The organism is Paenibacillus doosanensis (genome assembly GCF_025060755.1).
GTDB classification, from domain to species: Bacteria; Bacillota; Bacilli; order Paenibacillales; family NBRC-103111; genus Paenibacillus_S; species Paenibacillus_S doosanensis.
The window spans coordinates 1-57,671 of the sequence record NZ_JANYUY010000050.1 but is presented as its reverse complement, the minus strand read 5'-3'; the positions used below and the strand labels follow the sequence as shown (position 1 = coordinate 57,671).

Sequence of the window (57,671 nt, the reverse complement as noted above, 5' to 3'; positions counted from 1 at the left end):
GTGCGAGAATGGCTGGAGGAGCTGCCGGAACGGGACCGCAAAGCGCTGCTTCTGCGCTACTCGGGCTACAGCTACGCCGAAATCGCCGAACAGCTTCAGGTTCGCCAGCCGATCGTAGGAACGCTGCTTCACCGGGCCACGGAACGACTCAGAAGACATGCCGCAACGCAATCGGAAGCACAGTTCAAATAGGAGGTATTACCGATGAACGATAATTATAAAAAAAGCGAGCGCGAAGCCGTAGACGACGCCTGGACCAAGTTGCAAAGCAAGCTGGCGCAGGAGCCGGTTCAGCCCCGCTGGGCCGAGTGGGCCGGCAGCGTTACGGCCGAAAGCACAGCCTCCCCGCTCGCGGCGCCTGCCGCGCCTATAGAAGCGCAGCAGGAAGCCGCCGCCCGGCAAGCTCAGCCGCTCTTCGGAGGGACGAATGCTTCCGCTCATGAAGCGAAGCGTTCCGGCTCCTTCGGCAGTTGGCTGCACAAACGGAAGAAATGGGTCGCTTCCGCGGCGGCCGCAGCCGTCGTCGCCGTCACTCTCGCTACGCCGTCCGGCAATCAGGCGCTCGCCGCCATCCTGAACAAGTTTCGGATGCAGCAGCTCACCGTCGTACAGGAGAACGAATTGCAAAATATATTAAACGGAGCTTTCGGAGACGGCAAGTCGCGGGAATCCATCAATACATTCGGCACCTTCACCAATGTGTCCGGCAAACCCATCGGCGAACTCGATCCCGCTGAAGCCTCCAAAGTCTTAGGGCATAAAATCATTGTCCCGGCAGACTTCGATTCGAAGCAAAAACTGTACGTCTCTCCGTCCAATACGCTGACGTTCAAAATGAACGTAGACGAAGTGAATAAAGCCATGACCCGTCTCGGAGCCAAGAAGCTGCTTCCCGATTCGGTGGACGGCAAGCCGATTAGTCTGGAAACAGGCTCGGCGATCTACCTCTATGTATCGAAGGGCGAAGAGGAGGGACAGGATAGCATCGGATATTCCTTCTCGCAAATGCCGGTGCCGACCGTTACGGTCGATCCTTCCATCCCGGTCTCGGAAGCGCTGGATGCGATCATCCAATTCCCACTGCTGCCTCAGAGCCTGAAGGATAGCCTGAGAACGGCCGGCGTGCTTCAAGGCGGTTCCGTGCCGCTGCCGCTGATCGAGAGCGGGCAAGCCGAGCAGATTAAGGCCGCCGGCGTCGATGTCATCCTGACGTCGGATACGATGGACCGCGGAGATCAAGGCAAGCGCACGTACTATGCGGCCACATGGGTGAAGGACGGCCAATTGTACCGGATAGACGGCAACAATGCTCTGACGACCCGCGAAGCGATGATCAGCAAAGTGACGGAGTTGATTAGATCTTGAGTCAACCTATAATCGAAACCCATGCATTAACCAAGGACTACGGCAATGGCCGCGGCTGCCGCGGCATTACGCTTACGGTCGGTACGGGGGAAGCCTTCGGCTTCCTCGGGCCGAACGGCGCCGGCAAGAGCACCTTCGTCAAAATGCTCGTCGGCCTGATCCGCCCCACCGGCGGCACGGCGACGATTATGAACGAACCGGTAGGCTCGATCGAAGCCAGACGCCATATCGGCTACTTGCCGGAGCTGTACCGTTACCAGGAATGGCTCAGCGGCGCCGAAGTCGTCATGCTGCATGCCAAGCTGTGCGGCATCGCTCCCGCCGTGGCCAAGCGGCGCGTACCGGAGCTGCTCGATCGGGTCGGCATCGGTCTGCGCGGCCGCGACCGGGTGAAGCATTATTCCAAGGGCATGCAGCAGCGGCTCGGCCTCGCCTGCGCGCTTGTGAACGACCCCAAGCTGGTGTTCCTCGACGAGCCCGCTTCGGCACTCGATCCTATCGGACGCATGGAGGTGCGCAACCTTCTGCAAGAGCTGCGACAAGAAGGCAAGACGATCTTCCTCAATTCGCATCTGCTGGAGGATGTTGAGCTGCTGTGCGACCGCGTCGCCCTATTGAATAACGGCAACATTCTGCAAACCGGAGCGGTATCCGACGTATTGCAGGAGAAGACCCGCTGGCACCTGTGTGTCGGCGGGTTCGCGCCGTTTATATTGACGTGGCTTACCGAAGCGACCGGCCTGCCGATCCGGGTTACGCATCTGCCCGTCCCGCACGGCTTAAGCGACTGCGTCTGGCTGGAAGCGGAGCTTGAGGACAACGAACAGATCGGCTGGCTGAACAGCCTGATCGTCGAGCAGGGACTCACGCTGTATGAAGTCAAGAAGGCCAAAACAAGACTGGACGAATGGTTTATGAACGCGGTCTCCGGTCTCAGTCACAGGGGGGAACGCGTATGATGACCATCATCGGAATGACCTGGAAGGAGCTGCTCCGCAAACGGGTCATGCTGCTGACCTTGCTGATGACCTTGGTGTTTCTCGTCGCCTTCTGGTTCGTCGCACAAACGATCGGCGCGCGGCTGGTGACGTACCCGCGCGATAAGCAAAGCATAGAATACTTGGTAGAAAGCTTTACGATGGGAACGATCACGTTAACTCTCGGCTTTTTCTTCGGTTCGTTCGTCATTGCGTTCCTATCGATTTTCGGCTCCTTCTCCGTCATATCGGGAGAGGCCGAGCAAGGCGTGCTCCAAGCGCTGCTGCCGCGGCCGCTTCCGCGCTGGCATTGGTATATGGGACGATGGGTCGGTTATGTCAGCCTTGGCGTCGGCTATGCCGCCCTGCTGTTCATCTCAATTCTGGTCATTACACAAATTCATTCCCGCATTCCTTCGGACCCGCTCTCCTTGATCAAATCGTTTTTGCTGTTCGCATGGGTGGTCCCTCTGCTCGTCTCCGTCTCGATGGCAGGCTCTTGCCTGTTTTCCGCCTTGGGCAACGGCGTATTCATGACGATGCTCTACGGAGCAGGGTGGCTCGGCGGGATGATCGAGAAGATTGGCGGCGTGGCCCAACTGCGGGACGAGTCGCTTAAACCGCTGATGACAATCGCGGGGCTGATGTCCCTCCTCATGCCGTCGGAATCGCTTCAGCACCGAATGATATCGGAACTGTTCTCTTTCAAAGATATGGAGGAACTGGTCAAATTAAATGCCGGCGATTTAGGTCCTTTCGGCGTAGGACAGATCCCCTCCAATGCTTACCTCGTTTATGCGGGCTGCTATACGATTATCGCTATGATTGCCGGCATGCTTCTGTTTCGCCGCAAAGACTTGTAAAGAACAAATCCCCCAAAAGCCATCCATGCCGCCGACGCGGCACCACAGACAATGGAAATGGGGTACCAAGAGTAATTTCCAGGGTAGTGACGTGATGCTCTGAAGCTAATTCCGTCCGCATCCAGCCTAAGCTGGATCGGCGTCTAACCATTCCTCTGGGATCGTTCTATAGGTAGACATTACTTTTGGGGGAGCCCACGGATATCCCACAGGAAATGGCTGCGCATCATTTCCTAAACAACAATAAAACCCTGCCGATTCATCCATTCGTATGGATTCGGCAGGGTTTTCGTCAAATTAAGAAAGATGCGGCTGTACCCAAGCGAGCATATCTTGCAGCGGTTTGAAGCCGACCGTCGTCGATACCTCTTCCCCGTTTTTGAACAGCTTCAGCGTCGGAATGCTCATGATGCCGAATGCCCCGGGAGTTTCCGGATTGTCGTCGACGTTCATTTTGGCAATCGTCAATTTCTCGCCGAGCTGCTCGTTCATTTGCTCCAGAACCGGGGCGATCATTTTGCAGGGTCCGCACCAAGGCGCCCAGAAATCGACGAGAACGACTCCTTCTTGCGCGATTGTTTCTTTAAAATTTTGATCTTCCACTTTAATCAATGCCATGGAAATCCACTCCTTAACGAAATATATGATTTATATAATTAAACGACGGATTAATCGATCTTAATTCGGCTAACCGTCGATCTGTAATCGAATCCCGGGCCGTTTTCTTTGCCCCCGAGGTTGAATTGAGCCATACGCAGCGAAGCGTACAAATCTTCGAACCAAGCCTGGTCCCGCGTCATTAGCGCCAAATCCAGCAAGCTGCGCAAATCGGCCTCTTCGGAAGGCACGTATTCGGCGAGCTTATCCATTTTGGCAAGGGATGCAACCAGCACCTCTCCGACGGCGCCGTCATGATCGCATTGAGTTACACGAACCTTGGCCATGCCGTACAGATCGATCGACTCCACATATCCGATGAATTTCTCGTCCTCCAGCGAGGTCCCGCTCACCCAATCTCCTACTCGAATCCAATCTTGTTTCATAGCCGTCATCCATGCCACTCCCCTTTCATTCCATTCCCTTTGATCAATCGCCTCAACTGAAACAAAACAGGTAACAGTTGCAATATGCGTTAGTATCCAAGCTTCCGAACCGCCTCAACGCTAAATACCTTCATACGCCCGGCTTCTTCTCCTGCTCTCTGCGCACCTGCTCCAGCACATCGCGGATCGTCCACTGACCGAAGTAATCGATCATCTGCTTCTCGGCGCCGGCATACAACTGATCCATAACGGTCGCCATATTGCAGGCGATCATACAATCCTGCTCCGCATCTCCCGAACACCAGCCCGGTTTAACGGAGCCCATGGACGTCAACCGGTACATCTCGGCCAACGTAACCTGTTCGGGATCGCATTTCAAAATAAATCCGCCGCCGGTTCCTTCCTTAGCCGCAACGTAGCCGTTCTTGCGAAGCATGGCCATCACTTTGCGAACACGAGCCGGATGGGTGCACACATTATGGGCGATCATATCGCTTGTCGCCATATGATCGGGCCGGTAAGCGAGCAGTGCTAAACTATGAATTGCAATAGTAAACTCGCTATTCAAGCCGATTGCCTCCTCCATATTCGGTGCCGATGTGTTTTGTTTCTTACTGTTATTATATTAATTACAGTTAGCTGTGTCAAGAGGGCCGACGCCCCGTTGCCATCATCCGTTAGAAATAATGTATAGAGATCCCTCTCCCGGCAAACCGTAATATAGAGGGGGTGAGCTGATGGCGACGACACCGGATCAATCGGAACATTTTATTAAAGAACTGATTCATAAAAATCAAGATTTGTTCGACGAGCATGACTTTACGGAATGTAAGCAAGTCGTAACGGATTTTGCCGAAATCATCGCAAACCTGGAGAGCACCCAATTCAAATTCAGACGCAAGCTGTCCGACGTAGCCGATAAATTCCCCCATGATATCGAGAAGGTAGTCTACCTTCAAGGCATGGTGGACGGATTAAACCTGGCGATTGTACCTTTGAAAACATTCGTCAAGCAATGATCCGAAGCTTTCCGGACACGGAGATGGGACGACAGGCGGACAAGCCAGGACAACGGAAAGGTCATTCGTTTTTTCCAACGGCATGACCCTTCCTATCCCTTGCCTCCCGGAGCTCGCCGGAATTTTTCTAACTATGTAAAATGATCTGGACAAGCCCGGAAATAACGACAGCTTGAAACAAGGACAATAGAAGCTTTTTGCGGACGGCTTCCTTGGCCGATCTGCGGCTGTTGTCGAACATATTAATGAACAAATATCCTGCTATAAATACACATACAAAAACGAAAATAAACATATCCATGCCGTTCTCTCCCTTAAGGTCTATACTGCTGTGCTCTTCTCTCCTTTGCATCTACCCTCTGCTCGACTAAACTTGTATATTGGGGTCAACATCGGCGACGACGAGCACATCCATATGACGCGAAGAACGGAGCAGCTTCTTGACCAAAGAGCCGTGCCTCAATTCCTGCCATCGTGTTCGTCGCGATTGACCGATAATAAGCTGCGTTGATCTATACTCGTTCGCTTTGGCGATCAGTACATCCGCGATGCGCTTCCGGCATGCGGCGATTTCGATTCGAAACACGCCTCCAAGCCTCTCGGTCAGCTCCTTCATAGTGCGAAGCCTTTCCGACAGCCCGGAGGATAAGTTCATCTCGTCAGGTTGGACATAAGTGACATACCAGGTTGCCTTCAGCCTGTGCGCGATACGGAAACCTCTGCGGATAAGCCTCTCGGCGGCGGGCGCGCTGCCCACACAAACGAAGATGACCTCTTCCCGGCGCCAAGGTCCCCTTAGAGCGCTTCTTCGCTCCCAAGCTTCCAAGCGTTCGTCGACATCGTCGGCGATCTCGCGCAGCGCCAGCTCCCGCAGGGCAATTAAATTGCCGGTTTTGAAAAAATGATTCAGCGCCTGATCGACCTTATCAAGCGAATAAATTTTGCCGTCCTTCATCCGCTGCTGCAGGGAGCCCGGCGCAACGTCGATCAGTTGAACCTCATCGGCCAGCCGCAGCAGATGATCGGGCACCGTTTCGCGGACGCGAATGCCGGTAATTTGCTCGACGGCATCGTTCAAGCTTTCCAAATGCTGAACGTTTATAGTCGAAATGACGGAAATCCCTGCGTTCAACATGTCGATAACATCCTCATACCGCTTGGCATGCTTGCTGCCGGGCACATTCGTATGCGCCAGCTCGTCGACCAGCACAATCTCCGGGGCCTCCCGCAGGATCGCTTCGGTGTCCATCTCCTCCAGCCGCGTTCCCCGATAATCGACGACCTTTCGCGGGACGGTCCCCAGCTTGCCTACCTGCGCCAATGTTTCCTGCCTTCCGTGCGTCTCCAGCAGGCCGATGCGAACATCCGCTCCGCGGCGCAGCAGGTCGTTGCCTTCCCGCAGCATAGTGTAGGTTTTGCCGACTCCCGGCGCAGCGCCGATATATACCTTGAATCGTCCCCTCCGGATTTGTTCGATGCGCCGCTCCATCTCCTGCGGGCTCAGACGCCGGTACGGATCGGCCGCCGGTTTGTTCAGCCTGGCCGGCAAGATCCGCTCCCCCTCATGGTCCGCGCGATCGGCGACGACGAACACGTCGATATGCTTCGTCCGTTTTAACACCCTATGGACGACCGCTCCCTTCCAGAGCTCCTGCCAGCGGGTTTGCTTGGAATGTCCCATAACGATGCGGGTCATATTATGCTGAATCGCATAACGGACGAGGGCGCCGGGCAGCGCTCTGCGCGAGCGGAGCGGCAGCTCCTCGAAATCTCCCCCCACCTTCTCGACGAGCTTGACAATCGAGCGCTTGAAGGAGGCGGCTTCCTTGCTCGGCGGCCGGTTCCCCTGAACGAAGGTGACGACCGTCAAATCCCCGTTCAGCCGCTTGGCGATTTGCTGACCGCGGCGCACATGGATCGAGCCGTTCCAATGGTACTGCGCGGAGATCAGGATGCGCTCAGCGGCGCCGGACGGCCGAGCCGCGCCCGTCTCCTGCCGGTATTTCTCCAGCGTATCGCCCACCCCTTCGGCAACCAGACGCAATGCCAATTCTCGCAGAACGGCGAGATTGCCCCGCTTGAACAACGGAGCGGCCTCCTGCGGCTTGCAGCTTCCTTCCGCAGCGCGGGCGAGCATCGTCTCCGGGGTAACGTCGATCAGCACGACCTCATCGGCGAGCTCCAGCGTATCGGCAGGAACGGTTTCCCGCACCTCGATGCCGGTTCGGCGCTTCGCCAGCTCCTTCATGTCCTCCAGCTCGTAGACGTTAACCGTCGTTATGACGCTGATGCCGCGATGGAGGAGCTGACGGATATCGTCCAACCTCGTAGGATAGCAGGCTCCCTGCCGGTTTCGGTGCGCCAGCCCGTCGACGAGGACGACTTCGGGATTGCGCTCCAGCAGCAGCTCCACGTCCAAATCTTTTTTCTCTATGCCGTTTTCATGCCAGCGAATGCTTGGAACCCGCTCCAGATCGCCGATCTGCTCCGCCGTCTCCGGTCGCCGCATCGTCGACACGGCGCAGATAACCACATCGAGACCGCGCTGCTTCAAGGCATGCCCCTCGCGAAGCATATGATAGGTCTTCCCCGAGCCGGTTACCGCCCCGATGTATACTTTTAACCGGCCGCGGTGGAGCTTGGAAATCGACAACAAAATGTCCTCCGGCGTCTTCCCTCTGAACGTTTCCATGAAAGCCTCCTGACTGCTGACGGCCGCTGCATGAACAACGCCGGAATGGCGCCGCGCTTCACTCCGTCTCTAATCTCGCCGCGGTTGATGCGCCGTTCGCCGCATTTTGTTTATTGCTTCGCCAGCTCGGCCAAGGCCATATTCAGCTTCAGCACATTGACTCTAGGTTCGCCGAACAGTCCCAGATCGCGCCCTTCCGTATGGGCGTCCACCAGCGCATTCAATCGATCCGGCGAAATGCCGGTCAGCTTGCCGATACGCGGCACCTGTGCCTTGGCCGACTGCGGCGTAATATGGGGATCAAGGCCGGAAGCGGAGTTCGTAATCAGATCGATAGGCAGCAGGCTAATCGGCACATCCGGGTTGTTCGCCTTCCACTGCTCGATCGAAGCTTGCGTCCGTTGGAGCAGCTCGGGATTGGACGGGCCGTAGTTGTTCGTCCCGGACGATTCCGCTTTATATTCGATGCTCGATACTCTGCCTTGAAACCACTTCGGATCGGTGAATGGCTGCCCGATGAGCTCGGAGCCGCTGATTTGGCCGGAGCTGTTCTTCAGTAAGCTTCCGTTCGCATTGCCGGGCATCAACACTTGAGCCAACCCGGTGCACAGCAGCGGATAGACGATGCCGCATAACAGGATAAAGACGGCGCAAAGCCGAACAATGCCCCCTAGCGATACGGTTCCTTCAACGTCAAACGATACCGGTTTATTCATTCTTTTTCCTTCCTTTCTCTGGAGCGCGGGCATCCGGCGGGAGGTCTCCCGCTCTCCCCCGGACGCATCCGCTTCTCTAAATCCATATATTGACGATCAGATCGATCAGCTTGATTCCGATGAAAGGAACGATAACTCCGCCGAGACCGTACACAAGCATGTTCTTGCCGAGCAGCTTGGCGGCGCTCATCGGTTTGTAAGCTACGCCCTTCATAGCTAACGGGATCAGCAGCGGAATGATGACGGCGTTAAATACAAGCGCCGATACAATCGCCGACATGGGCGAACCGAGATGCATAATGTTCAAAGCCTCCATCTGCGGAATCGCCAGCGTGAACATCGCCGGGATGATCGCAAAATATTTGGCTGCGTCGTTGGCTACGCTGAACGTTGTCAGCGCCCCGCGCGTCATCAACAGCTGCTTGCCAATGGCGACGACCTCGATAATCTTCGACGGGTCCGAGTCGAGATCGACCATATTGGCCGCTTCCTTGGCGGCAATCGTGCCGCTGTTCATTGCCAGCCCGACGTCGGCCTGCGCCAGCGCCGGAGCGTCGTTGGTTCCGTCGCCCGTCATCGCCACCAGCTTCCCTTCGGCCTGTTCCCGGCGGATGACGGCAATCTTATCCTCCGGCTTGCTCTCCGCTATGAAATCGTCCACGCCCGCTTCCCGCGCTATCGTAGCCGCCGTGAGCGGGTTGTCGCCGGTACACATGATCGTCTTGATCCCCATTCGGCGCAGCTGCTCGAAGCGTTCCTTCATCCCGGGCTTCACCGTATCCTTCAGATAAATCAGACCGTATATCCGGTCATCGACGGCTACCGCAAGCGGCGTCCCGCCTTCCGACGCGATGACGTTTCCCTTATCGTCCAAATCCGCGGGGATCGTTCCTCCCTGCGCCTGCACCCACCGCTTCACCGCATCGACCGCGCCTTTGCGCACTTTGCGGCCGTCGGACAAATCGATGCCGCTCATACGCGTTTCAGCCTTGAACTCGATAAATTGTCCGCCGTCGGCCAGGGATGCGTCGTAGGCCAAGCCCTGCTTTTTCATCCATTCCAGCACGGAGCGTCCTTCCGGCGTCTCGTCTTTCAAAGAACTGACGGCGGCCCATTGCGCTACCGCTTGCAGCGATTCATTCCCGACGGGAAGCATGTCGCCCGCCATCCGGTTGCCGTATGTGATCGTTCCCGTTTTATCCAAAATCATCGTATTGATATCTCCTGCCGCTTCCACCGCTTTACCGGACATCGCCAGCACGTTGAACCGGGTCACCCGATCCATTCCTGCGATCCCGATAGCGGATAAAAGACCTCCGATCGTCGTCGGAATCAAACAGACGAGCAGCGCGATCAGCACAGGAATTTGCAGATCGATCTCCAAATAGCGGGCGATGGGAGCCAGCGTTACGACGACGATCAGGAAGATGAGCGTCAGTACCGTAAGCAGCGTGCTCAGCGCGATCTCGTTCGGCGTTTTTTGGCGCTTGGCGCCTTCGACGAGCGAAATCATCCGATCGATGAACGATTCTCCCGGGTCGCTGACGATACGCACCCGGATCGAGTCGCTGACGACGCGGGTCCCCCCGGTCACGGAGCTGAAATCTCCGCCCGCTTCCTTAATAACGGGAGCGGATTCGCCGGTTATCGCCGATTCATCCACGGAAGCGAGCCCTTCGACGACCTCGCCGTCGCCGGGAATCATCTCGCCTTGCGATACGGAAACCAGATCTCCCTTGCGCAGTTCGGTCGCCGGAACGACCTTGATGCCGGTTCCGTTATGGACGATCTTGTTCGCCATAATCTCCTGCTTCGTTTTTTTTAGCGAGTCGGCCTGCGCCTTCCCCCGCCCCTCCGCCAAAGCTTCGGCGAAGTTGGCGAACAGGATCGTGAACAATAGGATCACAAATACCGTAAAGTTAAACCCGACGCTGTTCTCCGTTCCGAAGTAACCCGGCAGCACGGTCATCAGCAGCACGATGAAAGCGCCCGCTTCCACGACGAACATAACGGGGTTTTTCATCATTTTGACAGGATTCAGCTTCAGGAAGCTCTCCTTCGCCGCTTGAACGACGACGGCGGAAGTGAGCAGCTTGCCGCCGCTTGTTTTATTTTCATTCATGCTTGATCGCCTCTCTCTTCATTAACGAATCGTTACCTGTTCGGCAATAGGTCCGAGCACGATCGCCGGCAAAAACGTGAGCGCCCCGATAATAAGCACCGTTCCGACGAGGATGCCTACGAAGAGCCGGTTATCCGTACGGAACGTCCCCAACGTTTCCGGCACCCATTGCTTGCTTGCCAACGAGCCGGCAACGGCTAACAAAGCGATCATGGAAATGTACCGGCCCAGCAGCATGACAATCCCGGTGGATATATTCCAGAACGGCGTGTTGTCGCCCAGCCCTTCGAAGCCCGAGCCGTTATTGGCGGCCGATGAGGCATATTCGTACAGCACCTGAGTAATCCCGTGAAAGCCCGGATTCGAAATCGCCGCCTTGCCCAGCTCCGCCGCCAAGGCGATGCCCGTCGGGGCAAGAATGATGAGCGGATGCGCCAGAATAGCTATAGCGATCAGCTTCATTTCGCGCGGTTCTATCTTGCGTCCCAGAAACTCCGGCGTCCGGCCAACCATCAATCCGGCGAGGAAAACGGCTAGCATCGCGTACATGAGCATATTCACCAGTCCGACGCCTTTACCGCCAAAGACGCAATTCAGCATCATAAGCGCCAGCGGCGTAATGCCTCCGAGCGGCGTCAGCGTATCGTGCATATTATTGACCGAGCCTGTGGTAGCTGCTGTCGTAACCGTAGTGAACAATGCCGATTGCGCGATGCCGAAGCGCACCTCCTTGCCCTCCATGCTGCCTTGGGACGCGTCGATTCCCAGTCTGTTCAAAACCGGATTGCCTGCCGACTCCGCAGCGTATACCAGCGACAGAAACAGCAGAAACAAAATCATCATCGCCGAAAAAATAACCCATCCCTGCTTGCGGTTCCGTGCAAACAGCCCGTACGTATAAGGAAGCGCAGCGGATAACGACCACATCGATAAAATTTCAATCACATTCGTTAAAGCGCTCGGATTTTCGAACGGATGCGCCGAGTTCACGCCGAAGAAGCCGCCTCCGTTCGTTCCGAGATGCTTGATCGCCTCAAGTGAAGCTATCGGCCCGATCGCTATATGCTGCTCGCCGCCTTCGAGCGTATTCACCGTCAGCGCAGGCTGCAGCGTCTGCGGAACCTGAAGCGCTACAAGCGTCAGCGTTACGATGAGCGCCAGCGGAAAAAACACCCGCACGTGCGCCTTCACGAAATCTTCGAAAAAGTTGCCGATTCTTTCGCCTCTGCTTGTCACGCCCCGCACGAACGCAATGGCGACGCATAGCCCCGTCGCCGCCGACGTAAACATCATCATCGTGATGACAGCCATTTGCGAAAAGTACGACAAGCCCGTTTCCCCGCTGTAATGCTGGAGATTCGTGTTCGTCATGAAGCTGATGACGGTATTGAAGGCAAGTGTCTGCTCCATATTGCCGATACCGTTCGGGTTGAGCGGCAGCAAAGTTTGCAGTCTAAGAATCAAGTAACCGGCTCCTACCAGAACAATATTCGTCAAAATAAAGCTTAGCCCGTACATCTTCCAAGTCATGCCTGAACGGTTTTTCAATCCGGTAACGGCATAGATCGCTTTTTCTACCGGGGCGAACCCGCGGTCCGTACGATTCGCTTCATTGGAGAAGACATAATATAAATACGTTCCCAACGGTTTGACGAGCAGGATCAGGATGACGATAACAATTGCGATCTGCAGTATTCCCATGTTTTTTTCCTCCTAAGAGCTTTTCTCCCCGGATTTCTTGAATGGTTAGCCCTTGAAAGGATTGAAATCCGGAGACAAAGGCGACAGCTTACGCTTCTCCAGATTGCCTTCGCTTAGCGAAGTCTGCTTTTTCACCATGCTTCTAGAGCTTTTCGCTCCCTCTCAAAATTTTTCCGGATGAATCAGGGCGTACGCCAAGTACACGAACAAGAACATCGTGACGGCAGCGACCAATATCATTTGCTATCGCCTCCCGTTTCCGCAACGACCCGGCCGCACCAGGTCATAAAGCCATAGAACAGCCCGTACATAGCCGTGAGCATTGCAATCATGCATATATCCAGCATAGGAACGCCTCCAGCGTTTGTTTATTTGATTAAAAAAGAAACATCTTGGCTTGAAGTGTGGATGACATGGTCTGCGCCAAGCCCTCGATACACCAGCCTCGGATTCATATTATGAGTAATGACGCAAATCTCTTTGGAAGTCCACGTGCGGCATATTTGAATGAGCCGGCAGCACAGATTTAACGAGCTTTCGAACAGGAACACCCGTCCGATCGGCAGCTCAGGCAAAAGCCAAGACTCGCATTCCGAGGTGTCTACCCGTATAAAATGCTTGACACCCAGCTCGCGGAGCCTCCCTGCTTCCGCTCGGCTGTTCGTGATCGCCGCAAACGGGATTCCTTTCGCCAGAAGCAGCCGGACGAAGCTTTCGCCGGTTTTATTAGGCGCCGATACGAGTATGAACTCTTGCGCGGCAATCATCTTTTTCTCCTCCTATTCTCTCAAGAGAAGGCAGACATATAAAAAGAAGCCTGCGAAAAGAGGGAGCTCTTCTCGCGGCTTCTTTGGAAAGCACAGCAAACACAGCTGCGCAAGCACACGATCATTGTTGCCTCTCTCGGTACGCTGACGAGGTTAGCTGTCGGATTCGGGCGTGAGAGTCGCCCTACCCAGCGCATGTCGGCTGGGATTCACCCCATGGGCCTGCCAAGGCCCTTTGGTTCCCCCGCTCCCTGTTATTCAGGGATTAAGCGTTATAACTGCCTATCGGTTTGATGAAAAAACTCGATTCATTTTTCCAAAAAACAATTCCATTTTTCACAAATGGGCGCAAAAAAACCACAGAGGCTTGGGAGCCTTGTGGCCGTTTAAACGATCACAAGCTTCATCATCCTCTCTCCATTAGACCATCGTCTTCAACAACCAAGAAGCCGATGTCCTTCCACGCTGACGAGGTTAGCTGTCGGATTCGGGCGGTGAGAGTCGCCCTACCTGCGGATGCAAGCTAGCTTTGCATCGCGCTAGGATTCACCCCGGCATCGATATTTCCGGCTCTCACACCGAAAAATACCGCTGCAATGGTTCCCCCGCTTTCCCTGAATAAGGGAAATTAAGCGATCAGAATTTGGAAACTTTGTTTTTTCAAATCATGAATTGTATATTACGCCTGTTGCAGGCTGCTGTAAAGAACAGCCGACAGACCTGTGCGGTGAATTTCAAGGAACGAATAGGATGGCAGCGCTTACTTCCATCCTGATCTTCATATAACTGCTTCCCGCTCACTCTATCTTCGTTTTACGCAATTTGGAGCGGCTTGTTTCCTGCTGGTCTGCCCCCTTAAGAGAATGCAGCTAAAACGAAAACGGCCGCTACTTGAGCCAGCCGTTTTTCTCCGCAATGCTGATCGCGTCTATCCGGTTTTTTGCCTCCAATTTTTGCATAATTTCCGATATATAATTTCGCACCGTGCCGCCGGAAAGAAACAACGATTTAGCGATCTCGCCCGCCGACAAGCCTTCGGCAACCAGCCTAAGCACCTCCCGCTCCCGTTCGGTCAGCGGATTCTCCGCCTCCCAGAACGTAAGCGACAGCTCGGGGCTAATCGCCCGGCCCCCGGCATGGACTTTGCGCAGCGCCTCGCCCAGCTCGTCGATAGGCGAATCCTTAAGCAAGAAGCCGTGAACGCCCGCTTTGATCGCCCGCTGAAAATAACCGGAGCGGGAGAAGGTCGTCAGAATGACGACGCGGCAAGGATGCCCCAGCTCCTTCAGCCGTTCGGCGACATCGAGCCCTGTCATACGCGGCATTTCAATATCCATGATGCACAGATCGGGTCCCAGCTCCAGAATCATCCGCAGCGCCTCTTCCCCGTTCTCGGCCTGCCCGATAACTTCCACATCGTCCTCCAAATCCAGCAGCGCGCTAAGCGCTCCCCGCAGCATCCCTTGGTCCTCTGCAATTATCACTTTCATTGCGCGTTCTCCCCCGATTTCTGGTGTTTGACGATTTTGGGCACGGTGAACGTTACGGTCGTTTCTTGTCCTTCCTCCGATTGAAACGTCAGCTTGCCGTCGATCAAGTCCAGCCGTTCCTTCATCCCCAGCAGTCCCCGCCCGGAAGAGGGGGTAGGACAGGAGGCGTGCCGTAATCCTTCTCCATTATCGCTTACCGTCACCGTAATCCCGCTGTCGTCTTCATGTAAGGCGATGCGGCAGAGCGAAGCCTTGCTGTGCTTCACCACATTGGTCACGGCCTCGCGCAGACACATCCCCAATATATTTTGAATGAGCGGCGAAGCATCCAGTCCGGCGAAATCCCCTTCGGTCTCGACCCCGATTTGGGCCGCGGCCAATATTTGCCGCGCATGGCGGATTTCATCGTGAATCGATACGGCGTTCATTCCCGACACCAGTTCTCTCACCTGCTTAAGCGCGGCGCGCGATGTCATCTGAATATCCCGCACCTCCTGCGCCGCTTTTTCCGGATTGCGGGGAATTAATTTTTCCGCCAGCTCGCTCTTTAACGTGATTAAAGACAGCGTGTGGCCGAGCGTATCGTGCAAATCCCGGGAAATCCGCTGCCGTTCTTCGTTTTTGATCAACCGTGCGATCTCCTCGTTAGCCGAATTCAACTGGTTGCGCAGCTCCTTCGATCGGACCCCCGCGCGGATAATGAACGGGAAGACCAGCATCAGAGCCGAGGACGGAAGAAGCACCACCAAGTCGTCGCCGGAAAATTGATGGATGTGCGTTCCGAATACAAGCGCAAACAAGGCCAGCAAAATGACGACCCCGGCGTAAAATTGCCTGACCGAAGCCATCAATCCTATGACAGGGGCTACATAAAAGGACATAAACCAGAAATTAATATGATAGTGAAAGCAAAAAAAGACGATGATCGCAAGCATGGTCAGCACATAAACCATTCTGCGTTTTTCATCCCAATAACAAAGGCAATTGGCCACTATAAACAGCAAAAGCAGAGCAAGGCCGATCCACTTATCGTGAGTCGGCTTTTGCAATATGCTGTAGATGGGCGAGGTCAAATACACCAGCCAGATCAATTGGAACACGCCCATACCTTTTCCGAAAGGCCTCATCTTGAACCCGTTCATGTTATACCGCTTCCTGTCTCCGGATGATATAGGATGATAATACCATAAAGACGACGACGTAAGCAGCCAGCACGATAATCCCAACCCCGTCTACGGACGCCCCGGCAATAATATTCCATGCCCCTTGCCCGTACCGGTACGAGGGCAGCCACAAGGCGATCTTTTGCAGGAGGGCCGGCATTGTCTGGATCGGCATCCACAGTCCGCCCAGTGCGGACATGGCCATGAAGAGCAGCTGGGAGATGACCTGTACCGCCTCCACGCTGCGAATCGTGCCGATCAGCGTGCCCAGCGCCAGGAACGGCAGAATGCCGATCCAAATCCACAAACCGCACATGATCCATTGGAACAGACTAAGCTCCACGCCTCGGAAAATGGCTCCGATCAGAAACATCAGCACGATCGTGCCTAAGTTGATGAGCGACTGCGCGGCGATTTTGGACAGTACATACGTCCCGGACGGCAGCGGCGTAATCCGGATGAGCTGCACCCAGCCTTGTCTGCGCTCCTGGGCGAAGCGGATGCTGATCGTGTTCAAGCTTCCGCCGATCACTCCGAATACCGTCATGGACATCAAGTAGTAGGCTTTCCATTCGACTCCGCCGATCTCCGTATTCGCGTCGATCGTACTGGTAAATATAAAGTAGAATATGACCGGCATGAGCAGCGCCATAACGACGAACTTGCGGTTTCTGAGCGTCCGAAGCAGCTCCGCCTTGCATTGCGCCAATGCAGCATTCATCTTTTATCATCCCCTGTATATTCGAATGAGCCGGCTTGACCGAGCACCAATGATTGGAAGGCGTCTTCCAGTCCGCCGCTTTGAATTTCGATATCTTTCACGTCGAGCTTGTTCTGTACGATTGCGAAAATGAGACGGTCCGTATTGGCGCTCGTCAACTTGACCCGGCGTCCGTTCCACACCGCATCGGAGATGCCGAGCACGGCCTGCAGCGTATCCTCCGTCACTCCGGGGCCGGCGGTAAACGACAGCGTTCTGCCGTTCGTCGTCGCCTTAATTTCGGCCGGCGTACCGTCGGCGATCAGCTTGCCTTGGTTAATCACCACAACGCGATCGGCTATCGCATCGGCTTCTTCAATATAATGCGTCGTCAAAATGATCGTGCGGCCGCGTCCCACCATTGCCCGGACCGTCTCCCAAAACAGATGCCGCGAGGTCACATCCATCCCGACGGTCGGTTCATCCAGAAACAGCACCGACGGATCGCCCGCCAGCGCGAGCGCAAAATTCAATCTCCGCTTTTGCCCGCCGGACAAGGAAGATGCCATCTTGCTTCGCTTTTCCTTCAGACCGGACACCTCAAGCAGATGGTCCAGCGACAGCGGCTGCGAGTAATAGCTGCGGAACAGATCGATCGTCTCTCCTACTTTTAATCCGTCGATCACGTTCACGTCCTGCAGCATCGCCCCGAAGCGGTCCTTCACGCCGCGGTCCCGGGGGTCTCCTCCAAGCAGCCTGATCGTACCCGAACTCGGCTGCTGTAGACCAAGCGTCATGGAGACGGTCGTCGTCTTCCCCGCCCCGTTCGGGCCGAGCAGCGCCACAATCTCGCCTTCCTGTATCATTAAGGACAAATCATCCACCGCGGTTTTTCCTTGAAACTGTTTCGTTACATGATCGAGCTGTATGACTGGCTTCATTCCTGCGCCACCCCTCGTTTGATTTCATGTACTTATTGTAGCTTCGCGGCCAATCCGGCGGTATTCATGAATGTCATCCGTTTCATATGACAATTGTCATGCCCGGAAGAGCAAATTCTGCTAACAAAAAAAGCCCCGCCTAATAAGGCAAGGGCAAGCTGCCAAGAAACCTTCAGCTTAATATTATCCATCATTCTCCATCCGCAGAAATGACCTTCTTGTATAGTATCTTATGCCCGTCGGTCAACTGCAGCACCATGTTATTATCGGTCGTGTCGTTCGGCGCTTCGGAATCCAAAATATACTTCACGTATCCTCCTTCGGCAGCTCCGTCCTCGCTAACATGAAAGAGATTGCTGTAAAGGCTCCGGTCCTGCCCCGCATTATAAAGCTGCAGTTCAGGAACAGGGAACTTGTTTCCACTAAGATAGGTCACCGTCTGCACCCCGTTTCTCAAGCCGCTGAAGGTTTGCGGCACACCATGGTCTTCGACTTGGTATCCGGGACAATTCAGTGAAAATGAGATGCCTGCATTTGAACTGTCTTCGCTCTCTGTGGTGCATCCGAACAGGGAGCGCACATCCTGCTCATGTATAAATATTTCTTCCGAACCAACGACAGGGGACCGATACCAGTCGAAGCCCTCGGCTTCTCCTCCAAGCCAGTATTGCATCGGTCCGCTCAGCCCATTGATGATATGAAAACGGCTCGTTCCGTCGTCTATAACAAGGGAACCGTCATGCTGCCATTCCGTCTCGTACCCGAGTTTCTCTGCAAGCTGACGAACCGGTAGCATCGGATCGTCTCCCACGACACGTCCAAAGGCCGCCCCATCCAAGCGGAGATCCGAGCCTGTTGCGCTGATTGGCCCCAATCCCTTTGCATTCGTGAGCCGCACCACAAGCGGCGGAGCATCCTTTAACGAATCGTGAGAGAATTTTACTGAGGGGATATAAGAAAGCTTACGTTCTTGCTCTTTCCATTCGACCTGCCCGAAGCTAGACAAATCGTTTAGCGAGATCGCTGTACGTCCCTCAATATTATATGAAGGAATCGGCTGGCCAAAGTAATAAACACGGATGTCTGTAGATAATACATCACCGATTTTCTCGCCGATCGAGACAGCGTCCCGAAGAGAGTCCTCCAGCGGGCTTATTGACTTCCCAGGGGTGTAAGTGATCTCAACCCGACGATACTTTGGTATCCAAGCGACATCAAAACCGTACCGTCTCAAGTCCTCCGCAGCGATTGCCGTATAGCCGTCGATGTTCATCGAAGGGATGACCTCCCCATGAATATCGGCTTTGATATCGGTGGTTAACACCGTTCCAATCGGGGTGCCGATAGGGACCTCTGTATCCGCTTCTGCATGTGGGGTCCACGAGATGCTGGCACTCACAGCTAATAGTATGGCGACCAGGGGCCAAAGCTTTTTTATTTTCATACCGCTCACCTTCCCATATTTTTTATAAAATTAAGACGAAGCTCCAGTAGGGAAGGTTTCGATTAGCAAGGGCAAGCTCAAAACCGGATCGTCCATCCGCTGCGCACTTTGGCCCGGATATAGGATACGCCGTGAACTTTAAGGCCGCGTTCATCGAGTAAAGTAATAATATCTCCCCAGGGACGAAAAAACTTAGGATGCACGGATAGCTCTATCGTATAAAATTGTCCGGGAGCTAACACGCCCTCGAGCTTGTACTTCTGCTTCAGCTTATTGGCCAGCGACCATCCGCCGATGTCGATCGGACGGTCGGATGCGTTCAGCAGCGTCACCGTCTCGCAAGCCGTCGGCGAGGCCGGCAAAACGAGCGCTCCGGCGATGAAGATTTCATGCTCGGCCAGCGGCCGCGGATGAGCGGGATGCCAGTAAGCGGCAGCTACATGCAGCGGATCGCCACTCTTATCGTCCGTATGCCAGGATTGCGCTTGAAACGCGAGAAAAATAGCGATCCAGCGCTCTTCGGAAGGGAAATGAAGCAGCAGGCCGCCGTCTTGGTAGACGCCGTTATCTCTCCGATAGCTGCCGCCGTTGCCTTGGTTCATATGGATATCGTGCATGCCCTGACCCGGCATGAAGCCGAAGACGGCGTCCCTCTGCTTCAGTTCGGGTCCCCAGATGTCGCCGTAAGCGTACAGGACGGCGTCCTCGAATTCCATCGCTTTGCGCATATAGATGTCCAGTTTATCGTTCAGGTCGTTGTCCGTGCCCGGAACGTCGAAGGCAAGCGGGACCATCCTCCGCCGGTCGAACAAATTGCCGCGGATATAATCCAGCGCCATGCCGCCGGGCCGGTTCGGCAGCCGGGTATAGCCGTAAGCAAGCTCCGGCAAATCGCTCGTCACTTCATGCTCGAAATGCTCGTCCGTATAATAAAGCAGGGCGAACGGCCTCATTTGCGACTTGACGTTGATCGCAATCCGGTAATGAACGCCTTCCGCCTCCGCATGTACTTGATAATGGGCGTTCTCCCTCGTTGCCGGGCGCCGCCCTCTCACTTTGCATTTTAATACCCCGTATCGTATCGTCATCCGGCTTTCCTCCTGTTCCCCTGCGCCTTTGTCGAAAAAGCTCATCTATCGGCAAAAAAAGGCGCTACTGCCATCATAACATGAGGATCGCTTAGGGCGCCAAGAAGAAGCTGCGATCGGCAGGAAGCCGCACAGAGAGACGCTCTCCCCCGTGCAACCGGGAAAGAGCGCCTTGTTGATCGATAATTATTTTATTTCAGCCGATAGAGCAGATTGAAGATCACTTGTGCGCTTTCCGCACGGGTCATCATCGCTTGCGGCGCGAATTGACGATTGTCGCGTCCTTGAATCAAGCCCTCTGCTTGCGCGATGCCCGCTGCCTCCCGTGCCCAATCGCTGATCTGATCCTGATCGCCGAACGGATTCGCAGCCGCTTGGGATGATGCCTCGCCCTTGGCGTATTCGAATGCGCGGACGGCCATAACGGCCATCTCTTCGCGAGTGATTACTGCGTTCGGCGCGAAAATATCCTCGCCGCGTCCCGTCACGATTCCCGCTTCGCTTACCGCGGCGACGGCTTCCGCATACCATCCGGCGGAGTCAACGTCGGCGAAGCTTGTACGGCTCGCTGCCTTCGAAGCCTCCAGTCCCAACGCCCGTGCGATCATCGCTGCAAATTGCGCCCGGGTCACGCTGCCCTCAGGGTTAAATTCCGTATCCGTCACGCCGTCGATAATATGCTTTGCGGCCATGTTCTTAATGACGCGGTTTGCCCAGGAGCTTGCGTCGACGTCCGCGAACAGCTTGTTGTATTCCAGCACCGCATATTGGCTGAAATGACGCACTTTCGCTGTCATCGCCCCGTCCGACAACGTTCCTCCCGCAAACTGCAAAGCTCCGTTAGCCGCAATATTGTAGACGCCTAACAAATCGGAGTCCGCTTTCGGATCGACTTTGAACGTTAGCGTCAAAGGCTCGGCGAAAGAGGTTACCGGGATGCTGCTGCCGTCCGCTGCGATAACGTCCACGCTGAAATCGTACGCCTCGCTGGCGAGAGCCGCTTCCACTGAACCGTTGACGGCGCGATTATGAATAAGCTTCGTTACGTCAGCTTGGGACAACGTCCGCGCCGAGAACCGAATTTGCGCTCCCTCAGCGTTCGCTCCCGCCGCAACATCTTGAATCCGGCTCAGCTCCGCTTTGGTCCATTCGATCGTCAAATTGCCCATGACCAATCGGAGACCGTTGTCCCCGACCAGCTCGGCGATATGGCTCGGCAGCAGCACGGCCGTCTTGCCTCCGGGAATTTGTACGACGTTCGTCCCCGCTTCCGCCGGTTTCAAATCCGCTTCGCGAACAATCTGCGTCGTCGAAGTCTCATCCGTTGTCGGCGCTTCCGGCACGGATGGCGACGATGAAGAGGAACCCGATGACGACGATTGACGTTTTTTGCTTACTATTACCGTTCTTGTCACTTCTTCGGCCGCGTTGCCCGCGGCGTCTTGTACATTGTAATGGTACGTATAGGTGCCCGCGATCGCCGTATTCAACGCCGATTCGCCGTACACACCGCTCGTTACCGTCGTCACGATGCGATCCGTAATATCTCCGTCGCGGTCATCCGTCGCCGTCGCCCCCGCGTCGGTATAGCTCGCCCCGATGAGGAGGTTTACTACCGGTTCGCCTCGCAGCTTAATGACCGGCCCCGTCGTATCCGGCTGTTCGGAGACGATCACTATGCGCGTCACTTCCTTGGCGGCATTGCCCGCGCTGTCTTGAACGTTGTAATGGAACGTGTAGACGCCTGCAGCTGCGGTATTCAATCTCGATTCGCCGTACACGCCGCTCGTCACTGTCGTCACGATGCGGTCCGTAATATCTCCGTCGCGATCATCCGTCGCCGTCGCTCCCGCGTCGGTATAGCTCGCCCCGATGAGGAGGTTTACTACCGGTTCGCCTTTTAGCGTAATGACCGGCTTTGTCGTATCCGGATTTTCGGAAACGACCACCGTTCTCGTCACTTCCTCGGCGGCGTTGCCCGCACTGTCCTTCACATTGTAATGGAATGTGTAGGTGCCTGCGACGGCGGTATTCAATCTCGATTCGCCGTACACGCCGCTCGTCACCGTCGTCACGATGCGATCCGTAATATCTCCGTCGCGGTCATCCGTCGCCGTCGCTCCCGCGTCGGTATAGCTCGTCCCGATGAGGAGGTTTACGACCGGTTCGCCTTTCAGCGTAATGACCGGCTTCGTCGTATCCACCGCTTTAATGATGCCTACGGAGACAGCGGCACCCGTGACATTGCCTTTCGTCAGCGGCACGGTGAACTCGAAGCTGCCGTCCGTATTTTCCGTTGCGGCGCGGAAAGAAGTAAGTTTCAATTCACCGACACTCGCGCCGGTCTGCTGCAAGCCGCTCAAGCTGCTGATCGTTTGCTGCAGCCATGCCCTGACATCCGCTTCCGTATTGGCGGCCGTCCGATCGACATGGTAAGCAGCGCCTTCGATGATCGTCTTGGCGTCCGCAACGGCTTGCTCGGCGGCGGAATCGACTCTCTTCTCCACCCCGAGATAGCTGATGAGGGCCGCCTGATTGCCGGTATACGTATTATTGACGGTATAAGTCACAACGCTGTCTACCGGAAGCGTAAAGTCATGCGTAACCGCCGTACCGTCAGATCCGGCGATCAGCCCGCTTCGCACAGGCTCGGTTACCGTCTGTCCATTGGCGTCCTTGTAGCTCAAGCTAATATCCATCGTCCGGTTGCCGTTGCTCCACCAGTCTCTATGGAAGGAAGTGATCCTGTAATCGCCTGCCGTCAAAGGCAGCGCATAAGTTAAAGGATTGTTTCTTGTATCCGAACCGTAAACACCGGTCTGGCTTTTGTCCGTTGCGACGACCGAACCGGAGAGCGATTTGAGCTTGTAGTTGGCGGCTATGGTCGTATGCCCCCACATCGAATCGCCGCTAGAAGCTTGGTCGGCTTTGTCATTCAGCAGGCGATCGCCCAATAAAGCTTGGATTGCCGCAAACGGAGGCGTCGTATCGCCCGCGATGCCGGGGTCCAGGAAATATACCAAGCCGCCCGGTATTACCTCCACCTGGACTTGAACATACAGGTTTTTGCCTCCTTCTACCTCTCCCGTCAGCTGCACTGTGGAATAAGGAACGGTGAAGCGGTCCGCCGTATTGTTCAGCCAGCGAATCGCGGCATCCGCATTCGTCGTCCCGTCCGCAAGCGTCGTTTTCACGACGGATGGCAGCCCGGCAACCGCTTCGCCGGCTTTGACAGCCACAATGGCCGGATAGTCGCCGGTGACGGCTACCGGTTGTTTTTTCCATTTCAACGAATCTGCTGCATCCTGAAGCGCATTCCGGGCGGAATCTATGGCTCTCTGATCGGCTTGTTCGTCCGCGAGGACCGCTGCGGCCGCAGACACCGCGTTCGCGAAGGCGGACCATTCCGCAGGCATATAGTCTTCCTCTTGGTAACCGCCTACTTGAGCCAGCAGCTCCTGAAGTGCCGATTTGCTGATCGTGCCGTAGACCGGCCCCATAATATCGATGGCATCAATGGACAGGCTGCCGCTTTTCACTACGATCTTCAAGGTGTGCGGACCGTAAGGCAGCCCGCCGTATGCGTACGTATTGGCACGATTGACGGACACGGCGGGAATCGCTGCATTAGCATCGGCAAGCTTGTTGTCTACATATATATCGACCGTCGCGCTTCCGGTATCGCCGACCAGGCTGAAGCCCGTGCCGGTGAACGGCAGCTCCAGATACGTCGGATCGGCGGCATCCGCCTGAACGACCGCCTTCTCGATCGAGATGTAATTGCCGCTGCCGGAGTCTGCGGCGGTCTTGATGATCTTCACGTTATGCAGTCCTGGGGCCAAACCGCTTACCTGATAAATGATCTGGCTGTTGTTCCCGTTGCCGAAGCCTTTGCCGGTCACAACCTTTTTGGACGCATCGTGATTGTATCCGGTGCCGAAGTCGTCAAGATAAACATCCATTCTGACAACGGAATTCGTCCCTTGACCGAGCCCGTACACGGTAATGCCGGTGCCGTTGAACGTCAATGATGCGTAGCTGCCGTTTTCTCCCGCCCACGCGTTGGCGGAGTTGGAGCCCCATGAAGACGTATTGCCTTCATTTTTGACGAAATACCACCGATTGAGCGTTCCTTCCGTATTGGTCGTACTGTCGGAGGTGATGCTGGTTCCGCTGGTGGTGACGGTCCGGTTCTGCCGGCCGGCTCCTCCCGACAAGCTGTGAGTCCAAGGGAAGCTGCCCTCATGGTATTGGACGCGGGCATCCAGATCATCCACCCGGTCGGTCACATAAGGCGCATAACCGTTAACGGCCTCTACCTGCAAATTATCGAATACGGATTGGCGCAGACTGCTTTGAATCATGACCTGTCCGGTCAGCGGGGCGCCGTCCGCCGTATCCGTATAACGTACGGCCGCCTTGCCGTCGATAGCGGCGGTTACCGTCCGATCCGCCGCCTCAATGGAAATGCGATGCCACTGGGCAGGATCGAAATCCGTCAGCGTTCCGGATGCGACCGTCGCGTCGAAGCGAATCAGACGCCAGGAGCCGTCGGCGTATATCCGTAATTTATAGCCGGATTGCGAATCGGCGGTCGTGCCGTTCAGCGTGTGGCGAATACCTAATGCAACATAGTTGTCGCCGGTATGGGCCGGGTCCAGATCCATCTTGAAATCAATGGCCGCTCGGTAGTTCGCCCAACGCTCGTCACCTAGCACGGTGTAGGAGAACGGGGTGGTCGCCCATGTGCCCGGCTTATTGCCCGCGTAAATCATCTGCTCCATACCATTGGAGCCGTCCTTCCCGATGCCCTCATATACCTCGAAGGCGCCGCCTTGATCCGCCGTATAGCGCGGCGTACCGCCCCGGCGCTGCACATAGCTCAACCCGTTAGCTTCAGGGTAGCCTTTATACTCGAAGTCGTCTTCGTAGAGCACGGGGCTGCCGGTTCCCCCGACGTCCAGCACGCTTTGAGCCGGAATATCGGCGTTGCGCGTGTACGGGACGCGCGGATGACCGGTATTCGGGTTATCGCCCGCGCTCGTCACACTGACCATCGAATGGGGCTTCACCGTAAGCGTATACGTATACGCATCGCCTTGATCGGCAGCCGGAATGTCACCGAGTCTTTGATACCAGTTGGCGTCATACTCCTGTCCTGCCCCCGGCCCGCGTGTTTCCCATACTTGAACGGGGCTGCCGGCGTTTGCGATCGTTTTCTTCACTTCGAACTGATAACGGGCTTCGCGGTCGCTGTCATTGACCATGACTACGGAATAGTCCTTCTTATCCGGACTGACAAAGACAAGCCGGTTATACTCCGCTCCCGCCGCGTTGCCGTCCATCTCGCTATTGCCCCTGCTGCCGATAACGCCTGCGCTGGCCCCGGGGATGTACATCCAGTCTTTCGCCGCAAACTGCGTAAACTGCATCACCGTATAAACGCCCACATCGGGAGCGTAATAGCCGGACCAAGGGTCTCGGGCCGCAATAAGCTCCTTGCTGCTATAAGGAGCGCCGCTATAGAAAGCGCCTATCGCAGGCTGGAACATATAATGCGTCCGTTTTCCCTGGGTGTACATACCGATGAAGCGTCCTGCAACATCCAGCGCGCTGGCTACGCCGCCGAACGGCTGATCGGAGTTGGCACGGTATTGGGCCAAAGTTTGGGGAGCCACCCCTTCGCTGTACCATACTTCCTTCTGATATTGATCGTTGACCTTCAAATAATCCGCGCTGGTCGCCATGTTATAGTGGTAAGCCATCACATCGACCGCTTTCATCAGATCGGGATCGGCCAGCATTTTAGTCGGAATATTCAGCGTCGTGTTTTCGTCGGATGCGATAATTTTTATTTTGTCATGATTAGGAAATTCGTTATCGCTGCGCATCCGGTTGGCAAACCACTTGATGTAGTTCGCGTTGGGGGTTCCCGTTTCATTGCGGTCGGGGTTAATGTAATCGAGATCGTAACCGTAGGTTTCATGGACGGCGGTCGCCGTATCCTTGTACCATTGGTACATCCGTTCATATGCCGCAAGCGTGGCGGGGTTGGACGGATCGGTATTGCCGTCGCTCCACGGCAGCACCCAATTCGGCTGGCTCCAGCGCAGGATGCTTACCTTGATGTCCGGGTTGATCGTTTTCGCGTCGGCCGCGAGGACGAAGCCTGCGCCGCGGCGAACGTTGGCCGGTTCATCCGCAGACCGTTTGGTAGCCGGTTCGGTGCCGGACGAAGTATTGGAATCGTTGCCCATCTCGATTTTGATGTCGTTGATCCCGGCTCCGGTGTCCTGATTAAACAGCAAATTCATCATTTCCCAATATTGGGCCGGATGCTCTTCCTTATAATCCAGCATCAACCGCGATGTGTTATTTGCCGTGACCAGACCATAGCCTTTGAACGTATTGGCCGGATTCGTGTCGGCGCCGGCGGGATCGATACTTACGGTTTGCAGATCGGCCGCCGATGCAGGCACAGCCGGAAAAAAAGAAATGATAAGGGCAAAGACAAGGCTCAAAGCGATGCTTTGCTGCAATAGCTTGCTTCTTTTCACGCTGATTCGCTCCTTTTGCGAAAAATGAACAAAGCTTGTCCTAGCTTTGTTTGAAGCGCTTTCTTTACCGCGGATCATCTCCTTTTTCTGGAAGTCCTCTGTCTCAGGAATATTATAGGCCCGGTTGAAACCGCATTCATAACGTTAATTTTACATGTTGCTTAACTTTTTTTACCTCTTTGCTCAGGCGAAAAAAAATCTTGGGACGAAACCGGCCGAATCGGCTCATATAAGTAACTTTTGAACCGGAACGGCTGTCTATAGTATGATAGGAAATAGATTTCAAAAACGAACGCCCATTCGGAGGAACAACTGATCATGAAAAAAACGTCTTTAACCGTACTGCTGCTTGCCTCATCCATGACCTTATTCGCCGCCTGCGAAGGCTCCAACGCTAGTCCGTCACCCCAAACGCCCGATACGTCCAAGCCGGGCAACGCCGCGACAGGCACCGCGCCTAACGGTTCTGCGGCAGGCTCGACAACAACGCCGGGCAGTACCGCAACTCCGGTGCCTTCGACGGCACCGGGGGCAGGGTCGGCCGCGAACACGGGCTCGACCGGCGACAAGGGCAAAGGAACAGAGACGCCTAAAAGCGACTCCGATCAAGTGGTCGCCAAGCCGGACAGCGTCTCCGTGCTCGTCAACAAGCAATTTGCGCTGCCTTCCAACTATGAGCCGGCGGATCTGGTTTACCCCGATGTGCCGTTTATTTTCAAAGAGAAAATCGAAAAACGCAAAATGCGCAAAGAAGCTGCCGCTGCGCTGGAAAAATTGTTTGCCGGAGCCAAAAAGGACGGCATTAACCTGGCGGGCGTCTCCGCTTACCGTTCTTATGCGACGCAGAAGGCCGTTTTCAATAACTATGTCAAAACCGACGGCGAAGAAAAAGCAAAAACGTACAGCGCTGTTCCCGGACATAGCGAGCATGAGACAGGACTTGCGATCGACGTATCCGGCAGCGACGGCAAATGCGCCGCGCAGGACTGCTTCGGAGCAACCAAGGAAGCCGAGTGGCTGGCCAAGCATGCACCCGAGTACGGCTTCATCATCCGCTATTTGAAGGGCAAGGAATCGATTACAGGCTATCAATACGAGCCATGGCATATTCGCTATGTCGGCGTCGATATGGCCAAGGAGATCGCCTCCAAAGGTCTTACGCTGGAAGAGTATTTGAACGCCGTCCCGGTGAACAAATAAACGGGGATTGGGGCTTGCGCTGCGAAATCGAAACCGGAACCGGATTATCCATGCTACATAATGAGAAACAGCCCCGTAAACCGCGGCAAGCGGCTTACGGGGCTGTTGTTTGTTCCAGAATACCGGTCATCGGCAACGCCGAATGTATTTACGCAAATAGACCGGGGCTGCTGCCCGGCCGCTTCGCTTGGATTTTATTGCTTCGTCAAGATGACGGGGCCTTCGGCGGTGATTGCAATCGTATGCTCATACTGCGCCGACAAGCTGCCGTCGACCGTCCTGGCGGTCCATCCGTCCGCATCCACCTTCGCTTTGTAACCGCCGATGTTCAGCATCGGTTCGATGGTAATTACCATGCCTTCTTTCAGTCTAGGCCCCTTTCCCGCCGGTCCGTAATGCGGCACTTGCGGTTCTTCATGCATCTTCTGTCCGATCCCGTGGCCTACGAAATCGCGTACGACCGACAGCCCTTCGGCTTCGGCGAAGGCTTGAATCGCATGGGAAATATCTCCGAGCCGGTTGCCTTCCACCGCCTGCTCGATGCCTCTGTACAGCGACTCTTCCGTGACGCGCAGCAGTTTGTCGGCTTCCGGCGAAACCGTGCCTACCCGGTACGACCAGGCGGAGTCGGCCAGCCAGCCGTTCAGGTTAACGACCATATCGATCGTCACGATATCTCCGTCCTGAAACGGCTTGTCGCTTGGAAATCCGTGACAGATCACATCGTTGAGCGAAGCGCACGTAGCGAACGGATAGCCGTTATACCCTTTTTGCTCCGGCGTCGCTCCATGCTCCGCAAGAAATTTCTCGACAAACTTATCGATCTCCAGGCCCGTTATTCCCGGCCGAATCATCCGGGCAATCTCTCTATGGCAGGCGGCCAGCACTTTGCCGGCTTCATGCATAAGTTCAATTTCCGCTTTGGTTTTTATAACGATCATGTTCTCATCACTCCCGTATTTCGAATAATCCATATGCATCCTTATAGTATAACAGTTTTTCGGCCAAAAGATGATGAAGGAGCCGTGAACTTTATGCAAGAAGGTGAACGATAGGTCCGGAACCGATTCAGAATGAAGACTTTGCAGCCCGGGTACGATAAAAGAAAAATGCCCGTTCCAAAAAAACAGCTTCGGAGGTGTCCGTTTTGTATGAACTCTCATCTTTTGCGTATCGGCATTGGCTGTCACTGGTGCTTATTCTCGGCGTCATCGTCGCCGTAGCGCTTGTCTACAAGCATTGGGATAAAATCGTAATTAAAGGCAGCGGAAGAAAATAGCGTGCGCTCTCTGCGCTCCATCCCTCATCAAGCTCGAAAGAAGCGCAGATCCTCAATCGGCTAAGCGGCAAAAAAGCTTGAGGGGCCGCTAAAGCCTCTCAAGCTTCTCTCTTCACTCGTATCGCTGCTGAAAGTTACACCAACGCTTTCTTGGAGATATCCGTACGGTAGTGCTTGCCTTGAAACCGGATGCGGTCGGCGTCTGCGTAAGCTTTGGCGCGGGCTTCGGCAATGTCCTTGCCGAGCGCGGTCACGCCGAGCACTCGGCCTCCGTTAGTAACCACTTGCCCGTCCTTGAGCGCGGTTCCGGCATGGAAGACGACCGAATCCCGAACGTCGGCCAAGCCTTCGATAGGCAGCCCTTTCGGATAAGAACCCGGGTAGCCTTCGGAAGCTAAAATCACGCATACGGCGGCGTCATCCGACCACCTGATATCCATTTGTTCCAAATGGCCGCTCACTGCAGCCAAGAAAATATCGAGCAGATCGGTTTGCAGGCGCGGCAGCACGACCTGCGTCTCCGGATCGCCGAAACGGGCGTTGAACTCGATCGTCTTCGGCCCTTGCGGCGTAATCATCAGACCGGCGAACAGCACGCCGCGGAACGGGCGCCCTTCGCTGACCATCGCGGCCGCCGTCGGCTTGATGATCGTCTCGATCGCCTCGTCGATGACGGACTGCGGGATGTGCGGCAGCGGCGTGTAGGTGCCCATGCCCCCCGTATTCGGGCCTTGATCGCCGTCGAATACCGCTTTATGGTCCTGAGCAGGCACCATCGGCTTCACAACCTTCCCGTCGACGAACGACAGGATCGACATTTCTTGGCCTGTCAGAAACTCTTCGATGACGACCCGGTTGCCGGAGTCTCCGAACACTTTCTTCACCATAATGTCGTAAAGCGCCTTCTCCGCTTCCTCCAGCGATTGCGCGACGACGACCCCTTTGCCTGCGGCCAAACCGTCCGCTTTAATGACGGCCGGAATCGTCTGCTTGCGCAAGTACGCGAGAGCGGCCTCGTAATCGTCGAACGATTCATAAGCGGCCGTCGGAATATTGTATTTTTTAAACAGCTCTTTGGAGAACACTTTGCTGGACTCCAGAATCGCCGCATTTTGACGCGGACCGAACACCGGAATGTTCTTCGCTTCCAGATGGTCTACGATCCCTTCGGAGAGCGGATCGTCCGGGCCGATGACCACCAGATCGATATTGTTGTCGATCGCGAATTCGCCGAGCTCCTCGAACTGATTCACCTGCAGAGGAACGCATTCCGCCACCTCCGCGATGCCCCCGTTACCGGGAGCGCAGTACAGCTCCTGCACCTTCGGGCTTTTCTTCAACGCCCAGCATATGGCATGCTCGCGGCCGCCGCCGCCGACTACTAATACTCGCACGGTCGTAGCTCCCCCTTAATCTTTGTTCACGACGAGCAATTCCGTTTCGCCGCTTCCGACTTGAATCGTTTTGACCAGCAGGGAGATTTTGTTCTCCTCATTGAGCGTTTTCCAATACAAATCGGCAATTTCGCGAATGTCGTTCGCCAGCGGAACGAGCGCAGGCTCTCCTTGGAATGAAGGCAGAGGATTGCCGTCGCCCTGGTACGTGTGAATGCAATGTCCGAAGCCGGGCAGCGTCTTCTCGTACGTGTAAGTGTGGCGAAGCGTCTGATCCTCGGTGTTGCCGCTGGATTTGAGAATGGACAGCTTATAGGCGAACTGCCCGTCCTTCGTATCGACAAGTCCGCTAATCCGTGGCGTAAAGTTCGGAGCGTCCGGCTCGTAAGTGCGAGTTGCCAGAGCGGATTCGAAGGAACCGCCGGCTTGCAGCGCTTCGTAGATCGTGTCGGTCTGATCGCCGTTCGTTACGATATGAGCCCCGTTCGCATGCCGAACCGGGTAATAAATAATGAGCGACGGATCGGTCAGCTTCGCCGGATCTTTGGCCTCCGTGCGAACGAATCCGTTCTCCTCCTGAATAAATACGCGGTTGCGGCTGTTCTCGCTGCGGCCCATAATCCAGTAAACCTGAACGAGCCGGGTGCCGTCCGGCGTAGCGCCGATTACGATGCCGCGTCCCGGGTAGGCGTTGTTGTTCAATGCATTCACATATTGATCCGCTTGCGCGGCTCTTGTCGTTGTCACGGTCATTTTCCCCCCTGAAATATGCAGTTTTAGTGATGGAACAGTCTGACGCCGGAATAGCACATGACCATGCCGTAATCGTTAGCGGCTTGAACCACTTCTTCGTCGCGCATGGAGCTGCCGGCTTGCACTACATATTTCACGCCGCTGCGGCTGGCGCGGTCGAGGTTGTCGCGGAACGGCAGGAACGCGTCGGAGCCGTAGGAGACGCCCTGCAGCTTGCTCAGCCATTCGCGCTTCTCGTCGCGCGTTAAGCGGGCCGGCACTTCGGCGAAGCAAGCCTCCCAAGCCGCTTGCTCGACCGGAGTCAGCTCTTCTTCGAGCCACAGGTCGATCGCGTTGTTCTGCTCCGCGCGGGAGAGCCCTTGACGGAACTTCATGCCGAGCGCGCGCGGATGCTGACGAAGGAACCAGCGGTCCGCTTTGTCGCCTGCCAGGCGGGTACAGTGAATCCGCGATTGCTGCCCGGCTCCGATGCCGATCGTTTGTCCGTCCAGCGTATAGCAGATCGAATTGGATTGGGTATATTTGAGCGTCACCAAAGCGATCAGAAGATCCCTTTTGGCATTCTCGGGAAGATCTTTGTTTTCCGTCACGATTCTCTCCAGCGCGGAAGCGTCGATGACGCCGTTGTTGCGCTCCTGCTGCATCGTTAGGCCGAACAGTGTGCGGGTCTCAACCGGATTCGGCACGTAGTCGGGATCGATTTGCAGAATGAGATAGCCGCCGTTCTTCTTAGCTTTCAGAATTTCCAGCGCTTCGTCGGTATAGCCGGGAGCAACGACAAGGTCGGACACCTCGCGTTTGAGCAGCAGCGCCGTAGAAGCGTCGACGATGTCGCTGAGCGCTGCGGCGTCTCCGAAGGAAGACATCCGGTCCGCGCCGCGGGCGCGGGCGTACGCGGTCGCCAGCGGAGAAAGCTCCAAACCTTCGACGAAATAAGCTTTGCGGAGCGTGTCATTCAGCGGAGCCGCCACCGCGGCCCCCGCCGGGCTCACATGTTTGAACGATGCGGCCGCAGGAAGTCCTGTCGCCTTGCGCAGCTCGCGGGCAAGCTGGAAGCCGTTCAGCGCATCCAGCAGATTAATGAAGCCCGGATCGCCGTTCAGCACTTTGATCGGCAGCTCTCCGTCGCTGTAGAGCTTCGCTTGTTTCTGATGAGGGTTCATTCCGTAACGCAGTTCGATCACATTCGTCCCGCTCGTTGTTTGGCTCATGATTTTATCCCATCCTTCGGTTTGAGGTTCATATATCGTTCCAAATCCATGCTTCCGTCCGCAATCTGCTGAATGACCCATGGCAGCAGCTCATGCTCCATCGGATGAATCCGCGCGCTCAGCGTCTCTTCCGTATCGTCCGGCCGAATCTCCAAAGCTCGCTGGGCCAAAATCGGCCCGCTGTCGAGCCCGCCGTCCACCAAATGCACCGTAATGCCGGTGATCTTCACGCCGTGGTCCAGCGCCTGCCGTACCGCGTGCAATCCCGGAAAAGACGGCAGCAGCGACGGATGTATATTCATCATGCGTCCCCAATAAGCGTTAACCAGCACATGCGTCAAGATGCGCATATAACCGGCCAGCACGACGAGGCCGACTTGCTTGCTTTTTAATAAGCCGAGAATTTCCTGCTCATACGCTTCGCGGGACGGGTAATCCTTCGGCCGGAACGTATGTACCGGCACCCCGGCCGCTTCCGCGCGCCGGACGACCTGGGCCTGCGGCCGGTCGCAAACCAACAGCTCGATGCGAGCATCGAGCTTGCCTGCATGAACCGCATCCGCGATGGCCTGAAAATTCGACCCGCTCCCGGAGGCGAATACGGCTATGCGAAGAGGCTCAATCATACGACCGCCCCGGTAAACGTGACGATGCGCTCTCCTGCCGTTACTCTGCCGAGCGTATAAACTTGTTCGCCGTGCTGTTCAAAGATGGATGCCGCTTCCGCCGCCTGCTCCTCGGAGACGACGATCACCATGCCGATCCCCATATTGAACGTACGGAACATATCGTTATTGCTGATACCGCCTTCCTGCTGCATGAGCTGGAAGATCGGCAGAATCGGCCACGAGCCGTAATCGATCTCGACATTGACGTCCGCAGGAAGCATGCGCGGAATATTCTCGAGGAAACCGCCGCCGGTGATGTGCGCCAGCCCTTTCAGCTGCACTTTCTCCAAAGCCGCCAGCACCGATTTCACATAAATTTTGGTCGGCTCAAGCACGACATCGCCGAGCTTGCCGCCCAACTGATCGATATGGTCGTGCAGGCTGTAGCCTTTATCTTCGAGCAGCAGCTTGCGTACGAGCGAGAAACCGTTGCTGTGTACGCCGCTGGAGGCCAGTCCGAGCACGACGTCGCCCGGACGGATGGTCGAGCCGTCGATGATCTTCTTCTTGTCGACGATCCCTACGGTAAAGCCGGCAATATCGTATTCGCCGTCGGAATACATGCCCGGCATTTCCGCCGTCTCCCCGCCGATCAAGGCGCAGCCGGATTGTACGCAGCCGTCGCTGATGCCTTTAATGATCGATTCGATCTTCTCCGGAACGACCCGGTCGCAAGCCAAGTAATCGAGGAAAAAAAGCGGCTCGGCGCCCTGTACGACAATATCGTTGACGCACATAGCGACCGCATCGATGCCGATCGTATCATGCTTATCCATGGCGAAGGCGATTTTCAGCTTCGTGCCTACGCCGTCCGTGCCGGAAACAAGCACCGGTTCTTCGTATTTATCTTTATTCAAGCCGAAGAGGGCTCCGAATCCGCCCAAATCGGTCATTACTTCCGGACGGAATGTCGTTTTAACGTGTTTTTTCATCCGTTCTACCGCTTCGTTGCCCGCCGCGATATCGACACCGGCTTTTTTATATGCATCCGACACTGGTTATCACTCCTTGTTGGGCCGAATTGGATGGGCTGTAGGGTAAGCGAAGACTAAGGCGGCCAGAGCATCATTTCCGCAGGCTGCTTTCATCGCTTAACCGAAAGTACAATGAATGCTGCCGCTGCGAGGGTGATCATTCACCATGACTCTTCGAAAGCAGCTCATAGCGGCAGCAAGGACTCCCACCATGAAGGCTTCGTCCTGCTCAGGTACCCGCGCGCCTCCAATTCGGCTCGCTTATTTACTATAGAATGGCGGAGTCGGTCTGCCTCCTCCGCCTTAAGTTCGATCATGTAAAGCCATTGCTATCAGATCTGCCCGTGAAACGCTTCTTCAGATTGCTCTCGACGCTTCGTGCGCTTTTTCACCGGGCTTCCACATGCCCGGCTTAATCGCAGCCGCACCCGATAGAAGACTCCTCGGTAACCCGAGTCGGATAGCTGTTGTCGAAACAGGCGGTGCAGTGGCCGCGGTTCAGCTCGACGTTCGGGCGGCCGATGGAAGCGAGCAGCCCTTCTTTGCTTAGGAAATGCAGCGAGTCGGCGTTGATCGCCCGGCGGATTTCCTCAATCGACTTCTGCGCGGCGATCAGCTCCTTGCGGTCCGGCGTATCGATGCCGTAGAAGCAAGGATTTTTGAACGGCGGCGAGCTGATGCGCACATGCACTTCCGTAGCGCCCGCTTCGCGCAGCAGATTGACGATCCGCAAGGAAGTCGTGCCGCGGACGATCGAATCGTCGATCATGACGACGCGCTTGCCCGCTACAATACTGCGCACCGCGCTCAGCTTCATCTTCACGCCCTGCTCGCGCAGCTCCTGGCTCGGCTGGATGAACGTCCTGCCGGTGTACCGGTTCTTGATGAGCCCGAGCTCATAAGGAATACCGGTTTGCTCGGCATAGCCGATCGCCGCCGAAATGCTCGAATCCGGCACGCCGGTTACGACATCGGCGTCGACGAACGATTCCAGCGCGAGCTGGCGGCCCATCCGCTTGCGCGCGGAATGGATATTGATCGCGTCGATGTCGCTGTCCGGACGCGCGAAGTAAATATATTCCATCGCGCAGATCGCGCGCTGTCTAATCGGCGAGAAACGGTCTTCGACAAGACCGTTTTTGTTATCCAGCACGAGCAGCTCGCCGGGCTCGACATCGCGGTAATACGTACCGCCGACCGCATCGAAAGCACAGGTCTCCGAGGCGAACAAATAACCGTTGCCGAGGCGTCCCATAACGAAAGGACGCAAGCCGTGCGGGTCGCGCGCGGCAATCATTTTATCGCGGGTCAGAAACAAAAACGCATAAGCACCCTCTACCCGGAGCAGCGCTTCCTTCACCGCCAGCGCAATATCGTCGTGCTTGGAGCGCGCGATCAGGTGAGCGACCACTTCCGTGTCGCTTGTCGTTTGGAAGATCGAGCCCTGGGCTTCGAGTTCTTTTTTTATATCGCCCGCATTATGCAAATTCCCGTTGGTCGCAATCGCCAAATCTCCGCCGCGGTATTTGAAGATCAGCGGCTGCGCGTTGGCCAGCTTGCTCTCTCCGGCCGTGGAATAACGGACATGACCGATCGAATTGGAGCCGGTCAGTGTGCCGAGATTATCGTTATTGAATACTTCCTTCACCAGACCCATGCCGCGGTGATAGTTAAAATCCGTGCCGTTGGCTACGCAGATGCCGGCGCTCTCCTGTCCGCGATGCTGCAGCGCGTGCAGCCCGTAATACGACAGGTTCGCGGCTTCGGAGTGACCGAACACCCCGAAGACGCCGCATTCCTCGCGAAGCTTATCAAACAGCCCGTCATGGCTGTTGATTCCGTCATTATAGAAACGACCTGTCCATAGCTGCTGCGTTACTTCATCAGACATGGAATCGCATCCTTCCAAACCTTTTCTAGTTGTGCGACAGATGCTTGAATGACCGGTGTATCGTTAACTTGGATTTGCAATTCTTGTCCTTGAACTTGACCGAGCTCTTGATAAGATACGCCGCGCTCGGCGATCCATTGCTTCAATGCTTCCGATTTGTCCGGGGAAGCGCTCAGCAAAATGCGGGATTGGCTTTCGCTGAACAGCGCGATATCGTTGCGAAGCTCGGTAGCGAAGTTGACACTGGCTCCGAGACGGCCGCTGATGCAGCTTTCCGCCAATGCCACGGCCAAGCCGCCGTCGGACAAGTCGTGAGCGGAAGCGACGAGACCGTTTTGGATCGCTCCGAGCACGGCACTCAGAAGCTTTTTCTCCACATCGAGATCGAGCTGCGGAGGACGGCCTTCCGTTACGCCATGCATCACGTATTGGAATTCGCTGCCGCCCAGCTCCGCTTTGGTTTCGCCGAGCAAAATGATGACGTCGCCTTCTTGTTTGAAGCCTTGCGTCGTAATGTGATCCGTATCGTGAACGAGGCCGACCATACCGACGACCGGCGTCGGATAGATCGCGCCTTTCGCATTTTCGTTATACAAGCTGACGTTGCCGCCGATCACCGGCGTCTCCAGCTTGCGGCAAGCCTCCGCCATGCCGTCGGCCGCTTTTTCCAGCTGCCAGAAAATATCCGGCTTCTCCGGGCTGCCGAAGTTCAGGTTATCCGTAATCGCCAGAGGCTCGGCCCCGGAGCATACGTTATTGCGAGCGCCTTCGGCAACCGCAATCATCCCGCCCACTTCCGGATCGAGATACACGTAACGTCCGTTGCAGTCCGTCGACATCGACAGCGCTTTGCGCGTGCCGTGAATCGTAACGACCGCCGCATCCGACCCCGGACGTACCGCCGTGCTCGTGCGAACCATATAATCGTATTGGTTATACACCCACTCTTTGCTTGCTACGCTTGGCGAAGCAAGCACCTTCTCCAATGCGTCGTTCAAATCGGTTACTTCCGGATAACGAGTCGTATCGATCGAACCGTTCTCCACGTAGTAAGCAGGCACTGCGGAAGGCTTGTTGTATACCGGGCACTCGTCGACCAGCGCGGTTACCGGCATATCGCCGACCAGCTCGCCCTTGTGGAACAGCTTCAGGCGGCCGTCGTCCGTTACTTTGCCGACTTTGGCGCAGTGCAGCCCCCAACGCTCGAAAATCGCCTTTGCTTGAGCTTCATGCTTAGGCTCGACGACAAACAGCATCCGCTCCTGGGATTCGGACAGCATCATTTCATAAGGCGTCATGCCTTCTTCGCGCTGCGGCACCTCGTCGAGGTACAGCTCCATGCCGTTGCCCGCCTTGCTCGCCATCTCCGAGCTGGAGCAGGTGAGACCCGCCGCGCCCATATCCTGAATGCCGAGCACGATGCCGGAGTTGATCAGATCAAGACATGCTTCGAGCACCAGCTTCTCCATGAACGGATCGCCCACTTGCACTGCTGGGCGCTTCGCTTCGGATTCGGCCGTAAGCTCCTCGGAAGCGAAGGTCGCTCCGTGAATGCCGTCGCGTCCCGTAGCCGGACCGACATAGAACACCGGGTTGCCTACGCCTTTGGCGACGCCCTTCTGAATCATGTCATGATCGATAATCCCTACGCACATCGCGTTAACGAGCGGGTTGCCCTCGTAGCTCTCGTCGAACATCACTTCGCCGCCGACCGTCGGAATGCCGATGCAGTTTCCGTAACCGGCGATCCCTGACACGACATGCTCGAACAAATATTTAACGCGCTCGTTCTCAAGACGGCCGAAACGCAGGCTGTTCAGCAGCGCCACAGGACGCGCTCCCATCGAGAAGATGTCGCGGATAATGCCGCCTACGCCCGTAGCCGCGCCCTGATAAGGCTCGATTGCCGACGGGTGGTTATGACTTTCGATTTTGAACACGACCGCTTGCTTGTCTCCGATATCGACGATCCCCGCGCCTTCGCCGGGTCCCATCAATACGCGCGGACCGGTTACCGGGAATTTGCGAAGCACCGGTTTGGAATTTTTATAAGAGCAGTGCTCGGACCACATGACGCTGAATACGCCGATTTCCACATAGTTCGGCTGACGGCCGAGGAAACCGCAAATTTGCTCGTATTCGGCATCGGTTACGCCCATCTGCTTGTAAATTTTTTGCTCTGCGATTTGCTCTGCAGTTGGCTCCTTAGCCGATAGTTGCTGCGCCATGTTTTTCCCTCCAAGTGCTCAAGATCGATGTAAACATCCGTTTGCCGTCGGCCGAACCGAGCAGCTCGTGCACTGCGCGCTCCGGATGCGGCATCATGCCCAGTACGTTGCCGTTTTTGCTGCAAATGCCTGCAATATCGTCTACCGAACCGTTCGGATTGGTGCCTTTTTCGTAACGGAACACGATCTGGTTGTTCGCCTTCAGCTCCGCCAGCGTCGCCTCGTCGCAATAGTAGTTGCCTTCGCCGTGCGCAATCGGAATGTTGATCAGCTCGCCCTGCTTGTACTCGGATGTGAACGGCGTATCTGCGTTTTCAACCTGCAGCATGGCCGCGTGACAGCGGAATTTAAGCGATTCGTTGCGCAGCATCGCGCCTGGCAGCAATCCCGACTCCAGCAAAATTTGAAACCCGTTGCAAATGCCGATAATATATTTCCCCTGCTCCGCCGCCTGCACAAGCGCGTTCATGACCGGAGCGAACCGGGCGATAGCCCCGCAGCGCAAGTAATCTCCGTAAGAAAAGCCTCCTGGAACGATAATACAGTCATATTGGGATAAATCCGTTTCGGTATGCCAAACGTAGCTAACGGGCTGGCCGATCGTGTCCTCTACCGCTTTGTAGCAGTCGATGTCGCAATTCGAGCCGGGAAACACCAGTACAGCGAAATTCATCACGCGCTCCTCCTTTGGGTCGATGTCTGTCTAATGCCGTTTGAATGGGGACGACAGGTCCTCCGGGCGTCAAATCCGGCTTGTATTTCAACGTTATCGGGTTGTATAGGTTCTTTTTTAACGGAATGCTTAGACCAGCTCGTAACGGTAATCTTCAATAACGGTATTGGCCAGCAGCTTTTCGCACATCGCTTTGACGCGTTCTTCCGCTACGGCGCGGTCGCTTGTCCCAAGCTCCAGCTCCAAATATTTGCCCACGCGAACTTTGCCGACTTCATCGAAACCCATCGAATGCAGAGCGCCTTGGACGGCCACCCCTTGCGGATCGAGTACGCTTTGCTTAATCGTTACATAGACGGTTGCTTTTAACATGAGATTAAATCCTCCTTGAGGGTGGTTGAATAAACGCTGCATGTATCGTTGAAATCCATTTAGGCCTTTACCAAACGGTCGTAAATCGCTCTGTAGCGGCGGGAAGTTTCCTCCACCACTTCGGCCGGCAACGGCGCCGGCTCGCTGTTCTTATCCCAATCGGTGCCGGCGAGGTACGTCCGGACCGGTTCTTTGTCCATGCTGTCGATCTCAATGTCGTAAGCGAAGTTTTCCTTCGCCCAGAAGCGCGATGAATCGGGGGTGAAAATTTCGTCGATCAAAATGATTTCCCCGTCGATAAGACCAAATTCAAATTTCGTATCGGCCAAAATAATGCCGCGCTCCTCGCAGAAGCTGCGGGCGAATTCATACAGCATAATGCTCTTCGCTTCCAGCTGCTCGGTCAGCTCGGCGCCGACCAGCTCCTTCATGCGCTCGATCGATATGTCCTCGTCGTGGCCTACGTCGTTCTTTGCGGCAGGAGTGAAGATCGGCTGAGGAAACCGCTCGTTTTTGCGCATGCCTTCCGGCAGCTTATGACCGTTGATCATCCCCGTCTTCTCGTATTGGCGCCAGCCCCCGCCGGTAATGTAGCCGCGTACGACGCATTCGATGTCGATCCGCTCCGCCTTCTTCGTAACCATGAAGCGGTCCTTCATCACTTCGCGGTCGGTAATGATGTCGCCCAAGCGCTCGACGTCGCCGTGAACCAGATGGTTCGGCATCATATGCTTCGTCTGCTCGAACCAGAATTTGCTCAAGCTGTTGAGCACGTTGCCTTTATCGGGAACCGCGGGAGAGAGCACCCAGTCGAAAGCGGAGATGCGGTCGGTGACCGCGATCAGGTAATGTTCCCCCAAGTCGTACAACTCGCGCACTTTGCCTTTGTACAGCAGCGGCGCTTTGACATATTGTTCGGCGCTGGAAATTGCCTTCGTTGAGACCATGAGCGGGCGATCCTCCTCGTAATGTTCGAAATGTTCTTCATCTTTCTTTCATGCTTCCTGCTTCACGACATGAAATTTTTATATGCTAAACTAATCCCAAACGTTTGAAAATCGTATCCACATGCTTCAAATGCCAGCTAGGATTGAAGCAATCCTCGATGTCTTCGAGGCTAAGCTGCTCGCGAATGGCCGGTGTGTTCTCCACGATCTCGCGGAACGAACGCTGCTCTTCCCAAGCCTGCATCGCTCTTGGCTGCACGGTGTCGTACGCCTGCTCGCGGCTGAAGCCTTTGTCGATCAGCTTCGTCATCACGCGGCCGGAAAACGGAACGCCGTACGTGCTCTGCATATTGCGCTTCATGTTCTCTGGGAATACGGTCAAGTTTTTCACGATATTGCCGAAACGGTTCAGCATGTAGTTGAGCAGTGTCGTCGCATCCGGCAAAATAATCCGTTCGACGGAGGAGTGCGAAATATCGCGCTCATGCCACAGCGTCACGTTCTCGTAAGCCGAGATCATATGGCCGCGGATAACGCGGGAGAGGCCGGAGATGCTTTCGCAGCCGATCGGATTGCGCTTGTGCGGCATCGCGGACGAGCCTTTTTGCCCTTTGGCGAACGGCTCCTCGACTTCGCGGAACTCGCTCTTTTGCAAGGCGCGGATTTCGGTCGCAAATTTATCGAGCGATGTCGCGATCAGCGCCAGCGTCGCCATATATTCGGCATGACGGTCGCGCTGCAGCGTCTGAGTGGAGATCGGGGCCGGATTCGTGCCGAGCTTGTCGCACACATATTTTTCGACGAACGGATCGATGTTCGCGTACGTGCCTACCGCGCCGGAAATTTTACCGTATTGCACGCCGTCAGCGGCGAAGCGGAAGCGCTCCAGATTCCGTTTCATTTCTTCGTACCACAGCGCCATTTTCAAACCGAAGGTCGTCGGCTCGGCATGAACGCCGTGCGTGCGGCCCATCATCGCCGTATCTTTATATTGAATCGCTTTGTTTTTCAAAATGTCGATGAAATTAATGATGTCCTGTTCCAAAATTTCATTGGCCTGCTTCAGCAGATAACCGAGCGCCGTATCGACGACGTCGGTGGAAGTGAGCCCGTAATGAACCCATTTGCGCTCCGGTCCTACCTTCTCCGATACAGCGCGGGTAAAGGCGATGACGTCATGGCGGGTCTCCTGTTCGATTTCATAAATCCGGTCGATGTCGAAGTCCGCATTTTTGCGCAGCTCCTTCACATCCTCTTTCGGAATGATGCCAAGCTCAGCCCATGCTTCACAGGAGAGCAGCTCCACTTCAAGCCAGGCCCTGAATTTGTTTTCCTCCGTCCAAATCCGCGCCATTTCCGGTCTCGTGTAACGATCGATCATTGTAAAATCCTCCGCTTCTGTATAATAAACGTTTCAATCCTTATTGATTAGTTTTCCATATGTTTGAAGCCTCTATCCACTGCAGCGCGGCTTCCGGAGCGTCGGCCAGCACATTGACATGCCCCATCTTGCGGTTATGCTTGGCCTCCTGCTTGCCGTACAAATGCACCTTCGCCGTCACGCCCGGCTGCCTCTCGGACTCGGGATCTGCAATCCAGTCCAGCAGCGGTTCTACATGCTGGCCGAGCACATTGACCATAACGACCGGCGTCAGCAGCTTCGTCGAACCGAGCGGCAGATTGCATATCGCCCGTACATGCTGCTCGAACTGCGACGTCTGGCAAGCTTCCATCGTGTAATGCCCCGAATTGTGGGGACGCGGCGCGAGCTCGTTGACGAACAGCTGTCCGTCCCGGGTCAGGAACATTTCTACGGCGATCAGACCGATGACGTCCAACGCTTCGGCGATGCGCATCGCCAGCCGTTCGGCCTCCTGCTGGATGCTCTCGCTCGTTCTTGCCGGCACAATGGATAAATGCAATATATTGTTAATATGAATATTCTCCGCTGCCGGGAACGCCTTCACTTCTCCGCGCGGGCTTCTTGCCGCAATGACGGACAGCTCCTTCTCGAAGCGGATAAATTGCTCCAGCACGAGCTCCGTCTTGGCGCGGCTCAGCGTGTCGTACGCCTCTTCTACCTCGTCCAGCGAGCGGATCACCCATTGGCCCTTGCCGTCGTAACCGCCCGTCGCCGTCTTCAGCACGCAGGGCGTACCGAATTGAACGACCGCCTCCCGCAATTGCTCGGCACTTGCGATCTCCGCGTACGGCGCAACCTGCACGCCGGCGGCTTCAATCGCCCGCTTCTCGCGCAGCCGATGCTGAGTCGTATAGAGGAGCTTGCTGCCCTGCGGCACGTAGGATTGCCGCATAAGCAGCTCCGTCACGTCCGCATCCACATTCTCGAATTCGTAAGTGATGACGTCCGACTGCTCGGCAAGCGACTGTGCCGCCTTGGCATCATCATAAGAAGCGACGATCTGACGGTCGGCGACCTGCCCGCAAGGGGCGTCGGGAGTAGGGTCCAGCGTCACGAAGCGATAGCCCATCGCACGGCCGGACAGCGCCAGCATCCGTCCTAGCTGCCCGCCTCCGAGCACGCCGATCGTGCCGCCGGGACGAATGACGCGGCTGCCGTCACGGTTGTTGCCCGCCGCGCTCATTCCAGCACGCTGCTTTCTATCACCGATTGGCGAATCCGCTCGCGGCGGTCGCGAACCTTGCTCTGCAGCTGCGGATCGAACGCGCCCAGGATTTGGGCGGCCAAGAGCCCCGCATTGGTAGCCCCGGCGTGGCCGATCGCCACCGTAGCCACCGGAATGCCACCGGGCATCTGCACGATCGACAGCAGCGAGTCCATTCCGTTCAGCGTCGACGTTTTGACGGGAACGCCAATAACCGGCAGTTCCGTCTTGGCGGCGACCATGCCGGGCAGATGAGCGGCGCCCCCCGCTCCCGCTATAATAACCTTCAATCCGCGCTCCGCGGCGGATGCCGCATACTCGAACATCAAATCCGGCGTGCGGTGAGCCGATACGACCTGTTTCTCATAAGGCACTCCGAGCTCTTCCAGCATGTCGCAGGCATGCTTCATGGTTTCCCAATCGGACTTGCTTCCCATGATGACTCCAACAAGAACAGACATTTCAAACCTCCGTCATATGCGCTTTTTTCTTACCGTCCATGAACCCTGCTGTCTTATGAATTTCTTACAGCCGCCTGAAAATATAAAACGCCCGGCAGATAGCGCAGGTAGGCGGTCTATCGGCAGGACGACGAGTACGGTTCCAGCGCAAGCTAAGGCCAAGCACCCCTGTGCCGACCTTTCGTGCGGGCTTACTCGTAGTCCAAAAATTTACGGTCTTTGGGTAGATACTTCCGGGCCATATCCCCGACATTATACGAGAAAATTTGACATTTTTCAGCTTTAACTCACGTTCTGATAACATGTTTAGTTTACCAGCCGTGGAAGGCCGATGTCAATAAAAAAAGGCGAACATTATGTGAAAATAGAGTAAAAAGGTTCGCATTTCAAATAACAAATCCCGTACATTGCCGCCGTAAAAGCTTGTTATCGTTTCATTTTAACGAGTAAAGCGTAACTATCCCTGATTTCTTCTTCGCTTAAGTTCCCCGCTTCCAGCTCGCTTGGCTCAAGCTTCTGCCAACGCTCGTACATCTCAAGGCCCCGCTCCACGATAGCGGCGTTTCCCGGATCATCTTCCAGCATGAAAAACAGCGAATCCTCCGCTTTGGACAGCTGGCCCGCCGCTTCGTAGTAATCGATAAGCAGCTCCGACAACCGCCCGGTTTTTCTGACCTGGCTCACTAGAGGGAGCAGCGCCTCGACGCGTTCCCCGATATCCTCCGTCAGCTCGCGCGACTCCTGCATCCAGCGCATTTCGAGCAAAAGCTCCAGCGCCTTCAAATAAATGCCCCGCCCTTCGGGTTCATCCCCCGCTTCCGCCAGCAGTTCGCCCTCGGCCTTCAGCATATCGCTTAAGAGCAAACCCTTGCCTGCGTCAAAATAGCCGTTCGTCGTCAGCAGCGCGATGACATCTTTGGCGGACAGCGCCCGCACCATCTTGGAGTTCAGGCCGAGCAGCTGCTTCATCGCCTGCGTCAGCAGCTCCATAGCCTCTTGAAACCGCCGCTGCTGCCGCTGGAACATCACTTGTCCCAATGTCACAGTAAACTGTTCGATCATTCTTACTAAATAATCTCTACGGTACAAGGTCGATCCTCCTTCCTCCAGCATCCGGGCTTCTTCCGCCCGGAAGACAAGGACGGCCTGCAGGCTCCAATGCCGGCAGATGCGCAGCATCCGCAATCAAGGCACAGCCCGGCGTCCGCCTCGGCTTCTTCTTCTCCATTGTACAGCATCGGCGCATCGTTGGAAAAGAACGGCTGCGCGCGGTGCGATTCCCAAGCCAAATAACCCCGCGCATAGCGGGGGCTAAACAGCAGACTGTCTTCTACCTCGATAATCCTCTCTTCCATCCGGCACTCGTATTCCATGTAAAAAACCGCCAAACCTGCCTATTCAGCATGGTCCAGCGGTTATTTCCGAACGATCGCTCCCGCTTGCTTCGCGGCGCTTCGTTCTATAATATATCATCGTTCCCGAACCGTAACATAGCCACTGACGCCTCGAGCTATCCTTTACCCGGTGTAAGCTTCATAGCCCGCCATCCGGACGATATCTCCTTTCGCCGCCCATTCGAATCCCAAATCCGAGGGCAGCGCCCAGCGGTGGTAGCTGTCCAGCAGCGCTTCCCTCAAGCCGTCCACCCAGAACGAACGCACTTCCTCGTCCCTGCGCACCAGCCCGGCGGGAAATTCCTTCACCTTCGGCATCGACTCCAGCATCCCGTTCATGCATAGCACTTGGGCATAGGCGGCTTCCAGCCCGCAGGGGATGTCCGTGCCGCCCACGGCTGCGGCTTCTATGCAGGTGAGCAGCTTGGTCGATTGTTGCGGCTCATAGCCTTTGACCGTTCCATCGTGAAAGACGGCGTCGATCCGGTCCGCATGCTGACCTGACGTATACGTGATCGTCGCTTTGTCAAATTCAAAGCAAAACGAAGGGCCGAAATTGTCCTGCACCGCATGAGTAGCGTAAAAGTACAGCTCCACCCCGTCCTCTCCGATCGCCTTCACGGCGCACGTATCGAAATTCTCTATAGGGTTGACCCGGTACAGCTCGGCCTCGACGCTGTCGGGCATTAGACTGGCATCCGTCCGAGCGCCAAGGACATAGAACATATTATGCAAATAATGGGACGTTGCGTTATGCGCTACGCTATCGAGAATCCATTCGCCCTTGTCGCTTTTTCTCCGGCCTTTCCATCCGCTCGAGAAATAATCGTCCGTCCGTCTCCAGAGCACGATGGATTTCAGCCGTTTCGGCTTGCCAAACAGTCCGGATGCGATATCCCGCTTCAGCTGCTGGATCTGTGCGGTATACGACAAGTTGTAGCCGATCGCCACGAATTTGCCGGCCCGGTCGCGCGCCTCCATCATCCGGCGCACCTCTTGTATCGTTGCCGCAATCGGCTTCTCGCACAGTACATGGCTTCCGTTAGCAAGGGCGAGGCAGGTCTGCTCGCAATGAAACTGAATCGGCGTCGAAATAACGGCAAGATCGGCTTTCTTCTCCGCATAAAAGCTCTCCATCGACGGGTAAAACGGAATGTTCATACTTTTCAGCATTTCATAATGGTTGCTTCGTTCCGGGTGGATATCGACGATTCCGGCAATGACCGCTTCGGCCAGATCAGGCTCGTTCAGCAGTTGTTTCACATACGTACTTCCATAGCCTCCGATTCCGACTAATAAAAGAGACACTTGATTTCCGCTCATGATTCATTCACCTCGGTTTACAAGTTCGCTATTCCATTGCAGCTTCATTCTACACCTGCCTTAAAGGGGCGTCTTATTAAGAATGGAATTATATTCTCACTTTTGGAACCGCTATCTTGAAAATCGGCGGGAAGCATATTGCTATCGGACAATAATTTCGCTATAGTAGAAATGTAAAAGTTTTTCTTCATAGTTTATTGTTTTTGAAAATTATTTTCTAATCTATGCAATTCTAAATACGGTAAACGAGGAATCAAAATGCCCGGTATACTAACCGCCATACAGGAACAAATGGATACGATGAACCGCAAGGAAAAAGAGATCGCCGCCTATGTGCTCGCCCATGCGCAGAATATCGTCCATATGGGGATTACGGAGCTCTCCCAGCAGTCAGGCGGCAGCACGGCTACGATCTCCCGGTTCTGCAAGCAGTTTCACTTCTCCGGCTTCACCGAATTCAAGCTGAAGCTGGCGGCCGAGCTGGCGCTGGAGCCCGCCGCGCAGTCGTATCAGGATATCGTCGCAGGCAATCCGCTGCCGAGCATCGTATCGGCGATGGAGGCGAACCACGTTCGCTCCATTACGGACACGACGCGAATGCTCGATATGAAGCAGCTGCACAAGGCGATCGAAGCGCTCAAGTCGGCGCGCCAGATCGATCTGTACGGCGTCGCCACCTCCGGGCTCGTAGCCCAGGACTTTTACCAGAAGCTCGTGCGCATCGGCAAGCGTGCCGTCACGTTCTCCGACCCGCATATGCAGGTGACCTCCGCGTCGAATTTGACCGATCGGGACGTCGCCATCGGCATCTCCTATTCGGGCGAAACGGCGGAGACGATCGCCGCGTTGAAATGCGCCGCCGAGAACGGGGCGACCACGATTTCGCTGACGAAGTTCGGCGCGAACACATTGACTTCGCTGGCCTCCATCTCCTTGTTCACCTCGACGCTGGAGGAAGGGATGCGCCGCGGCGACATGGCCTCCCGGATCGCGCAGCTGCATGTGATCGATATTTTGTTCGTCGGCCTGGTCAGCGAACAGTTCGACGACCTCGTTCCGCGGCTCGAAAATTCGTTTCAAATGGTCAAAAAATACCGTTAGCCATAAGGAGCAGATCTTCCATGAATCTATTGACATTCGATTCCCATGACAAACTGCATGAATCCGGGGCGGGCATCATTACCGGCCTGGTGCAAACCAATCCCCGCGCCGTGCTCGGGCTCGCCACCGGAGGAACGCCCGTCGGGCTCTATGAGGAGATCGTCAAGAGCTACCGCCGCGGCGTCGTCAGCTTCCGCGAAGCGACTACATTTAACCTCGACGAATACGTCGGGCTTCCCGAGGATCATCCAGAGAGCTACCGCAGTTACATGAACGCCCATTTGTTTCACCATATCGACCTGCCGCGCGGCCGGGCGCATATTCCCGACGGCAACGCGGCCGATCCGGCAGCCGAATGCTTGCGCTACGACGAGCTGATCGCCGAAGCGAAGCAGATCGACCTGCAGCTGCTGGGGCTCGGCCACAACGGCCATATCGGCTTCAATGAGCCGGATCATGCGCTGAACAGCGGCACTCATATCGTGAAGCTGCGCGAAGAGACGAGACGCGCGAACGCCCGCTTCTTCGATTCGATGGATCAAGTGCCTACCCATGCGCTGACGATGGGCGTAGGTACGATCCTCAAGGCGAAGATGATACTGCTAGTGGTCAAAGGCGCCGATAAGGCGGAAATCGTCCATCGCGCCCTGACCGGACCGATTACGACCGATTGCCCGGCTTCGCTATTGCAAACTCATCCGCATTTGGTCGTATTACTAGATTCCGAAGCTGGGAGGCTGTTTCAATGAACAACGTACAAGATACTTACTTATATAATGTGAAGATCGTAACGCCGGAGTCGACGATCCAAAACGGCTGGATTCTGCTTACCGAAGGACGCATCTCGGCCATGGGTCAAGATACGGGAAGCGTCGAGCATGCCCGTACGCTGTCGCCAAGCTGTGACTTGATCGACGGCCAAGGCGGCTGGGTAATCCCCGGCTTTATCGACATTCACGTCCACGGCGGCTACGGCTACGACTTCATGGACGCCGACGCGGCCGAGCTGGACGCGATCGCCCGCTTCCACGGACAGCATGGAACGACCGGCATGCTGGCTACGACCGTCACCGCGCCCAAAGCCGATCTCGACCGGGTGCTGGAACGCGTTCAAGCTTACCGCGAATCGGGCATGGCCTACGCGCAGCTGTTAGGCGTCCATCTTGAAGGGCCTTACATCAGCGCCAAATGGCCCGGCGCGCAAAACCCGCAGCATATCGTGCCGCCTCAGCCGGCATGGCTTGACGATTGGACGCGGCGCTTTCCGGGACTCATCCGGATGCAGACGCTGGCGCCGGAAACCGAAGGCGCGCTGGAGTACATCGAGGCGCTTTGCGCACACGGCATCGTGGCTGCGCTCGGCCATACCGACGCCACGTTCGATCAAGTTCAGCTCGCGGTGCGGCACGGGCTGAGCCACGCGGTGCATACGTTCAACGCGATGACCCGTCTGCATCATCGCGAGCCCGGCACCGTCGGCGCGGTGCTGACGAATCCCGCCATCATGGCGGAAGTGATCGCCGACGGCCATCACGTGCATCCCGCGTGCATCGGCCTGCTCGCGCAGCTGAAAGGCCCCGACAACATGGTGCTGATCACCGATGCGATGTCGGCCGCCGGCCTCGGGAACGGCGAGTACAAGCTCGGCGACCTCGACGTTGTCGTAAAAGACGGCGTAGCGCGGCTCAAGGAGGGCGACAGCCTGGCGGGCAGCACGCTCACCATGATCGATGCCTTCCGCTATGCCGTGCTGAACGCCGGCATCAGCGTCGAGCACGCGAGCCGGATGGCCAGTGCCACTCCGGCCCGCAGGCTCGGCATCGAGCAGGCGACCGGCTCGCTTGCGCCCGGCAAGCAGGCCGACGTGCTGCTGCTGAACGCGCAGCTGGAGCTGGAGCGCGTCTGGGTGCAAGGACTCGCGATCCGATAACTCGTCGCGCAATGAAATGTAAAAACCGACTTCCAGAACTGGAGGTCGGTTTTGTTTTGCCGGTGTCATCCCGCAAGCGAGCGTCGCCACACGCATTATTCAAAATATTGGCGGAGCCTTTGGTTCTGCCGTGCTGGCAACGGTTGCAGCCAGTCAGATGAATCAAGCCGTGCCCAACCTCGCTCATCTGGCTTCCTCTTATCAAACCGGCTTTCTTGTCGCCAGCGTGTTGACGGTAACTATGGTAATTCCCGCCTTGTTCTTAACGAATAAAGCAAAGGCACGAGCCAATATGTAGATGGGGAGCCCCCGGATATCCACAGGAAATTGCTGCGCATCATTTCCTAAACAACCAAAAAGCCCGGCGCTTAAGCCAGGCTTTGCTTCTCCAGTTTCGCCACCGCATCGCCGAAATGCTCGCGGCACTGCCGCAGCGCTTCCGAAGCTTCCTCGCGGGTAATGCCGAAGCGCAGCATCAAGATTGCTACTCTGGCATCGCCTTCCGCCGCCTGCACATAAGCGGACGCCGTCTCCGTCTCCGCTCCGGTCGCTTCGCTCACGATCCGCACGACGCGCTCGCGCAGCTTCTGATTGGTCGCCTGAACGTTGACCATCAAATTTCCGTACACTTTGCCGAGCTTGATCATCGCCGTCGTCGTAATCATATTCAGCACCATCTTCGTCGCCGTACCCGCCTTCAGCCGCGTGGACCCCGTCACGACCTCGGGTCCAACGGACACTTCCACCGCATACTGCGCCGCCTCGCTCAGCTTCGCTCCGTCGTTGCACGCGACGCTTGCCGTCAGCGCCCCGAGCTCGCGCGCTTTGCGGATCGCGCCGATCACGTACGGCGTACTGCCGCTGGCGGCAATGCCGACGACGGCGTCATTCGCCGTCACCTGCGCCTCGATCTCCCGCGCCCCCGCCTCCTCGTCGTCCTCGGCGTTCTCGATCGCCGTCGTCAGCGCCGCTTCTCCGCCGGCGATCAGGCCGGTGACGAGCTTCCGGTCGACGCCGAACGTCGGCGGGCATTCCGAAGCATCCAGCACGCCGAGCCGTCCGCTGGTGCCCGCCCCGATATAGAACAGCCTCCCGCCGCGGCTCATCACCTGCACGATCGCTTCGATCATCGCCGCGATTTGCGGCAGCGCCTGCTGTACGGCGGCAGCTACCGTATGGTCTTCTTCGTTCATAAGCCGGATAATCTCCAGAACATCCAGGCGGTCAAGCTCTGCCGATTTCGCATTTCGTTGTTCCGTCACAGGCTGAAAGATGTTGTCCAACTAGACTTCCCTCCCTGTCTCCCAAGCGGAAATTCGCTGCCGAATCGCCTCCGTCATCTCCACCCCCGCTTGCTTTAGAGCCAGCACATAACAGCCGGCAACCGGAGGCACGCTTAGCCTTCTGGGCTTTAGTCCGCTGGCCCGCACAAGCTCATGCTCCGTCAAGGCGTTCATAAACCCGTCGTCCGCGAATAAGCCTCCGCTAAGCACCAACGGCAGCTCCGATAGATCTCTATCCGGCTGCAGCGCAGCCAGCCGCGATCGGACCGTTACTGCCAGCTCGGCCAGCTCGTCGATGCCGCGGGCGACGATTTGTCCGGCCGCCTCGTCGCCTTCCCAGGCGGCGGCCAGCGTGAGCCTGGCCAATTCGGCTATCGCCGTACGGACATTAGGCTGGCTGTACACATACGTGATAATCCGGTTCGGGTCCGCGAGCGACCACCGCTTCAGCACATCGTCGGTTAACCGCGTTCGCCCGCCCCGGCCGTCATGCTGACGCATCACGGCGATCAGAGCCTGTCTGCCCATGTCATATCCGCTGCCTTCGTCGCCGAGCAAATAACCCCAGCCGCCGGCGCGCACCCAAGTATCCGTCTCCGGCAAAAAGCCGTAAGCAATCGATCCGGTTCCCGAGATGAGCACGATGCCCGCCTCGCCCCAAGTGCCCGCCGCCAGCACCGTTACCGCGTCGTTATGGATCGTCACGGGCGTCCCTTCCGGCAGCAGCTCCTTCATATACGCGTAGAGCGGCTCCTTATCCTCCGGCCGGTCGGCTCCGGCCAAGCCGAGAAATGCGCCTGCGAGGTCGCTCATCTCGCTTTGCGACAGCTCCATCGCCTGCGAGATAAGCTCCGCCAAAACCCGCTTGACCTCTTCCCACGGCCTTGATTTCATATTGCTGGATTCTCCGTGGCACACAGCCAGTACCGCTCCGCTTTCATCTCCGATGACACATGAGGTTTTCGTGCCGCCGCCGTCGATGCCGATAAATCGCCTGCTCCTAGTCTGATCCTTTGTGTTCTCTAACGGCATGCCGCCCGCTCTCCCCTCGCCTAAACGCAATCTTTTCCCGGTTCCCCGGCGCTTTTTCATATCTCGAAAACGTTATTTGTCTATATTACTAGCTCCCGAACACTTGACCGGTTATTTTACGGCCCCGGCCGTCATCCCTTCCATGAACTGCCTGGAAGCGACGGCGAACAAAATCATCATCGGCAGTGAGGACAACGTCAGTCCCGCGAACAGCACGCTCCAATCGGTGGAATACTCGCTGAACAAGGTGAGCATGCCGACCGGAATCGTCTTTTTTTCCTCCTCCTGAACGAAAATCAGCGGGAAAAAGAAATCGTTCCAAACCGTAATGAAATTCATAATCATCACCGTGCCCAGCGCCGGTCTCATCAGCGGCACGATAATGTTCAGCAGCACTTTCATATTCGAGCAGCCGTCGATGCGCCCCGCTTCTTCCAGCTCCTTTGGGAGCGTCCGGAAAAATCCGGTCAAAATAAGCACCGACAGCGGAATCCCGATCGCCGTATAGACGAGCACAAGCGAGGTGATCGTATTAAGCAGCTGCATCTGCTTCATCAGCATAAAGAGCGGCACAATCCCCAGCTTGATCGGAATCATCATCCCTATCAGGAAAAAGAAAAACAGGGCCGCATTCCACTTGAAGTGAAACCGGGCAATATAAAACGACGCCAGCGACCCGAAAATCAGCACCAACGCGACCGAAATGACGCTCACCGCCGCGCTGTTCCAGAAGTAGTCGAAATAAGGCACTTGATCCAGCAGCTTTCTGTAAGCATCCAGGCTCCACGATTCGGGCAAAGCCATCGGACTTTTGAAAATCTCGATGTTCGTCTTCAGCGAGGACAGCAGCATCAGGAAGATCGGGTACAAGCTGACGAGGGCGAACAAGGAGGCGACGGCATACTGGCCGATACGGATTCCGGCAGATTCTCTCATGAGCGCAATCCCCCTACTCCATGTCTCTTTGCTTCATCACGGCCATAAACGCCGCCGACAGCACCGCGATAATAAAGAACAGCGTCACCGCCAGCGACGAACCAAGACCGATAGCCACTCCGTCGCCGCTTGAACCGCCGAAGGCCGTACGGTAAAAGAACACCGCCAGCGTATCCGTCGAATGGTAAGGCTCTCCTTGCGAGCCCTGCATCGCGTAGATCAGCTCGAACGCTTCGAAGGCGTGAACGAACGTGAACACCGTAATAATCACGATAGATTGCATCATCATCGGCATCACGATCGTGCGAATCATCCGCAGTCCCCTAACGCCGTCCAACCGTGCCGCCTCCAGCACCTCCTGGGAAATCGACTGCAATCCCGCCAAAAAGATAAGCACCGCAAACCCGATCCCGAACCAGCAATTCGCCAATATAATCGCGGTCAGCGCCGTTGCCGGCTCCCCCAGCCACGGCCGCGCCCATGACTCCAGACCGATCTGCTTCAGCACCACATTCACGGCCCCGAAGTTCGGGTTCAGCAGCAGCTTCCACAAAAAACCGACCACGATAACCGACAGCAGCCTCGGCAAAAAGTAAGCCATCTTGAACAGCTCGGCGCCCTTGATCCTGGAGAAAATGATATACGCCAGCGCAAAGGCGATTCCGTTCTGCACCACCATCTCAAGAATAAAATAATACGCATTATGGCCGAGAGCATCCCAAAACCGGGTGTTGAAAGGCTCTTTGGTAAATAGCGTCACGAAGTTGCCGATTCCGATGAACGCGCCTTTTTTCAGCCCCTGCCATTCAAACAGACTATAGCTGAACGCGGCGACAATCGGATACACGATGAACAGCGTATAGACGGCGAGGGCCGGAATCGGAAACAGATGAATAAACCCTTTACTCCAATGGAACGGTTTCTGTTTATGCCGGGCTGCTTGCGGTTGAACATTCGTCCCTGCCATAAGACTCGCCGCCTTTTCCCCGATATTGACCTAGTTGGCCGCCGGCTTGAACCAGGTGTCGACGCTCTTCTGCACTTCTTCCGTCACCTGCTGAGGCGTCTGCTTATTCAGGTACATCCCCTGCATCGACGTTTCCAGAACCGTCTTGGAGGTCGGGTTGCCCGCGCTGAAATGAACGACGAACATATACGGCGTAGCGATGCTGTTGGCGTATTCGGATATTTTCGTGACGATCGGATCGCTTGCCTGCACACCGGGAATCGTGCTCGGCTTCATCAGCTCGTTGGCTACCAGATTGCCGAACTCCTTGGTCGTCATAAACTCGATGAATTTCATCGCTTCCGCTTTATTCTTGGACGCTTTGTTTACGGAGAACGAGCCGTCGACCCAAGTCGTTACCGACGCTTTGCCGCCGTTAGGAGCCGGAACCGGGAACACATCCATCTCCAGCGCAGGGTTCATTTTCTTCATCACCGCAATTTCCCAGTCGCCCATGACCATCATGCCCGCCTGCTCCGTTACGAACAGATTGCGCATGTCGTCCATCGACAATCCCACATAATTGTCAGGGAAATACTTGGTGAGACCCTGCATCATGTCAATGGAACTGAGGAACGCCGGGTCCTTGAAGTTCGTTTGGCCGGAAGTCACCTTCTTCACGAAATCCGTTCCGCCGTAAAATCCGGGCCCAAGCGCGCCATGCGTCAGAGATAGTATCCAGCCCTCCTTCGATCCGAAAGCGAACGGAGTCACCTTGTTCTGCTTCAGCGTTTCGGCCGCTTTGATCAGATCGTCCCATGTTTTCGGCACTTCGATGTTGAATTTCTGAAACAGCTTCTTGTTGTAAAAAATTTGCGTCGAGCTGAACACCGTAGGAACGCCATACACTTTGCCGTCTTTGCCCGTTGCCGCGGCCAGCGTTTCCTTGGACATCACGCTCAAGCCTTTGAGCGAATCGAGCGGCTCCAGGTATCCCGCATCGGCCAGCGCAATGCCCGCCGCATAAGGGCGCAGCTGAATAATATCCGGACCGCTTCCTGTCTGCAGCGCCGTGTTCAACACCGTATTGTACTCCGTATTTTTCGTCGGGTTGAACGCGATCTCGATGTTCGGATTGTTCTTCTGGAATTCCTTGATGATTTTCTCGTAGGCTTCCTTATCCTCCGTCCTCCAACTGCCCATCGTGAGTTTTACTTTTTGCTGCGAAGAAGCCGCGTTAGGCTGATCCCCTTTGGAATCTTTCGGTGCCGTTGCGGGCGCCGGATCGGATGACGAGCTGCATCCTGCCAGCGATACCGCCAATGCTGCTGCAAGAACCAGAGAAACATGTTTCATTGTAAACATTCCTCCTTAAAATGTTCTTTCTATGCATAGCAAAAAGTAAATCTATATTTAACCTCCAATAATAGAGGAATAAATAGCCTCATGAATAATCGGCCTGAACCTGCGGAGCGGATTTCCTCTGCCGTAATGGACGGCATTGGTCAGAAGCACGACGACCAGCTCATGCTGCGGATCGATCCAGAGGCTTGTGCCCGTGAATCCGGTATGGCCGAAGCTGCCCATTAGCCAACTGCTGCCGCAGCTCGGAACGGACGGCTGGCCGTGCCATATTTCCCAGCCGAGCCCGCGCCCGTGGAACGGAAGGCTCAGACATTCGTCGCGCCAGCGCTTCGAGAGCAATCCGTCTTCTTGGCGGAGCCAGCTTCGCCCGTAAACGGCCAGATCGGACGCCGTCGTAAACAACCCCGCGCTGCCGGTAACTCCGCCCATTCGATACGTCTTCTCGTCATGAACCTCTCCATGGACATAGCCGTCTTTAAACGGTTCCGTGGGCGCTATGCGATGCAGCTCCGAAGCTCCGGGTAGAAACATCGTATCGTTCATGCCGAGCGGAAGATGGATTTCCCGGCGAACGAATTCATTGAGCTTGATCCCCGTTATTCGCTCCACCGTCACCCCGAGCAAAATAAATCCCAGATCGCTGTAAAGCACCCTTGTTCCGGGTTCGTATTCCAGCTCCTGCTCGAAAATTTCTTTCATTACTTCCCGGGGAACGTCCCTGGCCGTATCGTACAAGCTCGCCGCCAGCCCCGATGAATGCTGCAGCAAATGTCTTATCGTCACCTGCGGATGCCGGAATTCCGGAATGTAGCTGCGCAGAGGCTTCTCAAGCTCCAGCTTCCCCTGCTGAACAAGCAGCATTGCGGCCGGCAAGGTCGCCGTCACCTTGGTTAAGGAAGCGGCGTCGAATAACGAATCGAGCGTAAGCGGTTTCCACTCGCTTTGCTCCGACAGCCGGTACCCTCCGAACGCCTTTTGGAAGCGGAATCCGCTTCCTTGGGAAATGTCCAGCACCGCGCCGGGAATTTGCTTCTCTGCGATCCAACGTTCAATCATTTGTACGATATTATCCATGGCGCTTCGACCCGCTAACCGCTTTACGCGTTTTTTCCAGCGCCTGAATGCTCTCTTCGTACGTCCGGCTCGCGATCCCGACATACAGAATATCGATAACATTCAGCTGCGCTATTCGCGACGCCATGGCGCCGCTGCGAATGCTTTGCTCGAGTGAGCTTGTAAACAGACAGATGTCGGCCATCTCTGCCACCGGATTGCTGCCGAACTTCGTCAAGGAAATGATCGTCGCTCCGGTTTGCTTGGCTATTTTCAACGACTGAATCATATTTTCCGTCTGTCCCGAATAAGAAATGCCGAATGCGACGTCTTCTTCCGTCATGTTCGCCGCCAGCGTAGCCTGCGAGTCAAAATCCGGCGCCGCCTCGCACCAGCGGTTAATCCGCGACAGCTTCTGCTTGAAGTCCTGGGCAATGACCGCCGAAGCGCCGACGCCGAAGAAATACACTCGCTTCGCCTTGCTCAGGCAATCTATAGCCCTCTCCACATCCTTCGGGGACAATACCGTTAAAGTATCTTGAATCGAGAGCGTGTTATTATGGGAGATCGATAAAATCAAATCCTGCACCGATCCGTCGATTTGAATCTCTTGATACGAGTTGCTTACAGGATTGGTCGCTTTCGCCAAATCGGCCGCAATACGCAGCTTCAGCTCCTGAAAACCTTTAAGATGAAGCGAACGGGCCAACCTCACTATCGTCGCTTCGCTTACTCCTGCCAGCTCGGCAAGCTTCTGAACCGAGGCGTTGACCACCGTCTCCGGATTTTCCAATATATATTGCGCCACCTTCTGCTCCGTGGGCTTTAGCGATTCCAATGCTTCTTTGATGCCGATAAGACCGCCGTTCAACATAGGGGTATCTCCTTTGGGATCTATTCGTTTTAAAATGCGGTATGGAATAATTATATTACAATTATAAAATAATATTTCCTGATGTAAATACTATTTTGAAACTTTATTTCCTAAAAGTTTTTTGGGGCTGTCCGTCTGCACACCAAAAAAGACCTATGCTTCATAAGCATTTGCCCTAAACCAACGATATACAGTCTTCGCCTCTTACAGCCTTTTATTTCGTCTGCGATCTGAAGGCATTTCTACTTGCTTCCTTCCTATCCGAAGAAACAGCTTCCGGATGGCATTGGCATTGGCCCCTCCTTGTCCAGCCTTCAGCCAAGCTAGCAATAGCGCGCAGCTTCGGTTATTACAGCATATGCAGGACATATAAGACTTATCAAAACAAATCCCCCAAAAGCCATCCATGCCGCTACGCGGCACCACAGACAATGGAAATGGGGTACCAAGAGTAATTTCCAGGGTAGTGACGTGAAGCTCTGAAGCTTATTCCGTCCGCATCCAGCCTAAGTTGGATCGGCGTCTAACCCTTCCTCTGGGATCGTTCTATGGGTAGACTTTACTTTCGGGGGAGACCACGGATTTCCACAGGATATGGCTGCGCATCATTTCCTAAACAATAAAAAAAGCAGCTGATCTGCGTAAGATCAACTGCTTTTTGCTTGGCGACGTTCTACTCTCCCAGAACCCTTCGGTTCAAGTACCATCGACGCTGGAGGGCTTAACGGTCGTGTTCGAGATGGGAACGCGTGGTTCCCCTCCGCCATCATCACCAAACGGTGTAGCTTGTTCAAGGCTTGCGCCTTGAAAACTAGATACGAAACTCGTGCGCGTTGTTGAGCAATGGTTATTTGTTCTTCCCGGTTTGTTTCCGGGCCCCGAGAAAGTATTTGGAATCAGCTTCGAAGCTTCTCTTCACTTTCTTGGGAATTTGGTTAAGCCCTCGACCGATTAGTATTCGTCAGCTCCACACGTTGCCGTGCTTCCACCCCGAACCTATCTACCTCGTCGTCTTCAAGGGGTCTTACTTACTGGGAAATCTCATCTTGAGGGGGGCTTCACGCTTAGATGCTTTCAGCGCTTATCCCGTCCGTACGTAGCTATCCAG

At 55.7% G+C, this 57,671-nt stretch carries 52 protein-coding genes, 2 rRNA genes and 3 riboswitches (1 of these 57 running past the window's edge); of the genes, 11 read left to right on the top strand and 43 right to left on the bottom strand.

Annotated features, from left to right (window positions below):
* The 4 genes in view from N0M98_RS26990 to N0M98_RS26975 are tightly spaced (at most 12 nt apart) and all read left to right on the top strand, a layout consistent with a single transcriptional unit that may run on beyond the window.
* Positions 1–192, top strand: partial view of a sigma-70 family RNA polymerase sigma factor gene (locus N0M98_RS26990; protein ID WP_259619686.1) — the final stretch only. It extends 357 nt beyond the left edge of the window; 192 of the gene's 549 nt are visible here — the last part of the coding sequence; the start codon falls outside the window, past its left edge; the stop codon is at positions 190–192.
* A 12-nt stretch (positions 193–204) separates the two neighbouring features.
* Positions 205–1,365 (top strand): hypothetical protein, encoded by a 1,161-nt coding sequence (locus N0M98_RS26985; RefSeq protein ID WP_249860938.1) that lies wholly within the window; start codon positions 205–207, stop codon positions 1,363–1,365.
* Positions 1,362–2,324: an ABC transporter ATP-binding protein gene (locus tag N0M98_RS26980; RefSeq protein WP_249860937.1), complete on the top strand. Its 963-nt coding sequence runs from the start codon at positions 1,362–1,364 to the stop codon at positions 2,322–2,324. The genes N0M98_RS26985 and N0M98_RS26980 overlap by 4 nt, the downstream gene beginning before the upstream one ends.
* On the top strand, positions 2,321–3,205 hold the full coding sequence (locus N0M98_RS26975; RefSeq protein WP_249860936.1) for an ABC transporter permease subunit: 885 nt from the start codon (positions 2,321–2,323) through the stop codon (positions 3,203–3,205). Before N0M98_RS26980 ends, N0M98_RS26975 begins: the two co-directional genes overlap by 4 nt.
* A gap of 297 nt (positions 3,206–3,502) precedes the next feature.
* Here the strand turns inward: N0M98_RS26975 and trxA are convergent, their stop codons facing one another.
* The 3 genes from trxA to N0M98_RS26960 all read right to left on the bottom strand — a co-directional run bounded on the left by trxA (position 3,503) and on the right by N0M98_RS26960 (position 4,816).
* A complete protein-coding gene (trxA, locus tag N0M98_RS26970) occupies positions 3,503–3,823 on the bottom strand; it encodes a thioredoxin (protein WP_249860935.1) in 321 nt (106 codons plus the stop codon).
* 50 nt (positions 3,824–3,873) lie between these two features.
* A complete protein-coding gene (locus tag N0M98_RS26965) occupies positions 3,874–4,257 on the bottom strand; it encodes a hypothetical protein (RefSeq protein WP_249860934.1) in 384 nt (127 codons plus the stop codon).
* A 121-nt stretch (positions 4,258–4,378) separates the two neighbouring features.
* The gene (locus N0M98_RS26960; protein WP_249860933.1) at positions 4,379–4,816 is read right to left on the bottom strand and encodes an RrF2 family transcriptional regulator; all 438 of its coding nucleotides are present in this window, start codon (positions 4,814–4,816) and stop codon (positions 4,379–4,381) included.
* A gap of 169 nt (positions 4,817–4,985) precedes the next feature.
* On the opposite strand from N0M98_RS26960, the gene N0M98_RS26955 reads away from it, so the two are divergent.
* The gene (locus N0M98_RS26955) at positions 4,986–5,267 is read left to right on the top strand and encodes a hypothetical protein (RefSeq protein ID WP_249860932.1); all 282 of its coding nucleotides are present in this window, start codon (positions 4,986–4,988) and stop codon (positions 5,265–5,267) included.
* Positions 5,268–5,394: 127 nt separating this feature from the next.
* Here the strand turns inward: N0M98_RS26955 and N0M98_RS26950 are convergent, their stop codons facing one another.
* The 14 genes from N0M98_RS26950 to N0M98_RS26890 all read right to left on the bottom strand — a co-directional run bounded on the left by N0M98_RS26950 (position 5,395) and on the right by N0M98_RS26890 (position 26,648).
* On the bottom strand, positions 5,395–5,568 hold the full coding sequence (locus N0M98_RS26950; RefSeq protein WP_249860931.1) for a hypothetical protein: 174 nt from the start codon (positions 5,566–5,568) through the stop codon (positions 5,395–5,397).
* Between the two features lie 66 nt (positions 5,569–5,634).
* Positions 5,635–7,959, bottom strand: a complete 2,325-nt coding sequence (locus N0M98_RS26945) for a universal stress protein (protein WP_259619685.1) — start codon at positions 7,957–7,959, stop codon at positions 5,635–5,637.
* 110 nt (positions 7,960–8,069) lie between these two features.
* Complete coding sequence (gene kdpC, locus N0M98_RS26940) at positions 8,070–8,675, bottom strand: potassium-transporting ATPase subunit KdpC (RefSeq protein ID WP_249860929.1); 606 nt, start codon at positions 8,673–8,675, stop codon at positions 8,070–8,072.
* 76 nt (positions 8,676–8,751) lie between these two features.
* Entirely contained in the window at positions 8,752–10,797 is a 2,046-nt protein-coding gene (gene kdpB / locus N0M98_RS26935; RefSeq protein ID WP_259619684.1) for a potassium-transporting ATPase subunit KdpB, read from the bottom strand.
* Positions 10,798–10,818: 21 nt separating this feature from the next.
* The gene (kdpA, locus tag N0M98_RS26930; RefSeq protein WP_259619683.1) at positions 10,819–12,498 is read right to left on the bottom strand and encodes a potassium-transporting ATPase subunit KdpA; all 1,680 of its coding nucleotides are present in this window, start codon (positions 12,496–12,498) and stop codon (positions 10,819–10,821) included.
* A gap of 162 nt (positions 12,499–12,660) precedes the next feature.
* On the bottom strand, positions 12,661–12,738 hold the full coding sequence (kdpF, locus tag N0M98_RS33940; protein ID WP_375295556.1) for a K(+)-transporting ATPase subunit F: 78 nt from the start codon (positions 12,736–12,738) through the stop codon (positions 12,661–12,663).
* Between the two features lie 128 nt (positions 12,739–12,866).
* Positions 12,867–13,265: a hypothetical protein gene (locus N0M98_RS26925; protein WP_259619682.1), complete on the bottom strand. Its 399-nt coding sequence runs from the start codon at positions 13,263–13,265 to the stop codon at positions 12,867–12,869.
* 126 nt (positions 13,266–13,391) lie between these two features.
* A riboswitch (cyclic di-AMP (ydaO/yuaA leader) is annotated at positions 13,392–13,547 on the bottom strand.
* A gap of 166 nt (positions 13,548–13,713) precedes the next feature.
* Positions 13,714–13,910: riboswitch (cyclic di-AMP (ydaO/yuaA leader) on the bottom strand.
* A gap of 242 nt (positions 13,911–14,152) precedes the next feature.
* Positions 14,153–14,755 carry a response regulator transcription factor gene (locus tag N0M98_RS26920; RefSeq protein ID WP_259619681.1) on the bottom strand — a complete coding sequence of 201 codons (603 nt, stop codon included), beginning with the start codon at positions 14,753–14,755 and terminating at the stop codon, positions 14,153–14,155.
* Positions 14,752–15,897: a sensor histidine kinase gene (locus N0M98_RS26915; protein WP_259619680.1), complete on the bottom strand. Its 1,146-nt coding sequence runs from the start codon at positions 15,895–15,897 to the stop codon at positions 14,752–14,754. The genes N0M98_RS26920 and N0M98_RS26915 overlap by 4 nt, the downstream gene beginning before the upstream one ends.
* Before the next feature lies 1 nt (position 15,898).
* Entirely contained in the window at positions 15,899–16,639 is a 741-nt protein-coding gene (locus N0M98_RS26910; protein ID WP_259619679.1) for an ABC transporter permease, read from the bottom strand.
* A complete protein-coding gene (locus tag N0M98_RS26905; RefSeq protein WP_259619678.1) occupies positions 16,636–17,559 on the bottom strand; it encodes an ABC transporter ATP-binding protein in 924 nt (307 codons plus the stop codon). The genes N0M98_RS26910 and N0M98_RS26905 overlap by 4 nt, the downstream gene beginning before the upstream one ends.
* 190 nt (positions 17,560–17,749) lie before the next feature.
* A complete protein-coding gene (locus N0M98_RS26900; RefSeq protein WP_259619677.1) occupies positions 17,750–19,003 on the bottom strand; it encodes a hypothetical protein in 1,254 nt (417 codons plus the stop codon).
* A gap of 77 nt (positions 19,004–19,080) precedes the next feature.
* On the bottom strand, positions 19,081–20,091 hold the full coding sequence (locus N0M98_RS26895) for a DUF2278 family protein (protein ID WP_259619676.1): 1,011 nt from the start codon (positions 20,089–20,091) through the stop codon (positions 19,081–19,083).
* A 191-nt stretch (positions 20,092–20,282) separates the two neighbouring features.
* A complete protein-coding gene (locus tag N0M98_RS26890) occupies positions 20,283–26,648 on the bottom strand; it encodes an immunoglobulin-like domain-containing protein (protein WP_259619675.1) in 6,366 nt (2,121 codons plus the stop codon).
* A 318-nt stretch (positions 26,649–26,966) separates the two neighbouring features.
* Here N0M98_RS26890 and N0M98_RS26885 point away from each other — a divergent pair, with 318 nt between their 5' ends.
* Complete coding sequence (locus N0M98_RS26885; RefSeq protein ID WP_259619674.1) at positions 26,967–27,848, top strand: D-alanyl-D-alanine carboxypeptidase family protein; 882 nt, start codon at positions 26,967–26,969, stop codon at positions 27,846–27,848.
* A gap of 194 nt (positions 27,849–28,042) precedes the next feature.
* Here the strand turns inward: N0M98_RS26885 and map are convergent, their stop codons facing one another.
* On the bottom strand, positions 28,043–28,789 hold the full coding sequence (map, locus tag N0M98_RS26880; RefSeq protein WP_249860917.1) for a type I methionyl aminopeptidase: 747 nt from the start codon (positions 28,787–28,789) through the stop codon (positions 28,043–28,045).
* A gap of 206 nt (positions 28,790–28,995) precedes the next feature.
* On the opposite strand from map, the gene N0M98_RS26875 reads away from it, so the two are divergent.
* Complete coding sequence (locus N0M98_RS26875; protein WP_259619673.1) at positions 28,996–29,127, top strand: hypothetical protein; 132 nt, start codon at positions 28,996–28,998, stop codon at positions 29,125–29,127.
* A 134-nt stretch (positions 29,128–29,261) separates the two neighbouring features.
* Here the strand turns inward: N0M98_RS26875 and purD are convergent, their stop codons facing one another.
* From purD to N0M98_RS26795, 16 genes are all read right to left on the bottom strand, one after another.
* The gene (gene purD / locus N0M98_RS26870; protein WP_259619672.1) at positions 29,262–30,521 is read right to left on the bottom strand and encodes a phosphoribosylamine--glycine ligase; all 1,260 of its coding nucleotides are present in this window, start codon (positions 30,519–30,521) and stop codon (positions 29,262–29,264) included.
* 15 nt (positions 30,522–30,536) lie between these two features.
* Complete coding sequence (locus tag N0M98_RS26865; protein ID WP_259619671.1) at positions 30,537–31,274, bottom strand: IMP cyclohydrolase; 738 nt, start codon at positions 31,272–31,274, stop codon at positions 30,537–30,539.
* A gap of 23 nt (positions 31,275–31,297) precedes the next feature.
* Entirely contained in the window at positions 31,298–32,485 is a 1,188-nt protein-coding gene (locus N0M98_RS26860) for a phosphoribosylaminoimidazolecarboxamide formyltransferase (RefSeq protein WP_259619670.1), read from the bottom strand.
* Positions 32,482–33,111, bottom strand: a complete 630-nt coding sequence (gene purN / locus N0M98_RS26855) for a phosphoribosylglycinamide formyltransferase (RefSeq protein WP_249860913.1) — start codon at positions 33,109–33,111, stop codon at positions 32,482–32,484. Before purN ends, N0M98_RS26860 begins: the two co-directional genes overlap by 4 nt.
* Positions 33,108–34,148 carry a phosphoribosylformylglycinamidine cyclo-ligase gene (purM, locus tag N0M98_RS26850; protein ID WP_259619669.1) on the bottom strand — a complete coding sequence of 347 codons (1,041 nt, stop codon included), beginning with the start codon at positions 34,146–34,148 and terminating at the stop codon, positions 33,108–33,110. The genes purN and purM overlap by 4 nt, the downstream gene beginning before the upstream one ends.
* A gap of 391 nt (positions 34,149–34,539) precedes the next feature.
* Complete coding sequence (gene purF, locus N0M98_RS26845) at positions 34,540–36,018, bottom strand: amidophosphoribosyltransferase (protein ID WP_249860911.1); 1,479 nt, start codon at positions 36,016–36,018, stop codon at positions 34,540–34,542.
* Positions 36,003–38,246 carry a phosphoribosylformylglycinamidine synthase subunit PurL gene (gene purL / locus N0M98_RS26840; protein WP_259619668.1) on the bottom strand — a complete coding sequence of 748 codons (2,244 nt, stop codon included), beginning with the start codon at positions 38,244–38,246 and terminating at the stop codon, positions 36,003–36,005. Before purL ends, purF begins: the two co-directional genes overlap by 16 nt.
* Entirely contained in the window at positions 38,224–38,919 is a 696-nt protein-coding gene (gene purQ / locus N0M98_RS26835; RefSeq protein WP_259619667.1) for a phosphoribosylformylglycinamidine synthase subunit PurQ, read from the bottom strand. Before purQ ends, purL begins: the two co-directional genes overlap by 23 nt.
* Before the next feature lie 129 nt (positions 38,920–39,048).
* Complete coding sequence (gene purS, locus N0M98_RS26830; RefSeq protein ID WP_079914022.1) at positions 39,049–39,291, bottom strand: phosphoribosylformylglycinamidine synthase subunit PurS; 243 nt, start codon at positions 39,289–39,291, stop codon at positions 39,049–39,051.
* Positions 39,292–39,350: 59 nt separating this feature from the next.
* Positions 39,351–40,238, bottom strand: a complete 888-nt coding sequence (locus N0M98_RS26825) for a phosphoribosylaminoimidazolesuccinocarboxamide synthase (RefSeq protein WP_249860908.1) — start codon at positions 40,236–40,238, stop codon at positions 39,351–39,353.
* An 85-nt stretch (positions 40,239–40,323) separates the two neighbouring features.
* Positions 40,324–41,619: an adenylosuccinate lyase gene (purB, locus tag N0M98_RS26820; protein ID WP_249860907.1), complete on the bottom strand. Its 1,296-nt coding sequence runs from the start codon at positions 41,617–41,619 to the stop codon at positions 40,324–40,326.
* 40 nt (positions 41,620–41,659) lie between these two features.
* On the bottom strand, positions 41,660–42,844 hold the full coding sequence (gene purK / locus N0M98_RS26815) for a 5-(carboxyamino)imidazole ribonucleotide synthase (protein WP_249860906.1): 1,185 nt from the start codon (positions 42,842–42,844) through the stop codon (positions 41,660–41,662).
* A complete protein-coding gene (gene purE / locus N0M98_RS26810; protein WP_249860905.1) occupies positions 42,841–43,326 on the bottom strand; it encodes a 5-(carboxyamino)imidazole ribonucleotide mutase in 486 nt (161 codons plus the stop codon). The genes purK and purE overlap by 4 nt, the downstream gene beginning before the upstream one ends.
* A 178-nt stretch (positions 43,327–43,504) precedes the next feature.
* Positions 43,505–43,606: riboswitch (purine riboswitch) on the bottom strand.
* Between the two features lie 146 nt (positions 43,607–43,752).
* Positions 43,753–44,415, bottom strand: coding sequence for a DUF6483 family protein (locus tag N0M98_RS26805; protein ID WP_249860904.1), 663 nt, complete (start codon positions 44,413–44,415; stop codon positions 43,753–43,755).
* Complete coding sequence (locus tag N0M98_RS26800; RefSeq protein ID WP_249860903.1) at positions 44,394–44,699, bottom strand: hypothetical protein; 306 nt, start codon at positions 44,697–44,699, stop codon at positions 44,394–44,396. The genes N0M98_RS26805 and N0M98_RS26800 overlap by 22 nt, the downstream gene beginning before the upstream one ends.
* Before the next feature lie 144 nt (positions 44,700–44,843).
* Positions 44,844–46,043 carry a Gfo/Idh/MocA family protein gene (locus N0M98_RS26795; RefSeq protein WP_249860902.1) on the bottom strand — a complete coding sequence of 400 codons (1,200 nt, stop codon included), beginning with the start codon at positions 46,041–46,043 and terminating at the stop codon, positions 44,844–44,846.
* A 258-nt stretch (positions 46,044–46,301) separates the two neighbouring features.
* Between N0M98_RS26795 and N0M98_RS26790 the strand changes: the two genes are divergently transcribed.
* From N0M98_RS26790 to N0M98_RS26775, 4 genes are all read left to right on the top strand, one after another.
* Positions 46,302–47,144, top strand: a complete 843-nt coding sequence (locus N0M98_RS26790; RefSeq protein WP_249860901.1) for a MurR/RpiR family transcriptional regulator — start codon at positions 46,302–46,304, stop codon at positions 47,142–47,144.
* Between the two features lie 20 nt (positions 47,145–47,164).
* Positions 47,165–47,893: a glucosamine-6-phosphate deaminase gene (gene nagB / locus N0M98_RS26785; protein WP_249860900.1), complete on the top strand. Its 729-nt coding sequence runs from the start codon at positions 47,165–47,167 to the stop codon at positions 47,891–47,893.
* Positions 47,890–49,074 (top strand): N-acetylglucosamine-6-phosphate deacetylase, encoded by a 1,185-nt coding sequence (gene nagA / locus N0M98_RS26780; RefSeq protein WP_259619666.1) that lies wholly within the window; start codon positions 47,890–47,892, stop codon positions 49,072–49,074. The genes nagB and nagA overlap by 4 nt, the downstream gene beginning before the upstream one ends.
* A 130-nt stretch (positions 49,075–49,204) precedes the next feature.
* Complete coding sequence (locus N0M98_RS26775) at positions 49,205–49,372, top strand: hypothetical protein (protein ID WP_259619665.1); 168 nt, start codon at positions 49,205–49,207, stop codon at positions 49,370–49,372.
* Positions 49,373–49,442: 70 nt separating this feature from the next.
* Here the strand turns inward: N0M98_RS26775 and murQ are convergent, their stop codons facing one another.
* The 9 genes from murQ to N0M98_RS26730 all read right to left on the bottom strand — a co-directional run.
* Complete coding sequence (gene murQ / locus N0M98_RS26770; protein ID WP_259619664.1) at positions 49,443–50,357, bottom strand: N-acetylmuramic acid 6-phosphate etherase; 915 nt, start codon at positions 50,355–50,357, stop codon at positions 49,443–49,445.
* Complete coding sequence (locus N0M98_RS26765) at positions 50,358–51,389, bottom strand: N-acetylglucosamine kinase (protein ID WP_259619663.1); 1,032 nt, start codon at positions 51,387–51,389, stop codon at positions 50,358–50,360.
* A gap of 111 nt (positions 51,390–51,500) precedes the next feature.
* The gene (locus tag N0M98_RS26760; RefSeq protein ID WP_249860895.1) at positions 51,501–52,325 is read right to left on the bottom strand and encodes a carbohydrate ABC transporter permease; all 825 of its coding nucleotides are present in this window, start codon (positions 52,323–52,325) and stop codon (positions 51,501–51,503) included.
* A 13-nt stretch (positions 52,326–52,338) separates the two neighbouring features.
* Positions 52,339–53,292: a carbohydrate ABC transporter permease gene (locus N0M98_RS26755; RefSeq protein WP_249860894.1), complete on the bottom strand. Its 954-nt coding sequence runs from the start codon at positions 53,290–53,292 to the stop codon at positions 52,339–52,341.
* Between the two features lie 30 nt (positions 53,293–53,322).
* Entirely contained in the window at positions 53,323–54,627 is a 1,305-nt protein-coding gene (locus tag N0M98_RS26750; RefSeq protein WP_249860893.1) for an ABC transporter substrate-binding protein, read from the bottom strand.
* A gap of 57 nt (positions 54,628–54,684) precedes the next feature.
* Positions 54,685–55,710 carry a serine hydrolase domain-containing protein gene (locus N0M98_RS26745; protein WP_259619662.1) on the bottom strand — a complete coding sequence of 342 codons (1,026 nt, stop codon included), beginning with the start codon at positions 55,708–55,710 and terminating at the stop codon, positions 54,685–54,687.
* Complete coding sequence (locus N0M98_RS26740; protein WP_249860891.1) at positions 55,703–56,563, bottom strand: MurR/RpiR family transcriptional regulator; 861 nt, start codon at positions 56,561–56,563, stop codon at positions 55,703–55,705. Before N0M98_RS26740 ends, N0M98_RS26745 begins: the two co-directional genes overlap by 8 nt.
* A 660-nt stretch (positions 56,564–57,223) precedes the next feature.
* Positions 57,224–57,340: ribosomal RNA gene (gene rrf / locus N0M98_RS26735) — 5S ribosomal RNA — on the bottom strand.
* A gap of 154 nt (positions 57,341–57,494) precedes the next feature.
* Positions 57,495–57,671: ribosomal RNA gene (locus N0M98_RS26730) — 23S ribosomal RNA — on the bottom strand; the annotation flags it as partial.

What these genes read in the sequence shown, in the direction of transcription:
- N0M98_RS26985 (WP_249860938.1), top strand. Translation starts at nt 205, where the DNA reads ATGAACGATAATTATAAAAAAAGCGAGCGCGAAGCCGTAGACGACGCC.
- N0M98_RS26975 (WP_249860936.1), top strand. Translation starts at nt 2,321, where the DNA reads ATGATGACCATCATCGGAATGACCTGGAAGGAGCTGCTCCGCAAACGG.
- trxA (WP_249860935.1), bottom strand. Translation starts at nt 3,823, where the DNA reads ATGGCATTGATTAAAGTGGAAGATCAAAATTTTAAAGAAACAATCGCG.
- N0M98_RS26965 (WP_249860934.1), bottom strand. Translation starts at nt 4,257, where the DNA reads ATGACGGCTATGAAACAAGATTGGATTCGAGTAGGAGATTGGGTGAGC.
- N0M98_RS26955 (WP_249860932.1), top strand. Translation starts at nt 4,986, where the DNA reads ATGGCGACGACACCGGATCAATCGGAACATTTTATTAAAGAACTGATT.
- N0M98_RS26950 (WP_249860931.1), bottom strand. Translation starts at nt 5,568, where the DNA reads ATGGATATGTTTATTTTCGTTTTTGTATGTGTATTTATAGCAGGATAT.
- N0M98_RS26945 (WP_259619685.1), bottom strand. Translation starts at nt 7,959, where the DNA reads ATGGAAACGTTCAGAGGGAAGACGCCGGAGGACATTTTGTTGTCGATT.
- kdpC (WP_249860929.1), bottom strand. Translation starts at nt 8,675, where the DNA reads ATGAATAAACCGGTATCGTTTGACGTTGAAGGAACCGTATCGCTAGGG.
- kdpB (WP_259619684.1), bottom strand. Translation starts at nt 10,797, where the DNA reads ATGAATGAAAATAAAACAAGCGGCGGCAAGCTGCTCACTTCCGCCGTC.
- kdpA (WP_259619683.1), bottom strand. Translation starts at nt 12,498, where the DNA reads ATGGGAATACTGCAGATCGCAATTGTTATCGTCATCCTGATCCTGCTC.
- kdpF (WP_375295556.1), bottom strand. Translation starts at nt 12,738, where the DNA reads ATGATATTGGTCGCTGCCGTCACGATGTTCTTGTTCGTGTACTTGGCG.
- N0M98_RS26925 (WP_259619682.1), bottom strand. Translation starts at nt 13,265, where the DNA reads ATGATTGCCGCGCAAGAGTTCATACTCGTATCGGCGCCTAATAAAACC.
- N0M98_RS26920 (WP_259619681.1), bottom strand. Translation starts at nt 14,755, where the DNA reads ATGAAAGTGATAATTGCAGAGGACCAAGGGATGCTGCGGGGAGCGCTT.
- N0M98_RS26915 (WP_259619680.1), bottom strand. Translation starts at nt 15,897, where the DNA reads ATGAACGGGTTCAAGATGAGGCCTTTCGGAAAAGGTATGGGCGTGTTC.
- N0M98_RS26910 (WP_259619679.1), bottom strand. Translation starts at nt 16,639, where the DNA reads ATGAATGCTGCATTGGCGCAATGCAAGGCGGAGCTGCTTCGGACGCTC.
- N0M98_RS26905 (WP_259619678.1), bottom strand. Translation starts at nt 17,559, where the DNA reads ATGAAGCCAGTCATACAGCTCGATCATGTAACGAAACAGTTTCAAGGA.
- N0M98_RS26900 (WP_259619677.1), bottom strand. Translation starts at nt 19,003, where the DNA reads ATGAAAATAAAAAAGCTTTGGCCCCTGGTCGCCATACTATTAGCTGTG.
- N0M98_RS26895 (WP_259619676.1), bottom strand. Translation starts at nt 20,091, where the DNA reads ATGACGATACGATACGGGGTATTAAAATGCAAAGTGAGAGGGCGGCGC.
- N0M98_RS26885 (WP_259619674.1), top strand. Translation starts at nt 26,967, where the DNA reads ATGAAAAAAACGTCTTTAACCGTACTGCTGCTTGCCTCATCCATGACC.
- map (WP_249860917.1), bottom strand. Translation starts at nt 28,789, where the DNA reads ATGATCGTTATAAAAACCAAAGCGGAAATTGAACTTATGCATGAAGCC.
- N0M98_RS26865 (WP_259619671.1), bottom strand. Translation starts at nt 31,274, where the DNA reads ATGACCGTGACAACGACAAGAGCCGCGCAAGCGGATCAATATGTGAAT.
- N0M98_RS26860 (WP_259619670.1), bottom strand. Translation starts at nt 32,485, where the DNA reads ATGAGCCAAACAACGAGCGGGACGAATGTGATCGAACTGCGTTACGGA.
- purN (WP_249860913.1), bottom strand. Translation starts at nt 33,111, where the DNA reads ATGATTGAGCCTCTTCGCATAGCCGTATTCGCCTCCGGGAGCGGGTCG.
- purF (WP_249860911.1), bottom strand. Translation starts at nt 36,018, where the DNA reads ATGTCTGATGAAGTAACGCAGCAGCTATGGACAGGTCGTTTCTATAAT.
- purL (WP_259619668.1), bottom strand. Translation starts at nt 38,246, where the DNA reads ATGGCGCAGCAACTATCGGCTAAGGAGCCAACTGCAGAGCAAATCGCA.
- purQ (WP_259619667.1), bottom strand. Translation starts at nt 38,919, where the DNA reads ATGAATTTCGCTGTACTGGTGTTTCCCGGCTCGAATTGCGACATCGAC.
- purS (WP_079914022.1), bottom strand. Translation starts at nt 39,291, where the DNA reads ATGTTAAAAGCAACCGTCTATGTAACGATTAAGCAAAGCGTACTCGAT.
- N0M98_RS26825 (WP_249860908.1), bottom strand. Translation starts at nt 40,238, where the DNA reads ATGGTCTCAACGAAGGCAATTTCCAGCGCCGAACAATATGTCAAAGCG.
- purB (WP_249860907.1), bottom strand. Translation starts at nt 41,619, where the DNA reads ATGATCGATCGTTACACGAGACCGGAAATGGCGCGGATTTGGACGGAG.
- purK (WP_249860906.1), bottom strand. Translation starts at nt 42,844, where the DNA reads ATGAGCGCGGCGGGCAACAACCGTGACGGCAGCCGCGTCATTCGTCCC.
- purE (WP_249860905.1), bottom strand. Translation starts at nt 43,326, where the DNA reads ATGTCTGTTCTTGTTGGAGTCATCATGGGAAGCAAGTCCGATTGGGAA.
- N0M98_RS26800 (WP_249860903.1), bottom strand. Translation starts at nt 44,699, where the DNA reads ATGGAATACGAGTGCCGGATGGAAGAGAGGATTATCGAGGTAGAAGAC.
- N0M98_RS26795 (WP_249860902.1), bottom strand. Translation starts at nt 46,043, where the DNA reads ATGAGCGGAAATCAAGTGTCTCTTTTATTAGTCGGAATCGGAGGCTAT.
- N0M98_RS26790 (WP_249860901.1), top strand. Translation starts at nt 46,302, where the DNA reads ATGCCCGGTATACTAACCGCCATACAGGAACAAATGGATACGATGAAC.
- nagB (WP_249860900.1), top strand. Translation starts at nt 47,165, where the DNA reads ATGAATCTATTGACATTCGATTCCCATGACAAACTGCATGAATCCGGG.
- nagA (WP_259619666.1), top strand. Translation starts at nt 47,890, where the DNA reads ATGAACAACGTACAAGATACTTACTTATATAATGTGAAGATCGTAACG.
- N0M98_RS26765 (WP_259619663.1), bottom strand. Translation starts at nt 51,389, where the DNA reads ATGCCGTTAGAGAACACAAAGGATCAGACTAGGAGCAGGCGATTTATC.
- N0M98_RS26760 (WP_249860895.1), bottom strand. Translation starts at nt 52,325, where the DNA reads ATGAGAGAATCTGCCGGAATCCGTATCGGCCAGTATGCCGTCGCCTCC.
- N0M98_RS26755 (WP_249860894.1), bottom strand. Translation starts at nt 53,292, where the DNA reads ATGGCAGGGACGAATGTTCAACCGCAAGCAGCCCGGCATAAACAGAAA.
- N0M98_RS26750 (WP_249860893.1), bottom strand. Translation starts at nt 54,627, where the DNA reads ATGAAACATGTTTCTCTGGTTCTTGCAGCAGCATTGGCGGTATCGCTG.
- N0M98_RS26745 (WP_259619662.1), bottom strand. Translation starts at nt 55,710, where the DNA reads ATGGATAATATCGTACAAATGATTGAACGTTGGATCGCAGAGAAGCAA.
- N0M98_RS26740 (WP_249860891.1), bottom strand. Translation starts at nt 56,563, where the DNA reads ATGTTGAACGGCGGTCTTATCGGCATCAAAGAAGCATTGGAATCGCTA.